General features: G+C 68.5%; 58 protein-coding genes and 1 tRNA gene (2 of these 59 cut by a window edge). 50 read left to right on the top strand and 9 right to left on the bottom strand.

From position 1 onward, the window contains the following. Window positions 1-1,521, top strand: the 3' portion of a protein-coding gene (locus KF684_05000) for a tryptophan 7-halogenase (protein MBX3352270.1). It extends 246 nt beyond the left edge of the window; 1,521 of the gene's 1,767 nt are visible here — the last part of the coding sequence; the start codon falls outside the window, past its left edge; its stop codon occupies window positions 1,519-1,521. A gap of 95 nt (window positions 1,522-1,616) precedes the next feature. Continuing rightward, window positions 1,617-1,703: transfer RNA gene (locus KF684_04995), tRNA-Ser, on the top strand. Window positions 1,704-1,727: 24 nt separating this feature from the next. On the opposite strand, the gene KF684_04990 is transcribed toward KF684_04995, so the two are convergent. The 6 genes from KF684_04990 to KF684_04965 form a co-directional block, all read right to left on the bottom strand. Beyond that, window positions 1,728-2,534, bottom strand: coding sequence for an ABC transporter ATP-binding protein (locus tag KF684_04990; protein ID MBX3352269.1), 807 nt, complete (start codon window positions 2,532-2,534; stop codon window positions 1,728-1,730). After that, window positions 2,531-3,370, bottom strand: a complete 840-nt coding sequence (locus KF684_04985) for an ABC transporter permease (protein ID MBX3352268.1) — start codon at window positions 3,368-3,370, stop codon at window positions 2,531-2,533. The genes KF684_04990 and KF684_04985 overlap by 4 nt, the downstream gene beginning before the upstream one ends. Next, window positions 3,367-4,443 carry an ABC transporter substrate-binding protein gene (locus tag KF684_04980; protein ID MBX3352267.1) on the bottom strand — a complete coding sequence of 359 codons (1,077 nt, stop codon included), beginning with the start codon at window positions 4,441-4,443 and terminating at the stop codon, window positions 3,367-3,369. The genes KF684_04985 and KF684_04980 overlap by 4 nt, the downstream gene beginning before the upstream one ends. A 156-nt stretch (window positions 4,444-4,599) precedes the next feature. Next, window positions 4,600-4,974, bottom strand: a complete 375-nt coding sequence (locus KF684_04975) for a hypothetical protein (GenBank protein MBX3352266.1) — start codon at window positions 4,972-4,974, stop codon at window positions 4,600-4,602. A 41-nt stretch (window positions 4,975-5,015) separates the two neighbouring features. Continuing rightward, window positions 5,016-5,636: a hypothetical protein gene (locus KF684_04970; GenBank protein ID MBX3352265.1), complete on the bottom strand. Its 621-nt coding sequence runs from the start codon at window positions 5,634-5,636 to the stop codon at window positions 5,016-5,018. 101 nt (window positions 5,637-5,737) lie between these two features. Beyond that, window positions 5,738-7,030 (bottom strand): tRNA-dihydrouridine synthase, encoded by a 1,293-nt coding sequence (locus tag KF684_04965; GenBank protein MBX3352264.1) that lies wholly within the window; start codon window positions 7,028-7,030, stop codon window positions 5,738-5,740. Window positions 7,031-7,048: 18 nt separating this feature from the next. On the opposite strand from KF684_04965, the gene KF684_04960 reads away from it, so the two are divergent. From KF684_04960 to KF684_04915, 10 genes are all read left to right on the top strand, one after another. Continuing rightward, the gene (locus KF684_04960) at window positions 7,049-7,492 is read left to right on the top strand and encodes a hypothetical protein (GenBank protein ID MBX3352263.1); all 444 of its coding nucleotides are present in this window, start codon (window positions 7,049-7,051) and stop codon (window positions 7,490-7,492) included. 355 nt (window positions 7,493-7,847) lie between these two features. Further along, entirely contained in the window at window positions 7,848-8,942 is a 1,095-nt protein-coding gene (locus tag KF684_04955; GenBank protein MBX3352262.1) for a chemotaxis response regulator protein-glutamate methylesterase, read from the top strand. Between the two features lie 144 nt (window positions 8,943-9,086). Next, window positions 9,087-9,611 (top strand): chemotaxis protein CheW, encoded by a 525-nt coding sequence (locus KF684_04950; GenBank protein ID MBX3352261.1) that lies wholly within the window; start codon window positions 9,087-9,089, stop codon window positions 9,609-9,611. A gap of 64 nt (window positions 9,612-9,675) precedes the next feature. Then, window positions 9,676-10,569, top strand: coding sequence for a protein-glutamate O-methyltransferase CheR (locus KF684_04945; protein MBX3352260.1), 894 nt, complete (start codon window positions 9,676-9,678; stop codon window positions 10,567-10,569). A 42-nt stretch (window positions 10,570-10,611) separates the two neighbouring features. Next, complete coding sequence (locus KF684_04940; protein ID MBX3352259.1) at window positions 10,612-13,005, top strand: chemotaxis protein CheA; 2,394 nt, start codon at window positions 10,612-10,614, stop codon at window positions 13,003-13,005. Between the two features lie 137 nt (window positions 13,006-13,142). Further along, entirely contained in the window at window positions 13,143-13,628 is a 486-nt protein-coding gene (locus tag KF684_04935) for a chemotaxis protein CheX (protein MBX3352258.1), read from the top strand. Window positions 13,629-13,642: 14 nt separating this feature from the next. Next, on the top strand, window positions 13,643-14,020 hold the full coding sequence (locus KF684_04930; GenBank protein MBX3352257.1) for a response regulator: 378 nt from the start codon (window positions 13,643-13,645) through the stop codon (window positions 14,018-14,020). A gap of 57 nt (window positions 14,021-14,077) precedes the next feature. Further along, entirely contained in the window at window positions 14,078-15,574 is a 1,497-nt protein-coding gene (locus KF684_04925; GenBank protein ID MBX3352256.1) for a DUF342 domain-containing protein, read from the top strand. 131 nt (window positions 15,575-15,705) lie between these two features. Next, a complete protein-coding gene (locus tag KF684_04920; GenBank protein MBX3352255.1) occupies window positions 15,706-17,253 on the top strand; it encodes a hypothetical protein in 1,548 nt (515 codons plus the stop codon). A 150-nt stretch (window positions 17,254-17,403) separates the two neighbouring features. Beyond that, entirely contained in the window at window positions 17,404-18,840 is a 1,437-nt protein-coding gene (locus KF684_04915) for a hypothetical protein (GenBank protein ID MBX3352254.1), read from the top strand. Between the two features lie 62 nt (window positions 18,841-18,902). Here KF684_04915 and KF684_04910 read toward each other — a convergent pair whose 3' ends face one another. Then, window positions 18,903-20,426 carry a hypothetical protein gene (locus tag KF684_04910; GenBank protein ID MBX3352253.1) on the bottom strand — a complete coding sequence of 508 codons (1,524 nt, stop codon included), beginning with the start codon at window positions 20,424-20,426 and terminating at the stop codon, window positions 18,903-18,905. A gap of 352 nt (window positions 20,427-20,778) precedes the next feature. Between KF684_04910 and rpsJ the strand changes: the two genes are divergently transcribed. The 28 genes from rpsJ (at window position 20,779) to KF684_04770 (ending at window position 37,532) form a co-directional block, all read left to right on the top strand. Continuing rightward, on the top strand, window positions 20,779-21,087 hold the full coding sequence (gene rpsJ, locus KF684_04905; protein MBX3352252.1) for a 30S ribosomal protein S10: 309 nt from the start codon (window positions 20,779-20,781) through the stop codon (window positions 21,085-21,087). Between the two features lie 113 nt (window positions 21,088-21,200). Continuing rightward, window positions 21,201-21,893, top strand: coding sequence for a 50S ribosomal protein L3 (rplC, locus tag KF684_04900; protein MBX3352251.1), 693 nt, complete (start codon window positions 21,201-21,203; stop codon window positions 21,891-21,893). A 261-nt stretch (window positions 21,894-22,154) separates the two neighbouring features. Continuing rightward, entirely contained in the window at window positions 22,155-22,838 is a 684-nt protein-coding gene (gene rplD / locus KF684_04895; protein MBX3352250.1) for a 50S ribosomal protein L4, read from the top strand. Beyond that, entirely contained in the window at window positions 22,838-23,116 is a 279-nt protein-coding gene (rplW, locus tag KF684_04890; GenBank protein MBX3352249.1) for a 50S ribosomal protein L23, read from the top strand. Before rplD ends, rplW begins: the two co-directional genes overlap by 1 nt. 60 nt (window positions 23,117-23,176) lie before the next feature. Continuing rightward, window positions 23,177-24,034, top strand: coding sequence for a 50S ribosomal protein L2 (gene rplB / locus KF684_04885; GenBank protein MBX3352248.1), 858 nt, complete (start codon window positions 23,177-23,179; stop codon window positions 24,032-24,034). Window positions 24,035-24,049: 15 nt separating this feature from the next. Next, window positions 24,050-24,334 carry a 30S ribosomal protein S19 gene (gene rpsS / locus KF684_04880; GenBank protein MBX3352247.1) on the top strand — a complete coding sequence of 95 codons (285 nt, stop codon included), beginning with the start codon at window positions 24,050-24,052 and terminating at the stop codon, window positions 24,332-24,334. A 166-nt stretch (window positions 24,335-24,500) separates the two neighbouring features. Next, complete coding sequence (gene rplV, locus KF684_04875; GenBank protein MBX3352246.1) at window positions 24,501-24,953, top strand: 50S ribosomal protein L22; 453 nt, start codon at window positions 24,501-24,503, stop codon at window positions 24,951-24,953. After that, window positions 24,953-25,660, top strand: coding sequence for a 30S ribosomal protein S3 (gene rpsC / locus KF684_04870; protein MBX3352245.1), 708 nt, complete (start codon window positions 24,953-24,955; stop codon window positions 25,658-25,660). Before rplV ends, rpsC begins: the two co-directional genes overlap by 1 nt. A gap of 66 nt (window positions 25,661-25,726) precedes the next feature. Beyond that, on the top strand, window positions 25,727-26,146 hold the full coding sequence (rplP, locus tag KF684_04865) for a 50S ribosomal protein L16 (protein MBX3352244.1): 420 nt from the start codon (window positions 25,727-25,729) through the stop codon (window positions 26,144-26,146). Window positions 26,147-26,180: 34 nt separating this feature from the next. After that, complete coding sequence (rpmC, locus tag KF684_04860) at window positions 26,181-26,402, top strand: 50S ribosomal protein L29 (protein ID MBX3352243.1); 222 nt, start codon at window positions 26,181-26,183, stop codon at window positions 26,400-26,402. Then, entirely contained in the window at window positions 26,399-26,695 is a 297-nt protein-coding gene (rpsQ, locus tag KF684_04855; GenBank protein ID MBX3352242.1) for a 30S ribosomal protein S17, read from the top strand. Before rpmC ends, rpsQ begins: the two co-directional genes overlap by 4 nt. A 68-nt stretch (window positions 26,696-26,763) precedes the next feature. Further along, a complete protein-coding gene (gene rplN, locus KF684_04850) occupies window positions 26,764-27,150 on the top strand; it encodes a 50S ribosomal protein L14 (GenBank protein MBX3352241.1) in 387 nt (128 codons plus the stop codon). A 3-nt stretch (window positions 27,151-27,153) separates the two neighbouring features. Then, a complete protein-coding gene (rplX, locus tag KF684_04845) occupies window positions 27,154-27,531 on the top strand; it encodes a 50S ribosomal protein L24 (GenBank protein MBX3352240.1) in 378 nt (125 codons plus the stop codon). A gap of 75 nt (window positions 27,532-27,606) precedes the next feature. Beyond that, a complete protein-coding gene (gene rplE, locus KF684_04840) occupies window positions 27,607-28,236 on the top strand; it encodes a 50S ribosomal protein L5 (GenBank protein MBX3352239.1) in 630 nt (209 codons plus the stop codon). Window positions 28,237-28,285: 49 nt separating this feature from the next. Then, window positions 28,286-28,471 (top strand): type Z 30S ribosomal protein S14, encoded by a 186-nt coding sequence (locus KF684_04835; protein ID MBX3352238.1) that lies wholly within the window; start codon window positions 28,286-28,288, stop codon window positions 28,469-28,471. A 129-nt stretch (window positions 28,472-28,600) separates the two neighbouring features. Next, on the top strand, window positions 28,601-29,002 hold the full coding sequence (gene rpsH / locus KF684_04830; protein ID MBX3352237.1) for a 30S ribosomal protein S8: 402 nt from the start codon (window positions 28,601-28,603) through the stop codon (window positions 29,000-29,002). Window positions 29,003-29,074: 72 nt separating this feature from the next. After that, the gene (rplF, locus tag KF684_04825; GenBank protein MBX3352236.1) at window positions 29,075-29,629 is read left to right on the top strand and encodes a 50S ribosomal protein L6; all 555 of its coding nucleotides are present in this window, start codon (window positions 29,075-29,077) and stop codon (window positions 29,627-29,629) included. A 77-nt stretch (window positions 29,630-29,706) separates the two neighbouring features. Beyond that, entirely contained in the window at window positions 29,707-30,066 is a 360-nt protein-coding gene (rplR, locus tag KF684_04820) for a 50S ribosomal protein L18 (protein ID MBX3352235.1), read from the top strand. Window positions 30,067-30,176: 110 nt separating this feature from the next. Then, entirely contained in the window at window positions 30,177-30,911 is a 735-nt protein-coding gene (rpsE, locus tag KF684_04815) for a 30S ribosomal protein S5 (protein MBX3352234.1), read from the top strand. A gap of 176 nt (window positions 30,912-31,087) precedes the next feature. Further along, window positions 31,088-31,690, top strand: coding sequence for a 50S ribosomal protein L15 (rplO, locus tag KF684_04810; GenBank protein MBX3352233.1), 603 nt, complete (start codon window positions 31,088-31,090; stop codon window positions 31,688-31,690). An 80-nt stretch (window positions 31,691-31,770) separates the two neighbouring features. Beyond that, window positions 31,771-33,168, top strand: a complete 1,398-nt coding sequence (gene secY, locus KF684_04805) for a preprotein translocase subunit SecY (protein ID MBX3352232.1) — start codon at window positions 31,771-31,773, stop codon at window positions 33,166-33,168. Between the two features lie 214 nt (window positions 33,169-33,382). After that, a complete protein-coding gene (infA, locus tag KF684_04800; GenBank protein MBX3352231.1) occupies window positions 33,383-33,601 on the top strand; it encodes a translation initiation factor IF-1 in 219 nt (72 codons plus the stop codon). A 21-nt stretch (window positions 33,602-33,622) separates the two neighbouring features. After that, on the top strand, window positions 33,623-33,739 hold the full coding sequence (gene rpmJ, locus KF684_04795; protein ID MBX3352230.1) for a 50S ribosomal protein L36: 117 nt from the start codon (window positions 33,623-33,625) through the stop codon (window positions 33,737-33,739). 45 nt (window positions 33,740-33,784) lie between these two features. Beyond that, window positions 33,785-34,165: a 30S ribosomal protein S13 gene (gene rpsM / locus KF684_04790; GenBank protein ID MBX3352229.1), complete on the top strand. Its 381-nt coding sequence runs from the start codon at window positions 33,785-33,787 to the stop codon at window positions 34,163-34,165. Between the two features lie 70 nt (window positions 34,166-34,235). Continuing rightward, window positions 34,236-34,613: a 30S ribosomal protein S11 gene (rpsK, locus tag KF684_04785; GenBank protein ID MBX3352228.1), complete on the top strand. Its 378-nt coding sequence runs from the start codon at window positions 34,236-34,238 to the stop codon at window positions 34,611-34,613. A 191-nt stretch (window positions 34,614-34,804) separates the two neighbouring features. After that, on the top strand, window positions 34,805-35,812 hold the full coding sequence (locus KF684_04780) for a DNA-directed RNA polymerase subunit alpha (GenBank protein ID MBX3352227.1): 1,008 nt from the start codon (window positions 34,805-34,807) through the stop codon (window positions 35,810-35,812). 97 nt (window positions 35,813-35,909) lie between these two features. Continuing rightward, on the top strand, window positions 35,910-36,458 hold the full coding sequence (gene rplQ, locus KF684_04775) for a 50S ribosomal protein L17 (GenBank protein ID MBX3352226.1): 549 nt from the start codon (window positions 35,910-35,912) through the stop codon (window positions 36,456-36,458). A 333-nt stretch (window positions 36,459-36,791) separates the two neighbouring features. Continuing rightward, window positions 36,792-37,532 carry a DUF4397 domain-containing protein gene (locus KF684_04770; protein MBX3352225.1) on the top strand — a complete coding sequence of 247 codons (741 nt, stop codon included), beginning with the start codon at window positions 36,792-36,794 and terminating at the stop codon, window positions 37,530-37,532. 104 nt (window positions 37,533-37,636) lie between these two features. Here KF684_04770 and KF684_04765 read toward each other — a convergent pair whose 3' ends face one another. Beyond that, window positions 37,637-38,647: an NAD(P)-dependent alcohol dehydrogenase gene (locus KF684_04765; protein MBX3352224.1), complete on the bottom strand. Its 1,011-nt coding sequence runs from the start codon at window positions 38,645-38,647 to the stop codon at window positions 37,637-37,639. 120 nt (window positions 38,648-38,767) lie between these two features. Here KF684_04765 and pheS point away from each other — a divergent pair, with 120 nt between their 5' ends. Both pheS and KF684_04755 read left to right on the top strand, forming a co-directional pair. After that, window positions 38,768-39,778 (top strand): phenylalanine--tRNA ligase subunit alpha, encoded by a 1,011-nt coding sequence (gene pheS / locus KF684_04760; GenBank protein MBX3352223.1) that lies wholly within the window; start codon window positions 38,768-38,770, stop codon window positions 39,776-39,778. A gap of 168 nt (window positions 39,779-39,946) precedes the next feature. After that, window positions 39,947-40,531: a hypothetical protein gene (locus tag KF684_04755; protein MBX3352222.1), complete on the top strand. Its 585-nt coding sequence runs from the start codon at window positions 39,947-39,949 to the stop codon at window positions 40,529-40,531. A gap of 6 nt (window positions 40,532-40,537) precedes the next feature. Here the strand turns inward: KF684_04755 and KF684_04750 are convergent, their stop codons facing one another. Then, the gene (locus tag KF684_04750; GenBank protein MBX3352221.1) at window positions 40,538-41,890 is read right to left on the bottom strand and encodes an ABC transporter permease subunit; all 1,353 of its coding nucleotides are present in this window, start codon (window positions 41,888-41,890) and stop codon (window positions 40,538-40,540) included. A 378-nt stretch (window positions 41,891-42,268) separates the two neighbouring features. Between KF684_04750 and KF684_04745 the strand changes: the two genes are divergently transcribed. The 8 genes from KF684_04745 to alaS all read left to right on the top strand — a co-directional run. Further along, window positions 42,269-44,287, top strand: coding sequence for a hypothetical protein (locus KF684_04745; protein ID MBX3352220.1), 2,019 nt, complete (start codon window positions 42,269-42,271; stop codon window positions 44,285-44,287). Between the two features lie 17 nt (window positions 44,288-44,304). Next, entirely contained in the window at window positions 44,305-45,345 is a 1,041-nt protein-coding gene (locus tag KF684_04740) for a protease modulator HflC (protein MBX3352219.1), read from the top strand. Then, window positions 45,342-46,811, top strand: coding sequence for a hypothetical protein (locus KF684_04735; protein ID MBX3352218.1), 1,470 nt, complete (start codon window positions 45,342-45,344; stop codon window positions 46,809-46,811). Before KF684_04740 ends, KF684_04735 begins: the two co-directional genes overlap by 4 nt. Continuing rightward, on the top strand, window positions 46,808-48,097 hold the full coding sequence (locus KF684_04730) for an ABC transporter ATP-binding protein (GenBank protein MBX3352217.1): 1,290 nt from the start codon (window positions 46,808-46,810) through the stop codon (window positions 48,095-48,097). The genes KF684_04735 and KF684_04730 overlap by 4 nt, the downstream gene beginning before the upstream one ends. After that, window positions 48,094-50,016, top strand: a complete 1,923-nt coding sequence (locus KF684_04725) for a hypothetical protein (protein ID MBX3352216.1) — start codon at window positions 48,094-48,096, stop codon at window positions 50,014-50,016. Before KF684_04730 ends, KF684_04725 begins: the two co-directional genes overlap by 4 nt. A gap of 19 nt (window positions 50,017-50,035) precedes the next feature. Further along, complete coding sequence (locus tag KF684_04720; GenBank protein MBX3352215.1) at window positions 50,036-51,988, top strand: hypothetical protein; 1,953 nt, start codon at window positions 50,036-50,038, stop codon at window positions 51,986-51,988. A gap of 34 nt (window positions 51,989-52,022) precedes the next feature. Then, window positions 52,023-52,790, top strand: a complete 768-nt coding sequence (locus KF684_04715) for a fumarylacetoacetate hydrolase family protein (GenBank protein MBX3352214.1) — start codon at window positions 52,023-52,025, stop codon at window positions 52,788-52,790. Between the two features lie 100 nt (window positions 52,791-52,890). Next, window positions 52,891-55,541, top strand: the 5' portion of a protein-coding gene (gene alaS, locus KF684_04710; protein MBX3352213.1) for an alanine--tRNA ligase. It continues 211 nt past the right edge of the window; 2,651 of the gene's 2,862 nt are visible here — the first part of the coding sequence; the start codon lies at window positions 52,891-52,893; its stop codon lies off the right edge, out of view.

Raw genomic sequence — 55,541 nt, 5'->3', positions numbered from 1 at the left:
TACACCTGGGGTCGGACGAACGACCGGTGGGAGTTCGATTTCTACCCGGTGGAGGAGTTCGTCGACGAGCCGCGCCCGGCGCGGTACGAAGGGCAGCGCCGGCTGACGGCGTTTCAGGTCGACCGCGCGATCTACGACGAGATCCTGCTGAAGCACGCGGAGTCGATGGGCGCCGAGGCGCGCCAGGGGACGCGCGTCGCGAGGGTGCACACCGAGGGCGATCGCATCGCTGGGCTCGAACTCGAGGGCGGCGAGCGGATCGAAGCGCGCTACTACATCGACGCGAGCGGCACGGTCGGGCTGCTGCGTCGCGCGCTGGGCGTCGAGGCGAAGGTGACCGATGACCTGAAGAACATCGCGATCTGGGACTACTGGCAGAACGCCGAGTGGGCGGTCGAGATCGGCGTGGGGGCGACGCGCGTGCAGGTGCGCAGTCTGCCCTACGGGTGGATCTGGTTCATCCCGCTGGGGCCCACGCGCACGAGCATCGGGCTGGTGACGCCGGCCGAGCACTATAAGAAGATGGGGATGACGCCCGAAGAGCTGTACCTTAAGGCGATCGAGGACCAGCCCGAGGTGAAGAAGCTCGTCGCGAATGCGGAGCGAGAGAACAAGACGCAGTCGTGCAAGGACTGGTCTCAGCTGAGCGATCGGATCGTGGGCGCGAACTGGTTCGTCGTGGGCGAGGCCGCGGGCTTCGCCGACCCGATCCTGGCGGCGGGGATGAGTCTGGCGCACACCTCGGCGCGCGACGCGGCGTACACGATCCTGGAGCTCGATCGCGCCGAGCACGACGCGAAGTGGCTGAAGGACCGGTACAACGAGCGCAACCGCGCGAACATCCAGCAGCACATCCGTTTCGGTCAGTACTGGTACTCGGCGAACAGCTGCTTCACGGACCTGCGCGAGCACTGCCAGAAGATCGCGCAGGAGGCCGGGCTGAAGCTCGCCCCCCAGCAGGCGTGGCAGTGGCTGTCGCAGGGCGGGTTTACCATCGAAGACCCGGCGCTGGCCGCCTTCGGCTCGTTCGACATCTTCAGCGCAAAGCGCATCCTGCGGCAGTTCGACACGGAAGACCGGTCGTGCGCCCCGGCGGCGGACGGCGCCAACGTGTTCAAGCTCAACCTGATGAACGCCAAGAAGAGCTTCATCGGCCGGCTGGAAGGCGGGCGCATCGAACGCGTGGAGTGCTATGAGCGAGTCGGCAAGCGGCTTCCGATGGCGGGGTATTTCTCCCTGCTGGTCGAGCTGCTGAAGAAGACGAACGACGCGCACTCGCTGGTGCAGGAGATCCATGGGCGCTTTATGTTCGCGTCGCCCGAGGAGCGGAATGTCGGCGTGCAGCGATGCATGCAGGCGCTCGACATCATGATCCAGGACGGTTGGGTGCTCAAGAGCGTGAAGAAGGGACGACCCGTCCTGCGCCTGGATCTCGACCAGTCCCGCAACATGCGGACGGCGGAGGAGGTCGACGAAGTCGTCAAGCGCGGGACGAAGGGGACCGTGAAAAGCAACATCTGAAGCCGGCGTCGCCGTGGACCCAACGGGCTGCCGGGGGCGCGTCGGTGGGAGCGGTGCGTACACTTGGCCACGCCGGGGGGAGCCCCCCTCGCGCGGGTGAGATGGCCGAGTGGTTGAAGGCGCCGGTCTTGAAAACCGGTAGACCCGTCAGGGTCTCGCGGGTTCGAATCCCGCTCTCACCGTTGCTGGCGTGTCGTCCGGCGTGGTCAGCCCGACCCGACGCGCAGGCTCATCCCCATCGACTCGAAGATGCGATCGCGAGCCTTCAGATAGCCCGGCGAGTCGAGATCGCGCGGGCGAGGGAGGTCGACCACAATCTCCTCGCGGATCGTCGCCGGGCGTCGGCTCATCACGAGGACGCGGTCGGCGAGTTGCACCGCTTCCTCGATGTCGTGCGTCACGAAGAGGATGGTCTTGCGCTCGCGCTGCCAGATCGAGACGAGGTCGGAGCGCATCTTGAGGCGCGTGATGAAGTCGAGGGCGCCGAAGGGCTCGTCCATATAGATGATGTCGGGGTCGGCGGCGAGGGCGCGTGCGATCTCGACGCGCTGGCGCATGCCGCCCGACAGTTCGCGTGGGTACGAGCGCTCGAAGCCGGTCAGCCCCACCATGTCGGTGTAGTGTCGGACGATCTCGTCGCGCTCGGCCGGGGGTTTCTCGCCCAGACCGAACCCGATGTTCTGTTCGACGGTGAGCCACGGGAAGACGCCGTTCTCCTGGAAGACGAAGATGCGTCGGGGGTCGGGGCCCGCGACGGGTTCGCCCTCGACGATCGCGCTGCCGCGCGAGGGCTGCAGGAACCCGCCGATGATGTTGAGCAGCGTGGACTTGCCGCAGCCGGAGGGGCCGACGATGACGACGAACTCGCCGTGCTCGACGGTGAGCGAGACGCGTTCGAGCACATGCACGGGCTCGTCGGCGCGTTTGCCTGGGAAGGTCATCCACAGGTCGTTGACGACGACGGCGTGCTCGCCGCGATGCGTGCGCTGGTCGGTGGGGGACGCGGGTCTCATCGGTTGGAATACCCCCAGCGGACTTCGTCGAAGCGTTCGAGCCGGCGCACGAGCAGGTCGAGGATGAGCCCGATCACGCCGATCATCGCCATGCCTGCGACGACCAGGTCGTAGCGCTTGCCGGCGTTGCGCGCGTCGATGATGAGGAAGCCGAGCCCAGAGGTGACGGCGATCATCTCCGCCGCGACGACCACCAGCCACGCGATGCCCAGCGCGATGCGAAGCGAGGTGATGATCTGCGGCAGGGTGGCCGGCAGGATCACGCGCCGGAACAGAGAGATGCCGGTTACACCGAAGTTTCGCGCGGCGCGGACATACACCGGCTGGATGTTGGAGACGGCGGCCATCGACGAGACGGTGATGGGGAACACGCTCGCGAGGAAGATGAGGAAGATCGGCGCCGCGTCGGTGATGCCGAACCACAGGATCGCGAGGGGGATCCACGCGATGGGCGAGATCGGGCGCAGGATCTGGATCACCGGGTTGAACGCGCGCGACGCCCAGGTGAACCAGCCCAGGAACAGCCCGAGGGGGATGCCCACGAGCACCGCGAGCGTGAAGCCCCAGGTCACGCGGAAGAGCGACGCGACGATGTACTTGAGCAGCAGGCCTTTCTCGGCGAGTTCCGCGACACCGAGCACGACCTGCCAGGGCGTTGGCAGCAGGTCGTTGCCGGTCAGCCGGATCGCGAGATGCCACGCGGTCAGGAGCACACCGAAGACGACGGTGGGTAGCGCGATGCGCTGGACGAGATTCCCGCGTGCTCGCGCCGGGGCGACTGGCGACGGAGGGGTTTCCTCAGCGGGTGGTCTTGGGAGTGTGGTGGCGAGACTCATCGTCTGGTCGCTCCCGGGCGGGGGGCATCGATGTAGGACCAGTCGTACGCCGGGACGCTCGCTTCGTCGGGGACGAATGATGGGTCGCAGTAGTCGTCGAACGAGAGCGTGCCGTCGAGGATGCCGCTGAGCACGCCGAGTTCGACGATCTCCTCGAAGTCGGGCCTGCGCACCGTGAGGTTGGTGTACTTCACGCGATCGGGCGGTTTGGAGAGGACGAACTCGAGCAGGCGCGGGTGCTGGTTGTAGTAGAAGCGGCTGACGAACTGGGCCGCGTCCATGCGGTTGTCCATGTCGTCGTCGAGCCACTTGCCGCTCTGTGCGATGCCGTCGACGAGGCGCTGCACCTTGTCGCGGTCCTTCAGGATGACGCTCTCGGGGACCGCGAGCACGCAGGAGATGAAGTCGGGCCAGACATCCTTGGTGAGATAGAGCACGCGCCCGTACCCATCGAGTTCGGTCTGGCCCATGAAGGGTTCGCCCGAGGTGATGGCGTCGACGGCCTTCGCGTAGAGGGCGGCGGGCATGTCGGGCGGGGGCATCTCGACGATCCTGACCTGATCGATAGGGATATTGCGATCGCGCAGCGCCTTGAAGATGAGGAGGCGCTGGTTGGAGAAACGGTTGGGCACGGCAACCGTCTTGCCGCGAAGGTCCTCGATGCGATGGATGTTCGAGTCTTTGTGCACCATCATCGCCGTGCCGTCGCGATGACCCAGGTAGACGATCTTGAGGGGCACGCCCTCCTCGCGCAGGCGGATGGCCATGGGCGCAAGGATGAAGGTCGCTTCGGTGTGCCCGGCGAGGAAGGCCTCTTTCAGTTCGGGCCATCCGTTGAAGCGCACCGGGGTGAACATCTGCTCGCCCGTGATGTTCTCGTTGATGAAGTGCGTCACCGGGCAGGTGAGGTGGCAGGTCACCGGCAGGAACCCGATGCGGAAGGGCGCGGAGCGCTCGCTCGCGGGCGTGAGCCAGCGGCGCAGGTCATCGCGCTGGTTCACCCAGAGGTGGAGGGCGGAGACCAGCGCGATCCACAGGAGCGCGGCGAGCGAGACAGCGCGGCGAAACGACATAGAGGTTCCGAGCAGAGGCGTCAGATCGTGCGGACACACCATCGGCGCGGCGGTCGGCCCGCTTTGCCACGAGAGAGCGGGAATGTACCACGGCGACCCGGCCCGACGCCAGTGAAATCCGTCGTCATATCGCAGAATCCCCTTCCTGTCAGGGGTTTAGGGGGCGGTGGCGATGTCGCGGGCGAACGCGAGGGCCGCGACGAGGATGTCGCGCCCGGTTCGCGCGTCGTCGACACGCTTCGCGAGCGCGGCGCGGGCCTGGGCGGCGGCGGCGGGGTCGAACGATTCACCCGGCGAGGGCGACGCGGCGCGCCGGTCGAGGGTGGCGCGTGCGTCGTCGAAGATGGCGTCGAGCCGGGAGGCGGACTCGCCGTGGATCGCGAGCAGTCGTTGGAGGCGCAGGATCACGAGTTGGTCGGCCGCGAGCGTGCGGAGGGCGCGGGTGATGAGTTCGACCTCGCGCGGCGTGAGGGCGGGGGTGTCGAGTTCGAGTTTGGTGAGCAGGATGTCGAGATCGGGTGAAGAAGGCATGAGGCACTCGGCACGGGGCATGAGGGGGGAGGGGAGAGGCATCAGCGGGTGGGGTTGAGGACGCGATCCAGCAGGCGCTGGGCGGCGGCGCGGGCGTCGGGATCGTCGATGCCTGCGAGGACGGTCTCGCGCCAGACGAGCGTCGCCGCTTCGCGCGACGCGAGGGACAGATCGACCGATGCGCCGGCCGCGTCGGCGAGGGCGGCGTGGTTGGCGCGCAGTTCGGTGAAGAGCGCCGCGATCCCTGCTGCGCGTGCGTCCAGCGCGTCGAGGAGCGCGGCTGCGGCGTCGTCGAACGCGCGCAGGGAGGTGTGCGACGCGAGCGCGGCGCGACGGAGTTCGGTGGGTGCGCCGGTGCGAAGGAGAGCGGCGAAGTCGGCCAGCCAGGGCCGCGCGTCGTCGGGGGCGTTGCCCGACGCGTCGAGGGTGTTCGCGACGAGGTCGAGTTCGATGGACGCGACGAGGCGCTCGCGCTGGGCGTCGAGCAGCGAGGACGCAAGGGAGCGCACTGCGGCGAGGTCGTGCGCGTAGGAGGTTTCGAGCCGGGCGATGATCGCGCCCTGATTCTCGAGGACGGGTCGGTTGGCGCCGGGGTCGACGCAGCCGGCGAGCGCGCCCAGGAGCGGGAACGCGAGGAGGCACGATCGGGTGAGGTAGCGCATGGAGGTCTCCGTGAGGGGTGTTCACGCAGACCATCGCACGGATCGATAGGAAGACAAGCGAGGAGTGTGCGCAGTGACCGCTTCGGTGCGCGAAAGTTCGCTCAGTGCGCCGGCGCGTGCGCACCGGACGCGGACTGCGCCTCGAGGAGTTGCTGCGCGTCGTCGTGGTAGAACTCGTCCAGCACCGCGAGCCAGTCGTCGGTGCTGTTCACGCGGATGAAGCGCACGCGAACCTCTTCGGAGCGTGGGTGGTGCTCCGCGAAGCGGATGCCGAACTTGCGCATGAGCCGTCCGGCGAGCGATTCGCCGTTGACGGCGACCGAGAGCTCGAAATGCTGTCGCAGCGCGTCGCGCTGCTCGGCGATGGTGGGAGAGCGAGGGGGAAGCCCGTCCATCATGTCGCGCGCCTGGCGGAAGATCCAGGGGTTGCCGATGCACCCTCGCGCCACCGACACGGCGTGCACGCCGGTGTACGAGAGCATGCGGAAGATGTCGTGGACCGTCCACACATCGCCCGAGCCCAGGATGACGCGGTCCGGGCGCGACGCGACCAGTTCGCGCAGGAAGGTCCAGCGCGACGGGCCGATGTACTTCTGCTGCACGGTGCGCGCGTGCACGGTCGCCCACGCGTAGCCCATCTCGTACGCGGCGTCGAAGATCCGGAAGAACGCGCGCTCGTATTCGGGCGGGTCGTCGAAGGCGCGGCGCATCTTGACGGTCGTGGGGACATGCGCAGGGAGCGCGTCGCGCACGGCGCGCAGGATCTCGATGGCGCCGTCGGGGTGCGCCAGCCAGTGCCCCCCTCGCGCCTTGCGGCTGATCTTCTTCACCGGGCACGCGAGATTCACATCGATCGCGCCGAACCCCAGCGGATCGGGCGCCGTCGCTTCCTCCGCACCCCATCCCCCTTCCGCGACCTCCGTGTTCTCTGCGGTGAGTCTCTTCTTCCCGTACGCCAGCGTGCGGTAGTGGGCGGGCGGGCGACGGCCCTGCTCGATCATCTTCAGGGCGGACGCGGCCATCTCGTCGGGTTCGGACCCCATGATCTGCCCGACGAGGGGGTGGTCTTCCTCGCCCCCCGGGATGTTGTCGTGGAGTTCGCCCAGGTCGGCCTTCGCGAACCCGCGCCCACCGGCGAGCAGGGTGCGATCGAGGAGGGCCTCGGTGACGCACATCGGGCAGCCGTGTCGGCGCGCGACGATGCGCATCGCGGCGTCGGAGTACCCGGCGAGCCCGGCTTGCACGAAAGGCGCATCGAAACCGGGGATGGTCGACGCGAGGCGCGGGTCGGGGCGGAACGACCGCGCGAACGAGGCGGTGTCGATGCCCTCGGCGCCCGGCGCGATCGCCGGGGAGGGGGGTGTCGCGTTGGTGCTGTTGCTCTCGCAGCCCATCGAGGCGACTATAGGGGGATGACCCGCACCCCCTTCGTTCATCGCTCGACCCGCGCCCTCGGCGCCGGCGCGCTGCTGGTTGCTCTCGCGTTCACCGGCGCCTGCCGCGGCTGGTCGGAGGTGGAGTACGCGACGCCCTTCCCCGAGCGGATGCCCATCGTCGAGACGCTCTCGATCCAGGTGGTGCGAGACGGCACGCACATCACGATGACCAACACGACCGCGACGTCGATCCCCGAGTCGAGGATGTGGCTGAACAAGTGGTTCTCGCGCCCGGTGGCACGCCTCGACGTGGGCGAGACGGTGACCTTCAACCTGCACGATTTCCGAGACGAGTTCTCGGAGCCGTTCCGCGGCGGCGGCTTCTGGGCCACGACCGCTGGCGACGCCGTCGTGACGGCCCACATCGAGATCGATGGGCGGCTGCACGGGCTGGTCGTGGTGTCGAAGCGCGGCGGATGACGCGCGACGGGGCCATCACGAAATAAACCCGCAGCGCCTTGGGGGGAGGCGCCGCGGGTTAGGAGGGAAGAAACACGTCACTTCCAGTATAGCCGGGGCGGGGTGCGACACAACCCCGTTTCACCGGGGGATTCACCGGACTTTTGCGCTATGCGAGGGTCGCTGGTCGGGGGTTGCAGGGGTCTGGGGAGGCGTGTTTGGGCTTTGGGCGGGTTTCGGGCGCGGCGCGGGCTTTATCCGGCTCGGGAACGAGCCGATGCCACAGCATCGCGAGCTGTGCGCGGGTCGCCCCCGGCGTCGGCGTCGCTCTGGAGATCCGCCGATGCGTGTACTGGTCTGCGACGACTCTGCCGTGATGCGAAAGGCCATCAGCCAGATCATCGCGTCGGACCCGAAGTTCACGGTGATCGACACGGCGAAGAACGGTCGCGAGGCGGTCGAGAAGGCCGCGGCTCTGAAGCCGGACCTGATCACGATGGACATCGAGATGCCCGAGCTGGACGGGCTGACCGCGCTGTCGCGGATCATGGCGCAGTGCCCGACGCGCGTGCTGATGGTGTCGAGTCTGACGAAGGACGGGAGTCGGTCGGCGCTGACGGCGCTGCGTCTTGGCGCGATGGACTTCGTCGCGAAGGACCAGTCGCAGATCACGCTGTCGGTGGACGCGCTGCGCGAGCAGATTCTGATGAAGCTGCGCGCGCTCGCGGAAGCGAGGCCGCCGCGCGTCGTCGCCCAGTCGTTGACGGGCGGCACGGCGGAGAAGCTGCCGGTCTACAAGCCCGGGATGTTCGACGCGATCCTGATCGGGTCGTCCACGGGAGGCCCGCCGGCGCTCGAGCAGCTGCTGACCAAACTGCCGGCAGACCTTTCGTGCCCCGTGATCATTGCGCAGCACATGCCCGAGCTGTTCACGCGCAGCATGTCTGAGCGTCTGGATCAGCAGTGCGCGGTCACGGTCGTGCACGGCGAGAACCGCATGCCGCTGCTGCGCGGAACGGTCTATATCTGCCCGGGCGGGAAGCACGCGCGGGTGCACCGGGCGTCGCCGGGGCGGTTCGAGCTGGAGATCAGCCCCGAGCCGCGCGAGGCGCTGTACAAGCCGTGCGTGAACGAGCTCTTCTCTTCGGGCGCGCGGGTGCTGCGCGACCGGTGCCTGGGCGTGATCCTCACCGGCATGGGCGACGACGGGCTGATCGGGGCCAAGGCGCTCGTCGCGGCCGGCGGGAAGATGCTCGCGCAGAGCGCCGAGTCCTGCGTGGTCTACGGCATGCCCAAGGGCGTCACCCAGCAGGGTCTGGCGGAGGCCACGCTGTCGCCCGGGCAGATCGGGCAGTGCCTGATCTCGCTGCGAAGCGGGGTCACGACGGGGACCCCTGCGTCGTCGACGCCCCCGTCCGCGGCGACGGGAGACGGGCGCGACCGTCGCGGGCGCTTCGGCAGCGCCGCATAACCGGTTCGGACCATCGATTCCGGGCCCGGAGGCCCTCTATTCGGCGGAGATTTCCGCCGATGAACCAACGCCGCGAGCTCGCCGGGCATGGCCGCCCGCTCGCAGCGACGGAACGTACCCCTGAAGCAAGTCGGGAGACCGGTCATGAGCACGCTGGACACACAGTCGCTTTCATCCGAGCAGTTCACCTCGCGCAACGGCGGCGACAGCGGGCAGCTCCAGCTCGTGACGTTCGATGTTGCGGGCGAAGAGTTCGCTGTCGACATCCTGGCGGTTCGAGAGATCAACCGCATGATGTCGCTGACGCGCGTGCCCAACAGCCCGGCCGAAGTCGAGGGCGTGATCAACCTGCGCGGCAAGATCATCCCCGTGATCGATCTTCGTCGTCGCTTCGGGATGGATCAGACCCAGCACAGCCAGGACAGCCGCATCGTGGTGGTCGAGGTGCTGGAGCGCGTGGTCGGGTTCATCGTCGACCGCGTGCACGAGGTGCTTCGCATCGAGAAGTCGATCGTGGAGCCGGCGCCCGAGATGGTGTGCTCGATCGACTCGGACTTCATCGCCGGCGTGGGCAAGCTGGAAGACCGTCTGGTGATCCTGCTCGACGTCGTCAAGCTGTTCGGCGACGCGCTGATGCACAAGCTTGACAACATGACCAAGCCCGCCTGAGCCCCCGGCGCGACGGCCTCGTCGCCGCGCGCCCCGCACGTTATCGAAGAGAGGTCGAGACGCGATGAGCATCACCGCTTCGCCGAAGCTGAGCGATGCGCAGTTCACCAAGCTGCGCAAGGTCATCTATGACCGCTCGGGGATCTATTTCCAGGACACGAAGAAGTACGTCCTCGAATCCCGGCTTGGGCGCCGCCTGCAGGAGCTCGAGTTCGAGAGCTACGACCAGTACATCACCTTCCTGACCGTCGGCCCGTACCGGGACGACGAGTTCCAGGAGATGTTCAACCGCATCACGATCAACGAGACCTCGTTCTTCCGCAACGAGCCGCAGCTCGACGTCTTCGAGAAGCAGATCCTCCCCGAACTGCTCGAGAAGCGTGCGACCTCCAAGCGTCTGCGCATCTGGTCGGCGGCGTGCAGCACAGGCGAGGAGCCCTACACCCTCGCGATGCTCGTCCACCGGACGCTGGGCGTCCGCCTCGCCGACTGGCGCGTCGAGATCCTGGGCACCGATATCTCGGAGAAGGCGCTCGAGGTGGCGACCAAGGGCGAGTACACCACCTACTCGATCCGCTCGACGCCCTCGCTCGCCATGGAGCGGTACTTCAAGAAGAACGGCCCGCTGTTCATCGTCGACCCGACGATCAAGTCGATGGTCAACTTCGAGCATCACAACCTGAAGGACCGTCTGGGCGCGAAGCGCCACGGAACGTGGGACGTGATCTTCTGCCGCAATGTCTTGATCTACTTCGACAAGGCCATGAAGGAGCAGGTGATCAACACCTTCGCCGAGCAGCTCGCGGTCGACGGGACGATGTTCATCGGGCACAGCGAGACGCTGCGCGACTTGAACACTCCGTTCCAGCCCCTGTCGATCCCGCAGGGTTTCTGCTATCGAAAGGTTGTCGCACCCTCGTCTTCCGGGCTCCTGAGCGCGACGCGCCCCGGCGTGTGACCGACGCCGGCACTCCCCAGCCACACCGAAAGGCGACCCAGCGTGCACGAGTTCGACCCAGAGTTGCTGCAGGACTTCATCACCGAGTCGGGCGAACTGCTCGAGCAGTTCGACGGCGATCTCGTGCTCCTCGAAGAGTCGCCGACCGACCCGGAGCTGCTGAACAGGGTTTTCCGCGCGCTGCACACGATCAAGGGAAGCGCCAGCTTCCTCTCGCTCACCGAGCTGGTGCGCGTGGCGCACGCCGCCGAGGAGGCGCTCAACAACGCCCGTCGCGGCGGCTTGCTCGTCACGCGTGAGGTCATGGACCTCCTGCTCGAGGGCGCCGACGTGATCAAGGGCCACCTCGCGCAGCTGCAGACCTGCGAGGCGCTGACGCCGGCCCGCCCCGCGCTGGTCGCGGCCCTCACCAAGCTCGGGGAGAGCAGCGCCGGCGCGCACGCGCCCTCCGGTGCGGCGGCTGCTGCGCCGACGCGGGCGCCGGCGATCGACCCGACGCGCACCCCGCTGGTCCTGCCGGCGCACAAGAACGACCTGCTCGACTTCATGGTCGCCGATTTCGAAGAGGCCGCGCTGCGCATCGACGGCGCGGTCGAGGGCCTCGCGGACCCGGCGACGCGCGACGACTGCGCGCAGACGATCCTCGAGAACTGCGGGCCGACGGTGGCGACCATCGAGTTCTTCGAGCTCGCGTCGCTCTCGCACCTGATGCAGTCGATCGAGGTCGCCGCCGAGCGCGTCGCTTCGCTTCGCGATGAGACGCTCGCGCAGCTCCAGCCACGCCTGCGGGCGGCGTGCGCGCTCCTTCGTGAGCACGCGTCGGCGCTGCGCGATCGCACGGTCTGCGGCTTCGACCCCGGCGACCTGCTCGATCGCATCACCGACCTGGCGATGGGCAACCCGATCGAAGAGTCCGCGATGCTCGCGCCCGGCGCCGGGCCACAGGACGCGCTGCTGGTGGACAGCGGCGGCGCCCTCCCGGGCGCATCGACCCCTGGAGCCCCCGTCGCCCCAATCGCCCCCGTCGTCGCCCCAGTCGCCAACGCTGTTTCCGGAGCGACCACCGGCGCCGACCCCGACCACGCGCCCGACGGCGCCGACGCGCAGGGCGATCGCGGCGGGCAGGGCGTGGGCGCCGCCGGCGGCGCCACGATCCGCGTGGACGTCGTGCGTCTGGAGGCGCTGCTCGACCTGGTCGGCGAGCTTGTGTTGCAGAAGAACCGCGTCGCGGCGATCACGCGGCGTGTCGGGGCCATCGAGGTGGTGCCTCGCGACCTGCGCGACGCGCTGGCGCAGGGGGCGAGTGATCTCGACCGCGTCTGCGGCGACCTGCAGCTCGCGGTCATGCGCACGCGCATGCAGCCCCTCGATAAGCTCTTCGGGCGCTATCCGCGCCTGATCCGCGACCTTTCGCGCTCCACGAACAAGAAGCTGCGCCTCGTGATCGAGGGCGGCGACACCGAGGTCGACAAGTCCGTCATCGAGCAGCTGGGCGACCCGCTGGTGCACATCCTCCGGAACTCGTCGGACCACGGGATCGAAACCCCCGAGGCCAGGCGCGCCGCCGGGAAGGACGAGACGGGCACCATCACCCTTCGCGCCCGGCACGAGGGCGAGCACGTGCTCGTCGAGATCAGCGACAACGGGCGCGGGCTCGATCGCGAGCGGATCCTGAAGCGCGCCGTCGAGCGCGGGCTCTGCACGCCCGAAGAGGGCGCCGCGATGACGGATCAGCAGGCGTTCGCGTTCATCTTCGCGCCGGGCTTCTCGACCGCGGAGCAGGTCACGGACCTGTCGGGTCGCGGCGTGGGCATGGACGTGGTGCGCACGAACATCGAGAAGGTGAAGGGCACCATCACGCTGCGGAGCAAGCAGGGCGAGGGCACGACGGTGTCGATCGCGATCCCGCTGACCGTGGCGATCCTCGACGCGATGGTCGTCGGCCTGGGCGAGGAGGAGTACGCGATCCCGCTGGGGAACATCCTCGAGATCGTGAAGCCCGAGCCCGCGGCGCTGTCGACGATCCACGGTCGCCCGGTGATGCGTCTGCGCGACGAGGTCTTGCCGCTGATCGACGGGTGCACGCTGTTCGGGGTGCCTGCCGACCGGCGGTCGTCCAGCCCGTTCGCGGTGGTGCTGAGCATGAACGGGCAGACCGCCGGCCTGCTGGTGTCGAGACTTATCGGACAGCGCGAGATCGTGGTGAAGTCGCTCGAGAACAGCGTCGCCGGTCAGGCGCCGGTCAGCGGCGCGACCGTGGGCGACGAGGGCGAGGCGAGTCTGATCATCGATGTCTCGCGTCTGCTGAGTCTCGCGACCCAGGAGTCGCGCGTCGGGCGCGGCGTCCCGCCCCTGACGCCCCAGACTTCTGCGGCGAGCCCGGGATCCCCCGGGACCCAGGGGCCCGCGGCGGGGGGGCGGCGTCGTGCCGCATGAAACAAGGGAAATCCCCGGCCGAGAGTGAGCTGACGGGATTGAACCGCGGGTCGGATCGGACCGATTCGCAATATAGGGAGCGGGCGTGATCGCGCCACGCTCGTCGACAGGGTTGCTAACCGACGGAGCGAGCACGGATGGATCCCACCTACATCACGCCGTTCATCGTGAGTGTGCAGAACGTGTTCTCGACGATGCTGAACCTTCCCGTGCAGGTGAAGGAGCCGCGCATCAAGACGGGGGCTGAATCTGGCGCCGATGTTTCCAGCATCATCGGGATGAGCGGCGACGTCGTCGGCTCGGTGATCCTGAGTTTCCCGACCGAGACGGCTCGCCGGATCGTGTCGCTGTTCTCCGGCACGGAGGTCGCGGCGGACAGCCCCGACTTCGCCGACGCGCTGGGCGAGCTGGTGAACATGGTGTCGGGCGGCGCGAAGGCGATGTTCCAGGGGAAGAAGGTCAGTATCTCGTGCCCGAGCGTGGTGCTGGGCCCGAACCACACGATCGCGAAGCAGAAGGACCTGCCGACCGTCGTGATCCCCTGCGAGACGGACTGCGGCGAGATGCTGCTCCAGATCGCGATCCAGGAGGCGGCTGTCGCCGCGTCTATCAAGGCCGCGTGAGTGAGGGAACAGCCATGAGAATTCTTCTCGTCGACGATTCGCGCACGATGCGCAACATTCAGAAGTCCGTCATCGCGCAGCTCGGCCAGCACGAGGTCGAGGAGGCCTGCGACGGGCAGGACGCGCTGAGCAAGGTGGGGGCCTTCAAGCCCGACCTGCTGCTGGTTGACTGGAACATGCCCAACATGGACGGGCTGACCTTCGTCAAGCAGTACCGCCAGCGCGACAAGGTGACGCCCATCATCATGGTCACGACCGAGGCGGAGAAGACCCGCGTCATCGAGGCCATCAAGGCGGGCGTCAACAACTATGTCGTGAAGCCGTTCACCCCCGATGTGCTGAGCCAGCGCATCACCGAGACGGTCAGCAAGGCGCCCGCGCAGGCGGCGTGATCCGAGCCCGGGGGATCGCGGTCCCTGCCGCCCGCCCGCGACGGCGGAGGTGTGAGGATGTCGGACAGGGAGCCCATCGAGGTGGTCGTCAGCGCCGACGGGTTGGCCGCGTCGCTGCGCGCCCCTGCCGGTGTCGACCGCGCGCTGGTCAGCGCCGAGCTTGTGACGGCGCTGCTCGCCGACGCACGGGTCCGCACCGACACCGTCGAGAAGCCCGAGGTTGAGGCGTTCATAGCGCAGTGCCGCGCCGCGCCGCCCGACGAGGAGGTCGAGCGGGTCGTCGCGCGGGGCGCCCCCGCCAGGCACGGGGAGCAGGGGCGCATCGAGCTGGTCGCCGACTTCGCGCGTGCGCGCATCGATGACGACGGGATCGAGGGTCTTGCGCCCGGATCGAAAGAGGGCGCTGTGGACCACCACGCGCGTTCGATCTTTCTCGCGGTGCGCGAGGGCGATCGGATCGCGCGTGTCATCGATCCCACGCCCGGCGTCGACGGCGTGGGCGTGACCGGGAGGACGGTCGTCGCCCGCCCGGGCAGAGAAGCGGCGCAGCGACTGCACCACAGCGTGGAGCGGCGCGGCCACGAGCTCTTCGCGAAGGTCTCGGGCGCGCTCGAGGTCGGCGAGACGATGATCCGCGTCTCCGGCGAGGTCACCATCCCGGGGTTCGTCGACTTCACGACGGGGAACATCGAGCTCCCGTGCTCGCTGATCGTCGAGAAGGGCGTGCGCGACGGGTTCGTGGTCTCGATCGAGGGGTCGCTGACGGTCCGCGCGCTGGTGGAGGCCGCGACGGTCAAGACCTGGCGGAACGCCACGCTCCTGGGCGGGGTCGCGTCGCGCGGCAAGGGGTTGCTGCACGTCGGTCGCGACCTGCACACGAAATACCTGGACCAGGTGAAGGGGCGCGTGATGCGCGACGCCGCGATCGAGCGCGAGATCGTGAACTGCGATCTCTCGATCGGCCGGAACCTGCGCGCGCCGACGGGGTCGATCATGGGCGGTCGCGTCGCGGTCGCGGGCGAGTGCGTGATCGACACGCTGGGGTCCGAGTCCGGCGCGCCGACGGAGCTGATCCTCGGGCGCGTGCCCGAGGCGGAGGGCCTGCTGAGTCGCGCGATGGAGCTGAAAGGCAGGATCGGCTCGCGTCTGGACAAGACGATGGGGGAGCAGCGCCAGCTCCAGCAGCTCGCCGGGAAGAAGCTGACGCCCACCCAGGCGGAGCGAGCGACGGAGCTTCAGTACGAGATCTCGACGCTTTCGGGCTACACGAGCTCGCTCGAGAATGTCTCGATGCGTCTGCTCGACTCCGTGCGCGCGCACTCGACCGTGAAGGCGACGATCAGCGCCAGGATCCACGCCGGCGTGACGGTGCGCGTCGGCGCGTTCACCGCGCGATTCCGGCGCGAGCTGCGCGGGCCGGTGATGATCCACCTCAACCAGAACGGGCAGCCGGTGGTGACCGACCTCCTGCGAGACGAGACGCAGCGCCTCAGCGCGGTCGCGGTGGTCGAGGAAGACCCCAACGCGATGAGCGTGCTGCGCCAGGCGGCCTGAGCGTCCCGGGTCCGGTGCGGCGGTGTCATCGGGGCCAGAGGGGGCAACCGGGGCCCGTCGTGGGGCGTATCGCTCGACAACCAACCGGAGCGAGTGGACACACCCCACCCACGCGGCGCATGATGACCAGAGTGCCTCCCCTTCTCAGACGCCCATCCCGTCTCGGCGCGATCCACGCGGCTCTTCTCGCGTTCGCCGGGGGCGGCGCGCTGGTCTGGATCGCCCCGGCCGGCGCGCAGCAGGCGGCGGACCTCGCGACGGCGGCGCTCCGCGTCGAGCCGACCCCGGACATGGAGGTCACCGCGGTCCTCGTCGGCGGGGGGCGTCTCACCGGCGTTCTGACGGCGATCTCGGCGGAGACCATCTCGATCAGCGTCGAGGGCGTCGTGCAGGATTTCCCGCGCGAGCGCGTGCAGCGCCTGGAGTACGACATCGTGCTGGTGCAGAGGGACGGGCAGCGCCTCGCCGGGCGGTTCGTCTCGCGCGACCGGGACTGGATCGTGCTGCGCGTCGCCGGGGTGGAGGCGCGGATCCCGACAGACTCTGTGGAGCGGGTTGAGCTGCAGATGCCGCTGCGCAAGCGGTACGAGCAGATGCGGTCGCTCATCGACGACGCCGACGTGGACCGGCTTCTGCTCGTCGCGGAGTGGCTTCGCAGCGTGCAGCTGCTCGACGAGGCGATGCGCGAGCTGGATCACATCCTCGAGGTCGACCGCTTCAACGACCGCGCGAGGAATCTGCGCGAGCTTGTGTCGAGGCAGATCGAGTTCCGCGACCGGCGCGAGGCGCGCCAGCGCGAGCGGACGCCGGCCGCGGCCCCCGGTTCCGCGCCCGGTTCGACCCCCCGCCCCTCGGCGCCGGCAGACGACGACATCGACGATCTGTCCGGCGCGACGGACGACGACGACGCGACCATCGAGCACATGGAGCGGTCCGGGAGGCCGGTCCCGCTGGGTCAGCGCAGCGATTTCCCGCTGCTTTCGCCGCAGCAGGTCGCGCTGATGAAGGTGTACGAGCTTGATCTCTCGAGGCCGGCGAAGATCCTGATCAAGCGAGAGACCATCACGAAGCTGCTCGAGCGTTTCGCGGGCGACCCGCTGCTCCCGGCGACGCGCGTCGAGCGCGAGGCGTTCTATCGCAAGCCCCCTGCAGAGATCCTCGACATCATGTTCCGCCTGCAGGCGAGGGACCTGTACGGCGAGGTGCAGGTGATGGGCGACGTCGAGCCGATGCGCCGGTTCCGCGATTCGGTGCAGACCACCTGGCTGCTCCAGAACTGCTCGACCTCGGGCTGCCACGGCGACGCGAACGCGAGCGGTCTGACCCTCTACCGGCGCAGGATGGGGGCCGAGCAGAGCGTGTACACGAATTTCCTGATCCTCGACCGGTATCGCACCAACGACGGGCAGGCGCTCATCGACTGGCAGACCCCCGAGCGTTCGATCCTGATGCAGATGGGCATGACGCGCCAGAACGCGTACAGGCCGCACCCCGATGTTCGGGGCTGGCGTCCCGTGTTCCGCACGCCGGCCGATCGACGTTTCCGCGAGGCGGTCGCGTGGATCGAGTCGATGTACCGGCCCCGTTCGGAGTACGAGATCGACTACACGCCCCCGGGCGAAGCGGCGCGCCAGGCGCCGGAGGCGCGCGACGCCGGCTCGCCCGAGCGTCGTCGCTGAGCGTCCCGGCGGCGCACCGACGCGGAACCGGGCGGCGTGCGGTGGCGTAGGGTCGCGACGATCGGGTCTCCGACCCTTCGGGGGCAGGCATTGCTACACTCCCGCCCTTCGGTCCCTCGGGTGGACCTGACGCTGACGCCGAGACCCAGCATGACCACCGCTCAGAAGTTCAAGCACACCAACGCTTTCCGTCGCACCGCCGCGATCGCGCTCCTCTGCGGCCTGGCCGCGGGCCTCTCGGGCTGCGACCAGGGGGGCACGGTTCCCCAGGCGCTGGCCGAGGCGCAGGCGAAGATGCTCTCGGTGACGGCGGGCGGGGTGGCGGCGCCCCCCGGGGAGCGTCGCAAGGTCTACCAGAGCGTGGTCAGCTCGCTCCAGTCCGAGGCGTCCTCGCTCGAGGGCGTGAGCCAGCAGACAGCGTTCGCCCTGATGGGCGAGGCGCAGGCCGGGCTGGCGCAGCTGCGTCTGCTGGAAGCGTCCGAGCAGGCGCAGGCGGCCGCGTCGGAGCTGTCGAGGATGCGCGTGCTGGGGGCGGAGTTCGCCAGCCACACGGCGCGGGCCGCGGCGATGCGGACCGGCGATTCGGGCGCCGATCTCGATCGTCTGGCCGGCGAGGCGCAGCGCGTCGCGAGCGAGATCGAGCAGTCGCGCATCGATCGCGAGGGCGTGCTGGCGCAGATCGCGCAGCTCAACCGGCGCGCGCAGGAACAGGGCGATCAGGGGCGTGCGATCCGCGCCGAAGAGGCGCAGATCCGCGAGCGCGCCATCCGCGCCGGCTCGCAGGAACGCGCCGAACTCACCGAGCGTGCGCACGGTGTCTCGCGGCGCGCTGCCCAGCACGAGCGTGCGGCGTCTGACCTGCTGGCCCAGGCCGAGGTGCTCCGCCCCGAGCTTCGCAACGCGGAGATCCGGCTCGAGCAGCTCCGGGCGCTCTCGGCGCAGCTCGAGAAGACCAAGTCCGAGATCGAGGGCGAGCGCCGTCGTCGGCTCGACGACGCGCAGATTGCGCAGAACGCCGCCGACGGCGCGATGCGTGCGCTGACCGAATCGCTCGCGACGCTGCGCACGCAGCTCGAGACCGGGTTCGAGGCCGCGTCGAGCGACGCGATCCGCGCGTATGAGCAGGCGATCGGCACGCTGCGTCGCGCCGCGCAGGGCAACAGCGCCGCGACGCGCCTCGCGCTGGGCGCGGCCCAGCAGGGTCTGGGCGATGCCCAGCGCCAGCGCGCGACGATCTTCGAGCAGGGCGTCATGACTCTGGCGTTCCTCGCGGAGCTGCCCGGTCGACCGGGCGTCGCGGGCGACGCCGGCGCGTTCGCCGACGCGTTGCGCGCCAAGGCGGGCGAGGCCTCGCGCGCCGCGGGCGCGGCGTACGGAGATTCTGCCGCCTCGCTTCGCAGCGGGGCCGGTCGCGTGACGGGCGACGCGAAGGCGACGGTCGATCGCGCGGTCGAATCGCTCGAGGCGCTGGCCGCCTCGCTCAAGGGCGAGACCCCGGCGCCAGCCCCGACCGAGCCGACCGAGCCGACCGAGCCGGCCGAGACCGACGACGAGCCGGCCGGGCTCGACGACGACATGGGCGGCTGACCGACGAAACATCCATATCCGAGCGTTGACAGCGCGACGGCGTGCCCGATCCGTCCGGACGCTCAGCGCCCCGGGTTCGTGCCCATGTCGGTGGGCAGGCCCTTGCGACGCCAGATCGCGCGGATCTCTTCGGGGTTGGAGGGCGCCACCATTGACTGGTCGGGCATCCTTCCCTGGAGGACGTCGCCCTCGCTGTTGAGAATGAGCACGCGCGGGGCGAGCCCCTCGGTGATCTCGCTCGAGAGCGTCCAGACGGCGTCCGGGGGGAGCGTCTCGTCGCTGGCGTCTGTGGGATCGAGGCGCGTCAGTCGCTCCGTGCGGAGTTTGATCTCGGTCAGCGACGACGAATACGCGTAGAACGCCATGTCGGTCAGGACACCGGCGCGCGCGAGCAGTCGCGGCAGGAGGTGCGTCTCGGCCTGCGAGAGGTAGCCCTCGGATGGGATCTTCCATGACTTTTCGATCGGCTGGGCGCCGGGCGCGTTGACCGTCACGACGAGCTGGTCGCCCAGGCGGGCGCCGACCTCGGAATAGACGCTGTCGCGTCCTCTTTCACGCAGGACCATGCGCAGCGACCACGCCTCTTCGCCGCGACCCTTGGAGTCGAGCTTGAGCCAGGAGATCGACTGCGAGTCCACGATCTGGAGGCCCGAGCCCGCGGGGGCGACGGCGCGGGCCTCGATTTTGACGAGCACGCCGTCTTCCATCTCGCTGGGGGTCCAGCGGGACGAGGGCCGGGCCGGGTTCAGCTCGCCGCGCTTGCCGGTGCGCATCTCGACGCGCTGGTAGGCGACCTCGCGGAAGCCATCGGTGGAGGAGGGGTCCTTCGTCACGGTGCGCGTCCAGCGGACCGGGTCGCGCGGGAGGGCGGCGAGGTACTCGCTCGCGGGAAGCGACGCCAGGAACGCGTTGCCGGCTCGGACGGCGGCGACCCGCTGGGCGGCCACGTCGCCGGGGTTGCGCATCTCGACGGTCTCGAGCATGCGCTCGTAGAGGTCGGTCGCGCGGGTGGTCTGCTGGCTTGGGGCTTCGAGCTGGAAAATCAGGAAACGACCCGGCTCGGCGAGGGCGATCGTGTACCCGGCGACGACCGGCTGGTTCGCCGTCGAGATGAACCCGGCGTAGAACCGGGCCGCCGGCGCCTGCCCGACGGTCAGGTCGTCCTCGATCGGTTCGACGCTGACGGCGGCGGCCTGACGCCCTGTTCTGGGGTCGACTGCCTGGCGCGTCGAGACCAGCTCTTTCTGCAGCTCGGTCGCGACCTCGAAGGGCGAGGAGAGGCGGTCGCCCGACCGACGGTCGAGGACCCGGATCGTCCACTCGCCTCCGGGCGCGATCAGTGTGATGGATTGACGGTTGGTCCCCAGTTCGGAGGTCTGGAGCACGGCGCCTTCCGGGAGACGGACCGACATCCCCAGAATCGGGAAACTGGTTCGCTGCGGCTGGAGGGCGAACGGAGCGTCAGCGGCCTGGCGTCCGGCGGCGGGCTGCGCGTCGAGGGCGGCGCTCGCGGCGGGGGGGAGCGCGAGCGTTGACCCAAGGAGGACGGCGAGGGCGCCCGGGATGGAGCGTGCGTTGGTGGGCATGTGGAGAGACTCTACGATCCGAACGGCAGGGGGGTTGTGTGCGCCGGCGAAGGCGCGGATCGTGCGCCGGGAGCGCTCGTCGCCTTCGCGAAATCTTCGTCACGTCAGGAGCGCATCCTTGACACGCCCCCGGCGGGGTCTACCCTACGCGGCTCCCGGCGCGCTGGTGGGCGCAGTCGGGTTGATGACCCACATGCCAGCATTTGCTCGAAGGCACCCCTCGCGATGGATGTGAGGGGCCATCGAGAGCGGCTGAAAACGCCGCGGCGTGTGTCCATCGGCCCGATCCACCCCCGCCCTCCACGCACGGCGACGCACTGACTCGCGGATTCTTTAGAACGCAGGACTAACGATGACTGGCGCGAAAATCAGAATCCGGATGGAGGCCTACGACCACCAGGCCCTCGATTCCTCCGCCAAGGAGATCGTCGAGCACGCGAAGCGCACCAACGCACGCGTCGCCGGCCCGGTCCCCCTTCCGACGCGGATCGAGCGTTACACCGTTCTCCGCTCGCCGCACGTCGACAAGAAATCGCGCGAGCAGTTCGAGATCCGCACGCACAAGCGCATCATTGACATCACCGAAGCGAACGCGCGAACCGTCGAGGCCCTGAACCGCCTCGTCGTGCCCGCCGGCGTCTTCATCAAGATCAAGGCCTGACCTACACCGAGGCCGGCGCCCGCGAGAAACTCGCGAGGGACCGGCCTCTTCCAGTTCCCTACCCCGTCACGCTCCCCTCCACGACCGCATTCCCCTGTAAGGACGACGCAGCCATGTCGCTCATGCTTCTTGGCAAGAAAATCGGGATGACCCGCTACTTCACGGAAGGTGGGGTCAATATCCCCGTCACCGTGATCGAGGTCGGTCCCTGCATCGTCACGCAGGTCCGCACCCCCGAGGTCGACGGCTATTCCGCCGTGCAGATCGGCTACGGCGAGGCCAAGCCTCGCAACTCGACCATCCCGATGATCGGGCACGACGCGAAGGCCGGCTCTGCGCCGCTCGCTCGTCACGCCGAGTTCCGGGTCGACGAGAAGGACCTCGCGAACTACACCCTCGGGCAGACCCTGACGGTCGACTCGCTCCAGAACATCGCGTTCGTCGATGTCGCGGCGACCAGCAAGGGCAAGGGCTTCCAGGGCACGATGAAGCGCTGGAACTTCAAGGGCCAGCAGGCCTCGCACGGCGTCGAGCGCAAGCACCGCTCGCCCGGCTCCATCGGCGGCCACGGCTCGAACCGCGGTCTCGGCGGCGGCCTGCGCAAGGGCAAGAAGATGTCCGGCCAGCTCGGCAACGAGCGCGTCACCATCCGCTCGCTCGACGTGATCAAGGTCGACGCGGAGCGCAACCTGCTGCTCGTGAAGGGCCCGGTCCCCGGACCCAACAAGGGCGTGGTCGAGGTCTCCCTCCCCACGCGCCTCTACAAGTCCAAGGCGCGGAAGCAGGCCGCGGCGATGAAGGGCTGAGCGATCGAATGACTGTCTTTCGCCACGCGACGGCGCGCGGCGTGTGAATCGAGTTTGACCCGGGTCGGCCGCGACGAGTTCGGCGGCGGCCGACCAGCCCGCGAGGTCCTTTCGAGGAAACCGGCGGGCACGACAGCAACGGGATAGTGACGCCGAGTCACCGGTCGGACGCATCGCGAAACCTTCGCGACGCCCGGCCAAGGCGAATCAGCGACCTCGAGACGATCTCGGGGCGCACAGAGGCGAACGATCGAGGATTCCATGGAAGTCCCCGTTCTCAATATGCAGGGCAAGCAGGTCGGGACCTTCTCGATCGACGAGCAGTCGCTCGGCGGCGAGGTCAACCCCTCCCTGATCAAGCAGGCGTATGTTCGCTACCACGCGAACCGGCGCCAGGGCTCTGCCCGCACGAAGAGCCGCTCGGGCATCGAGGGCTCGACGCGCAAGATCTATCGTCAGAAGGGCACCGGCAACGCACGCGCCGGCACGGTCCGCTCGCCGATCCGCAAGGGCGGCGGCGTGGCGTTCGCGAAGACCCGCACCCGCGAGGACTTCCGCCTGGACATGCCCGTCAAGATGCGCCGCAAGGCCAACCGCAACGCGCTGCTCGCCAAGCTGCTGGACAACGAGGTCCGCGTCGTCGACGCGATCACCTTCAGCGAGCCGAAGACCCGCGCGTTCAAGGACCTCCTCGACGCGTGCAAGATCGATCGCTCCTGCCTGGTCGCGATCCCCCACGACAACGAGAACGCGCGCAAGTCCGCTTCGAACCTCGAGGGCGTCACCACCGTCCCCGTCGATCAGCTCACCTGCTTCGAGATGCTCAATCACCGCTACATGGTGATCACCAGGGGCGATCTCGAGGCGTGGCTGTCCGGCTCGAGCAGCAAGATGGACAAGAACGCGAAGAACATCCGCACGCGTAAGACGCAGGAGGCCGCGTGATGGAAGCCCATTACATCATCAAGCGTCCGATGCTCTCCGAGAAGGGCACCGCGAGCGCGACCGATCACAACCGCTACCTCTTCGAGGTCTCGCGCACCGCCCGCAAGGACGACATCAAGCGCGCGGTCCAGGAGCTCTACGGCGTGCGCGTGATCGGCGTGAACACCGTCAACCAGCGGGGCTCCAACCGGCGCACCCGCTTCGGCTATGTCCCCGGGCGTACGACCAAGAAGGCGTACGTGAAGCTCCACCCCGAGGACAAGATCGAACTGTTCTGATCCGTCCGACCCCCGTGAATCCCGCGCCGCGAGGCGCTTGACCGTACGACGAGGCGACCCATGCCCATCCGCGTCTACAACCCGACGAGCCCTGGCCGGCGCAATTCGTCGGTGAACCTCCACGTCGAGGTTACCAAGAAGAAGCCCGAGAAGTCGCTGCTCGCCCCCAAGCCCAAGACGGGCGGGCGCAACAGCCGCGGCATCATCACGTCGCGCGGTCGCGGCGGCGGCCACAAGCAGATGTACCGCAAGATCGACTTCAAGCGAGCCGATCGCGCGGGCGTCCCCGGCAAGGTCGTCGGCATCGAGTACGATCCGAACCGCACCTGCCACATCGCCCTGATCGAGTACGCCGACGGCGTCAAGCGCTACATCCTCGCGCCCGTGGGCGTGAAGGACGGCGACACGATCATCTACGACACCAAGGCCGTCGAGCCCAAGCCGGGCAACGCGATGCCTCTCAAGTTCATCCCCACCGGTCTGAACGTGCACTGCATCGAGCTCTTCCCCGGCAAGGGCGGGCAGATGTGCCGCTCCGCCGGGATGTACGCCCGCCTGACCAACCGCGAGGCGGGGATGGCGACGCTGGTGCTCCCCTCCGGTGAAATCCGCCAGGTCAGCGTCGACTGCCTCGCGACGATCGGTCAGGTCGGCAACACCGACCACCAGAACGTGCGCTGGGGCAAGGCCGGGCGTTCGCGCTACAAGGGCATCCGCCCGATCACCCGCGCGATCGTTCGCAACCACAACGACCACCCGCTGGGCGGCGGCGAAGGCAAGTCCAAGACCGGTCGTCCGCCGGTCAGCCCGTCGGGCGTGTTCGCCAAGGGCGGCCCGACGCGCGACAAGAAGAAGGCGTCGAACAAACTCATCATCCGTCGTCGCCGCAGCAGGCGCTACGGTCAGCTCACGCTCTGAGGCAGGTCACACACGATGGCACGATCGCTCAAGAAGGGTCCCCATGTCGTGGAGAGCGTCTACCGCAAGGTGGAGAAGCTCGCCGCGCAGAACCGTCGCGAACCCATCAAGACATGGGCTCGCGCCTGCACCATCGTCCCGGAGTTCGTGGGCTACACCTTCAAGGTCCACAACGGGCGTGCGTTTCTCGACGTGTTCGTCACCGAGGACATGGTCGGGCACAAGCTCGGGGAGTTCAGCCCCACCCGCACCTTCCGCGGGCACACGAACAAGAAGGAAGGCATCAAGTCGGGCGGCTGACGCCGCTCACCGTCAGGCACCGTCGATTCACCCCGCGTCATCCCGACGCGTCTCTCGCTGAAGCAGGAACGACCCAGTGGTCATCAACCCCGACAAACTGAAGCGACTGGCGACGCGCAGCAGCGTCTCTCGCGACGCGCTCGCGCACGCGGTCGAAGCGACCGGCATGAGCCATCGCGACGCGCACTCCGCCGTCAACAACTGGCTCGCCGGGCGCAACCACCCGCGATGCCGCGTGGCCCACGTGCAGGCGATCGCGCAGGCGGTCGGCGCCGAGCCCACCGAGTTCGTGCGCTTCACGAGCCAGGGACGCTTCGTCCGCGGCTCGGCGCGCAAGGCCCGGCTCGTCGCGGACATGATCCGCGGGATGCCGGTCGAGAAGGCCCTCTCGGCGCTGCGGTTCAACCCCAAGCGCGCCGCGGTGGATGTCCGCAAGACCCTCACCGCCGCCATCGCCGACGCCGAGCAGGCCAACGCCGATGTCGGCGCGCTGGTCGTCGCCGAGTCGCGCGTCGACGGCGGGCCGATCATCAAGCGCTTCCACCCCAAGGATCGCGGCCGGGCCCACACCATCCGCAAGCGCATCTCGCACATCGTCGTCGGAGTGGAGCAGAAGTAATGGGACAGAAAACCCACCCCTACGGCCTGCGAGTCGGCATCACCGAGCCCCACAAGAGCCGCTGGTACGCGCCCAAGGCGCTGTTCGGCGAGCTCCTGGTCGAGGACTTCAAGATCCGCGAGTTCCTCGATAAGCGCCTGAACCGCACGCCCCCGTTCGCGGCGGTGTCGGACATCGACATCGAGCGCACCCGCGAAGAGCTCAAGATCATCGTGAAGACGGCTCGCCCCGGCCTGGTCATCGGGCCCAAGGGCGCCGAGGTCGAGCGTCTGACCGAAGAGCTGCAGTACATGACGGGTCGCAAGGTCTCGATCAACATCCTCGAGATCAAGAACCCCGACATCAACGCGCAGCTCATCTCCGAGGGCATCGCCGAGCAGCTCAAGAAGCGCGCTTCGTTCCGTCGCATCGTCAAGATGCGCGCCGAGGCGGCGCTCCAGAGCGGGGCCAAGGGCGTTCGCATCCGCATCTCCGGTCGCCTCGGCGGCGCCGAGATGTCGCGCGTGCTGGATGTCCGCCTTGGCTCGCTGCCCCTGTCCACCCTCCAGGCCCGCATCGACTACGGGTTCTCCGAGTCGCTGACGACCGCCGGCCAGATCGGCGTGAAGGTCTGGGTCTACACCGGTCTGTACGGCGAGACGATCGAGATCCCCGAGGTCGACTCCCGCGCCGCGGGCGCCCGTCCTCGCGCCCGAGGTCGTCGCTGATCGCACTGTCCCGTTTGAATCCCCCCGCGCCGACGCACGGCGCGTGATTGTCAGGAGTCCCGTCCGATGCCCCGGATGCCGAAGAGAGTCAAGTTCCGCAAGGAGATGCGTCGCGTCCGCGACCGCAAGGCGACGAAGGGCAACTATGTCGCCTTCGGAGACTTCGGTCTGCAGTCCCTCGAGGGCGTGTGGCTCACCGCGCGTCAGCTGGAGGCGGGACGAATCGCGGCCCAGCACTTCCTGAAGCGCGAAGGCCAGATGTACATCCGCGTGTTCCCCGACAAGCCCATCTCCAAGAAGCCCCTCGAGACCCGAATGGGCAAGGGCAAGGCGGACGTGGAGTACTGGGCGGCGCGCGTGAAGCCCGGCACGGTCCTGTACGAGATCGGCGGGGTGCCCGAGAGCATCGCGAAGCAGGCGCTGGTGCGCGTCGCGATGAAGATGCCCGTCAAGTGCCGCTTCGTGACGCGGCGAGTGAGCGCCTGAGCGCCGACCACCGAGCAAGCGAGAGCACACGACCATGGCCAAGAAGAACAGCGAGCTTGTGGCTGAAGTCCACAAGATGAAAGACGCCGAGATCGGCATCGAGCTCAAGCGACTCCGCGAGCGCCTCTACGAGCTGCGCACGCAGTCGGTGACCGAGAAGATCGAGGACCCCTCCCAGTTCACGAAGGTCCGGCGCCAGATCGCCCGGATCCTCACCGAAGAGAACGCCAGGAAGCAGAAGAAGGCGACGGCATGAGCGCAGCGCAGGCGAACAACACGGGCGCGAACGAGTCCGGCAAGACCGTCGGCGCGCACATCGGCATCGTCGACTCGGACCGCAACGCGAAGACCCGTCGCGTCGTGATCGAGTACATGGCGAAGCACCCCAAGTACGGCAAGTACGTGCGTCATCGCACGGGCCTGCAGGTGCACGACGAGAACAACGAGTCCCGCCTCGGGGACCGCGTCGAGATCGTGCCCTGCCGGCGCATGAGCAAGTCCAAGAGTTGGCGGATCGCCCGCATCGTCGAGCGCGCCCCGCAAGAGTAAGCACCCAAGCGTGATGACCGACCGCACCCCGGGGCCAGAAGCCCCGGCGCGGAAAGAGAAGTACAGCGATGATCCAGGCAGAAACCAGGTGTGAGGTCGCGGATAACTCCGGCGCGAAGATCGCGTACGTGATCCGCGTGCTGGGCGGCTCGACCGGCAAGGGCCAGTTCACGCGGCGCACCGCCGGCGTGGGCGACCGCGTCGTGTGCTCGGTCAAGAAGGCCATCCCCGGCGCCGACGTGAAGGCCGGCGACGTGGTCAAGGCCGTCGTGGTGCGGACCTCGTACCCCACCAAGCGCGAGGACGGCTCGTATGTCCGCTTCGACGAGAACGCGGTCGTCCTTATCAACGCCGACGGGAACCCTCGCGGGACGCGCATCTTCGGCGCCGTCGCCCGCGAGCTCCGCGAGCGCAACTATATGAAGATCGTGTCCCTCGCGACGGAGGTTGTCTGACCCATGCCACGCCACGTCCGTAAAGGCGACAATGTCATCGTCACTGCCGGCAACTTCCGCGGCGCGGTCGGCGAGATCGTCCGCGTCGACGGCGACAACGAGCGCGTCTTCGTGAAGTTCCCGAACGCCGTCTACGACGGCGTGAAGCGCAAGCCCCTGGTCAAGACGCTCAAGCCCACGCGCGTCAACCCCCAGGGCGGGCAGGTCGCGCTCGACCGCAGCTTCCACCTCTCCAACGTCTCCCCGGTCGTCGACGGGAAGGCCTCGCGAGTCCGCTTCCCCGTCAAGAACGACGGGAGCAAGGCCCGCGTCGCCGTCAAGAGCGGCAAAGAGCTCTCCCTCGTCCGCGGCCCCAAGGCCCGGGCCCCCAAGAAGGCCTGACCCACCGTCCCAGACCCACCACCGGCGTGCGACCCACGCCCGGACACACGACAGCGACCGAAGCGAGCATCAGCGATGGCCAAGACGAAAGGCACACACAAGGGCGCAGCCACCGAGGCCGACACCGGTCCGGCCCAGCCCCCGCGCCTGCGCGAACTCTACAAGAGCACGGTCCGTGAGGCCGCGATGAAGGAGTTCGGCATCGACAACCCGATGGCGCTCCCCGAGGTCGACAAGGTCGTGATCAACGTCAACATGGGTCGCCACCTCGACGGCATCAAGTTGCCGGCCCACGTGCGAGCCCAGGTCCTCGAGACCCTCACGGTGATCTCGGGCCAGAAGCCCGTCGTCGTGAAGGCCAAGAAGTCCGTCGCGAACTTCAAGGTCCGCGAGGGCTCCGAGACCGCCGCGATGGTCACCCTCCGTCGCGATCGCATGTGGCACTTCCTCGACCGCTACATCAACCTCGCGGTGCCCCGCATCAAGGACTTCCGCGGCGTGCCGGACAAGGCCTTCGACAAGGGCGGCAACTACGCGATGGGCGTGACCGAGCAGGCGGTGTTCCCCGAGGTCGACATGGCCAAGGCGAACTTCACGCACGGCATGAACATCAACATCTGCTTCAAGAACTCCGACCCCAAGAAGAGCCGTTTCATCCTCGAGCAGCTCGGCATGCCCTTCCGCAAGCCCGACGAGCGGCGCTGAACCCGTACCTGACCCACTCTGACCCGAACGAACGACCGAAGGACACCAGATGGCCACCAAGGCGCAGATGATCAAGGCCAACAAGACCCCGAAGTTCTCGACGCGTCTCGTTCGACGCTGTCAGATCACCGGGCGTGCTCGTGGCGTCTACCGCAAGTTCCGCGTCAGCCGCATCATGCTCCGCAAGCTCGCCCTCGAGGGCAAGATCCCCGGCATGCGCAAGTCCAGCTGGTAATCCGCTTCTTCTCACGAAATCACCCCGCCCCGACGGCGCCCCACGAGGGCGAGCGAGGGGCGGCGCCCGACAGAGACTCCCCAAGGCACCCCCGGTCCAACGAACGACCGGCGACCCCAGGAAACGACCATGGCCCTGAGCGACCCCATCGCCGACATGCTCACGCGAATCCGCAACGGTCTGCGCGGACGCAAGAAGACCGTGATGTGCCTCAATTCCAAGGTGAATCGAGGGATCGCGGATGTCCTGCGCGACGAGGGCTATATCGAGGGCTACGAGGCCGTCGAGGACGCCACCGGGCAGGGCCAGATCCGCGTGAAGCTGAAGTACGGCCCCACCGGCGAGACGGTGCTGAACTCGCTCACCCGCGAGTCCAAGCCCGGTCGCCGCGTCTACAAGGGCGTCGACGACCTGCCCCGCCCGCTGCAGGGCCTGGGCATCTGCATCGTGAGCACCTCGCGCGGCGTGATGTCCGATCGCAAGTGCCGCCAGGAGCGCGTGGGCGGCGAGGTCCTCTGCGTCGTCCAGTAAGCGACCGTTTCACCCACAGCGAACCATCCGCCAGCACCGACCGAGTACGAGCGTCAGCAGGAGTTCCCAGTCATGTCCCGCATCGGCAAGAAGCCCGTCGCCATCCCGGCTGGTGTCAGCGTCAAGGTGCTGCCCGAGCGCAAGATCACCGTCGAGAGCTCCGGCAAGAAGCTCGAGATGACCCATCGCCCCGAGGTCTCCGTCGTCGTCGATGACGCCGCCAAGTCGGTGGTGATCGCGATCGACGAGAAGGACCACGACAACCGCGAGGTCCGCGCGTACTGGGGCTCGACCCGCGCGCACATCAACAACATGGTCGCCGGCGTGACGAAGGGCTACGAGAAGGTCCTCGAGGTCAACGGCGTCGGCTGGGGCGCGACGCTGGCCGGCAACAAGCTGAACCTGAAGCTTGGCTACGCGAACATCCTGACCAAGATGATCCCCGCCGGCGTGAACGTCGCGGTGGAGAAGAACCAGATCAAGATCTCGGGGCCGGACAAGCAGGCGGTCGGCCAGTTCGCCGCCGAGGTCCGCGCCCTGCGCAAGCCCGAGCCGTACAACGGCAAGGGCATCAAGTATCTCGAAGAGGTCATCAAGCGCAAGGAAGGCAAGGCCTTCGGCTCCTGATCCGGCCCGAATTGACGAGCGTCCTGCACGAAGCATCCCCCCGGGCGAGACACGCCCGACGCGACAGAGGTTGAGCGATGAACGCGAACAAGGCCAAGACACTCCGACGCACCCGCCGACGGATGGGCATGCGCAAGCGCATCCGCGGGACGCCCGACCGTCCCCGGCTGAGCGTGTTCAAGTCGCTCAACCACATCTACGTCCAGGTCATCGACGACCTGGCCGGCAAGACGCTGGCGGCGGCGTGCTCCGCCGACTTGGGCGAGGGCGCCAAGACCGGCAACATCGAGGCCTCCAAGGCGGTCGGCAAGATCGTCGCGGAGCGCGCGAAGGCCGCCGGGGTGACCTCGGTTGTCTTCGACCGCGGCGGGTTCAAGTATCACGGGCGCGTCAAGGCGCTCGCCGACGCGGCCCGCGAGGGCGGGCTCCAGTTCTGATCGAAGTCTCCCGCCCCCGGGCCTGACCGGGGGCGTCTCACAGTCCTGAACGATTCTCGAACGCATGCCCGGCGACCATCAGCCCGGGCGCAACCGACACAGGCGAAGTTATGGCCGAGCTGCTCGACGAAGCCTCTCATCTTGAAAGCACCACCATCAACGTGTCGCGCACCGCCGCGACCGTGAAGGGTGGTCGCCGATTCTCCTTCAACGCGCTGGTCGTCGTGGGCGATCGACGCGGGCGCGTTGGCTACGGCTACGGCAAGGCCAACGAGGTTCCCCCTGCGATCGAGAAGGCGCAGAAGGAAGCCAAGAAGGACATGCAGAAGGTCGAACTCTTCGGAGGCACGATCCCTCACCAGGTCCAGGGTCGCTTCGGCGCGTCGCAGGTCCGCCTGATCCCGGCGTCGCCGGGTACGGGCGTGGTCGCCGGCGCCGCCGTCCGCGCGGTCCTCGAGATGGTGGGCGTGACCGACTGCCTGACCAAGTCCTTCGGGTCGACCAACCCCCAGAACATCATCAAGGCCACCTTCGCGGCCCTCGAGCAGCTGCAGCCCAAGGAGGCCTTCGCGGCGCTCCGTGGCGTCGACATCGGCGACACCGAGGTCGAGCAGAAGGTCGAGAAGGGCAAGGCCTTCATGCGCACCTCGTCGTTCGGCACCGCTGAGAAGGCCAAGGCCCCGGTCAACACCGTCGGCCAGGACCGGCGCGGCGGGCCGGGCGGTCGCGGCGGTCGCGGCGGTCGACCGGGCGGGCCCGGCGGCGGTCGCGGCAGGCGACCCGAGGGCGACGGCGCCCCGGCCGGCGAGTCCGGCGGCGGCGACGCCCCGGCCGCGTCGAACTGACACTGATGACCGTTCGATTCACACACGCCGCGTCACTCGCGGCGTCTCCGTCTTTCACGCCTCGCGTCTAGCGGGGCGGACAACCAGCACGCACGGCCGATCGGGCGACACGAGCGCAAGCGAGTCCGACGCGGCACAAGCCGCCCCCCAGGGGCGGAGATGGTGAGATACGAGCCATGATGATCCACGAGATCACGGTTCTGGCCGGGAAGTACAAGTCTCGCAAGCGCGTGGGCCGCGGCCCCGGCTCGGGCACGGGCAAGACCTCGGGCAAGGGCCACAAGGGCGCCCAGTCGCGCACCGGCTTCTCCCGGCGCGCCGCGTCCGAGGGCGGCCAGATGCCCTACTTCCGGCGCATCCCCAAGCGCGGCTTCTCCAACGCCAACTATCGCACCGAGTTCTGGATCGTGAACCTGGGCGACATCGTGGGCCACCCCGACTTCGCGAAGGGCGGCGAGATCAACGCCGCGGCGCTGATCAAGGCGGGCCTGATCCGCGACGAGAAGCGTCCGCTCAAGATCCTGGGCGACCTCAAGAAGACCGAGAAGCTCGGCGTGAAGTTCAGCGTCAACGCGGAGCGCGTCTCCAAGTCGGCGCGCGAGCACATCGAGCAGGCCGGCGGGACCGTCACCGAGATCGGCACGCGTCGCGACCGCATCCGCGGCATCGACCGACAGTCCGACGACCTGACTCCCAAGAACCTGACCAAGAAACTCCGTCGAGGCAAGGCCAAGAAGAAGGGCGCGCCCGTCGCGGCCGCTGAATCGACCGAGGAATGATCGTCGGCTGAAGGACCCGGCCAAGCGTCGGTGGGCGTTGCCCCCCGGCGAACCACGAGCAGGAAGCCCCCGTCGTTATGCTGCAGGCGTTCGCCAACATCTTCAAGGTCCCCGACCTGCGCAACCGCATCCTCTTCACCCTGGGGATGATCGCGGTCTATCGCATCGGGTTCTGGATCCCAATCCCGGGCGTCGACCAGTCGGCGCTGGGAGAGTTCATCCAGGCCCAGCAGGAGGCCGGCGGCGCCGTCGGTCGCCTCGCGGCGTTCGTCGGCATCTTCTCGGGCGGGTCGTTCAGCCAGTCGACGATCTTCGGTCTGGGCGTGATGCCCTACATCACGGCGGCGATCATCCTGCAGCTCTTCGGCTCGGTGTCTCCGAAGATCAAGAAGCTGCAGCAGGAGGGGCCCTCGGGTCGTCAGAAGATCCTCGAGTGGACGCGATACCTGACCGTGGCGCTGTGCATCGTGCAGGCGATCGGCTGGCTCTCGTTCCTCACCTCGTCCGGGCAGGGCCTGGTCTACCTGGAGTGGGGCCGCAACCCGCTGTGGTGGGTCACGAGCGTGACGGCGATGACCGCCGGCACCGTGTTCCTGATGTGGCTGGGCGAGCAGATCGACAAGCACGGCATCGGCAACGGGATCTCGCTGATCATCACGGCGGGCATCCTCGCCGGCATGCCCAACGCGGTGCGCTGGGTCATCACGAACTTCGAGCCCCAGAACCCCGACAAGCTCGGGTGGATGGGCGTGTTCGCGCTGGCCGGCGGGTTCGTGTTCGTCGTGGCCGGGGCGATCCTGATCACGGTCGCGCAGCGGCGCATCCCGGTGCAGGCTGCCAAGCACACCCGAGGGCGCAAGGTGTTCGGCGGGCAGCGCTCGTACCTTCCCCTGAAGATCAACCACGGCGGCGTGATGCCCCTGATCTTCGCGACATCGCTGATGATTTTCCCGTCGGTCGCGTTCGGCTATCTGTCCGAGAGCGCCCGCCAGATGCAGTCGCCGATGTGGTGGCAGGACACGGCCCGGTTCCTGGCCCGCAACTTCCAGATGGGCGAGTACCCCTACGTGGTGGTCGAGGTCGCGCTGATCTTCTTCTTCTCGTACTTCTGGACGACCGTCCAGTTCAACCCCGAGGACATGTCGAAGCAGCTGCGCGACAGCGGGACCTTCATCCCGGGCATCCGCCCCGGGCCCAGGACCGCGGAGTACCTCGAGACCGTGATGGAGCGCGTGACCTATGTCGGCGCGGCGTTCCTCTCGGTGATCGCGGTGATCCCGATCATGGTGATGACCTCGCTCAAGGTGCCGTTCTTCGTGGCGGCGTTCCTGGGCGGGACGGGCCTGCTGATCGTGGTCGCGGTCGGTCTGGACCTGATCCAGCGGATCGAGGCGAACCTGATGATGCGGAACTACTCGGGGTTCCTGGGCGGCGACGACGGGAAGGGCCCGAAGGTCCGGGGGGCACGGTTCGGGTGAATGACGAAAGGTCCGTGAGGTTTCCGGGGGCGGGTTGACCGCCCGTCGGGGAACCCGGGCCTACACTTGCGGGTTCGCGCGGGCGGGGTCGGCTTGGAAGCCGCTCCCGCCACACCCTCGGGCCAGGGCGGGCCGGGGCCGACGCGGATCAGAGACTGGAACGAACGAAAGGGAACGCCCGTCGCGGTTGGTCCGCGTCGAGGCACTGGACGACATGCCGAAGCAGGACGACAAACTCACGCTCGAAGCCGAAGTGGTGGAAGCGCTCCCGAACGCGATGTTCAAGGTGCGACTCCCCAACGAGGTTGAGGTGCTGGCCTACGTATCCGGGAAGATGCGCCAGCACTACATCCGAATCCTCCCCGGGGATCGGGTGACGGTCGAGCTGAGCCCCTATGACCTGACGAAGGCGCGCATCACCTACCGACACTGATCCGAATCGAGAGACAGAGCCATGAAAGTCAAGTCAAGCGTCAAGCAGATCTGTGGTTCGTGCAAGGTCGTGCGCCGCAAGGGCAAGGTCCGCGTGATCTGCTCGGCTGATCCGAAGCACAAGCAGGTCCAGGGCTGATCCCTCACACGACTCACTGAAGCACGAAACCGCTGGAGCAGCGACATGCCCCGTATCGCCGGTGTTGACATCCCCGATCGCAAGCAGGTGCGTTACAGCCTGCGCTACATCCACGGCATCGGTCCCAAGATCGCCGACGACATCCTCGCGGCGCTCGAGATCGATCCGACCACCAAGGCCGGCGACCTCACCGAGCAGCAGGTGTCGTCGATCGCGAACCTCATCGACCAGGAGTTCCTGGTGGAGGGCGGTCTGCGTCGCCAGGTGTCGCAGAACATCCAGCGTCTCAAGGAAATCCGCTCGTACCGCGGCGATCGTCATCGTCGCGGGCTTCCCTGCCGCGGGCAGCGCACCAAGACCAACGCGCGTACGCGCAAGGGCAAGCGCAAGACCGTCGCGGGCAAGAAGGGCGTCAAGGCCAAGTAAGTAAGCACCCCGGTCGCGAGGGTTCTCCTCGCGGCCTGATCGACCGACGAACCGTCAGGACCAGCTACCGATGGCGAAGAAGACCAAGAAAGTCCGTCGCAACGTGGTGCGCGGCATCGCCTTTGTGAAGGCGACCTTCAACAACACGATCGTGACCATCACCGACACCAACGGCGAGGCGCTCGCGTGGGACTCGGCCGGCACGATCGGCTTCAAGGGCGCTCGCAAGAGCACCCCCTTCGCCGCGACCCGCGCCGCGGAGACCGTCGCGGGCAAGGTCCGCAAGATGGGCATGATGGAGGTCGAGGTTCGGATCAAGGGCGCCGGCTCCGGTCGCGAGGCCGCGGTCAACGGCCTGGCCGGCTCGGGCCTGAAGGTGACGGCGATGGAGGACCACACGCCGGTCCCCCACAACGGATGCCGCCCGCGCAAGAAGCGCCGCGTGTAATCGACAGTCATTTCCCCGACGCGTCGCGTTCAGCGCGGCGCGTCGGCTTCGTTTCGATCGTTTCATTCCCTCCGGAACAGAAGGGGCCCGTCGGCGAGTCGGCCGAGGGCGGGACCCCGTGAATCCGCAGGGTTGTGTCTCAGGGACCGATGGCGGTCCCCACACCTCGCCGACACCGACGGAGTTTCCCCATGCGCGTTCGCTGGCGCGGCCTCGAGCTTCCCTCTCGCGTCTCCAAGGATTCGAAGCTGGACCACCCGAACTTCGGGCGGTTTGTCATTGAGCCCTTCGAGCGCGGCTTCGGCACGACCATCGGCAACTCGCTCCGGCGCATCCTGCTGTCGAGCATCGAGGGCGCGGCGATCACCTCCGTCAAGATCCGCGGCGCGGAGCACGAGTTCTCGTCGATCCGGGGCGTCACCGAGGATGTCACCGACATCATCCTGAACGTCAAGGACCTGGTCGTCGCCCTCGAGAGCGACGAGCCCAAGACGATGAAGCTCGCCGCGACCGGCCCGGGCGAGGTCACTGCCGACCTGATCGAGGCCGACACCTCGATCACGATCCTGAACAAGGACCACGTGATCGCGACGCTGACCGACGAGGTGGACTTCGAGATGGAGTTCACCGTGCAGAACGGTCGCGGGTATGTCCCGGCGTCCGAGCAGTACGCGAAGCAGGAGGAGCAGGAGATCGGGCGCATCCCGCTCGACGCGATCTACTCCCCGGTGCAGCGCGTTCGGTTCAAGGTCGAGGACACGCGCGTCGGGCAGCGCACGAACTACGACAAGCTGGTCCTGGACATCTGGACCAACGGCACGATCACGCCCGAGATGGCGCTGGTCGAGGCGGCGAAGATCCTTCGCAAGCACCTCAACCCGTTCGTGCAGTACTTCGACCTGGGCGACCAGCGCGTCTCGCACGAGGCCGCCGCCGCCGCCGCGGTCGACGAGGAACTGATCCGCAAGCTGATGATGCCCGTCGCGGACCTGGACCTCTCGGTGCGCGCGAGCAACTGCCTCGAGTCGGCGAAGATCAACACGGTCGGAGAGCTGGTCACCAAGACCGAGGCGGAGCTGCTGAAGGTCCGCTCGTTCGGCAAGACCTCGCTTCGCGAGGTGAAGCGCAAGCTCGCCGACCTGAACATGGACCTGGGTATGGAACTCCCCGAGGGCGTCGTGGTCGGTTCGGGCGCGTAAAGCCCGTTCGTCGCTCGACGGACAGAGACGAGATCGAACGAAGCACATCCCGCGGCGAACACACACCACGCCGCGTCAGTTCACGAAGGATCGAGCCATGCGTCACCGCAAAGCGGGCTACAAACTCAACCGCACCGCCGCCCACCGTCAGGCCATGCTCCGCAACATGGCCGCCGGCCTGTTCGAGCACGGGCAGATCACCACGACCATCCCCAAGGCGAAGGCCGTCCAGCCCTTCGTCGAGAAGATGATCACCCTCGCGAAGCGCGGCGACATCCACGCGCGCCGGCTCATCACCGCGAAGCTCGGGCACGATCGCATCATGGCGGACAACGAGGACAACCTCGTGCGCAACCGCTACGGCGAGCTGAAGAAGGGCCCCAAGCTCGTCAAGCACATCGTCGACGAGGTCGCGCCGAAGTTCGCGAACCGCGCCGGCGGCTACACCCGCATCGTCAAGCTGGGCGTCAACCGCGTCGGCGACCAGGCCGAGCTGTGCGTCATCCAGCTCGTTGGCAACGAGGACGGCCCCGAGATCGGCGGCAACCCCAGCACCCGTCGTCGCAAGGCCGACCGTCGCGCCGCCTACGCCGCCAAGATGCGCAAGCAGATGGGCGAGAAGAAGCCCGCCGACGCCGCCGCGTAAGCACGCAGCGCACAACTCACGCATTCACAAGGGCTCGCGAGCGATCGCGGGCCCTTGTTCGTTGGTCGGCGCGTCGGGCAAAGCCGATAAACGCCGTCCGGCTCTCCCTTGATAAGGTGGCTTCTTTATCGAAATTCCGCATCTGTTCGGCGCGGGAGGTGCGAAACTCGGTGTGGAGCGACGGTCCGGAAACGGAACTGTCGCTCGCGCGCCGCCGAGCGTCCAGCGGAGCGCGCGCGTCAGGCAAGGCGAGGAGGCGACGCCGGCATTCCCCGGCGTCGCGAGGAACCCCCCGGCGCCGCTGTGCGCCGCTTTGTGTACGGGAGATCCAAGATGAAGAGAGTATTTGTTTCCTCGACCCTTCTGCTCGCGATGGTCGCGGGCGCATCGAGCGCGGCGAACCTGCGCGTGGTCCACGGCTCGCCGGACGCGCCGGCGGTCGACATCCTCGTGAACGGCGCGACAGGCCCTGCGCCGCTCACGAACTTCTCGTTCGGCGACATCACGCCCTACGTCAGCATCCCGGCCGGTGTCTACGACATCGGCGTCGCGCCCACCGGCACGACGAACTCGGTGTTCGACCTCAACGGTTTCGCGATCCCGGCGGCGGGCGACTTCACGGTCGTCGCGCTCAACCGGCTCGCGAACTTTGATGTGCAGCTCCTCACCGATGACAACACCCTCGACCCCAACAACGCGCGCGTGCGCTTCTTCCACGGCGCGCTGGACGCCCCCGAGGTCGACATCGTGGCCGTCGACTCCGGCGGCAACGCGATCGCGACCCTCGCGACGCTGAACTACCGCGATGTCAGCGGCTACGCGTCGGTCGCGGCGGGCGTGTACGACATCGAGGTGCGCCTCGCCGGCACGACGACGACGGTGCTCGCGATCAACGACCTGGCGCTCAACGCGAACACGGTGTACTCCGCGTTCGCGCTCGGCCTCGTCAATCCCGGCTCGACGGAGCCCGGGTTCGGCGTGTTCCTGAGCGTCGACGCGGTGCCCGCGCCCGGCGCGGGCGTGCTGTTCGGCGCCGCGTCGCTGCTGGCCCTCAGGCGCCGGCGAGTCGGCTGACCGTCCCTGTCAGGCCGACACCTGTCCATTCCCTGGAAGACCCTCGCCGACGCCTGCACTTTGACCCGGACCCCCGCGACGGAAGCCGCGGGGGTCTGTTTCGTTCACGACCAGTCGTTGGCGAGCACGACGCGATAGCGCGCCTTGCCCTCGCGCAGGTGGGTCATCGCGTCGTTGATTTTGGAGAAGGGGAAGGTCTCGGTCACCGGCTCGATCGAGTGGCGGGCGCAGAAGTCGAGCATGTCGGCGATCGTCGCCGGGGCGCCGACCGGCGAGCCCGAGATGGAGCGCTGCGCCATGATGAGTCCGAACGCGTTCACGGGGATAGGCTCGAGCACCGCGCCCACGACGTGCAGGCGTCCCCGGGGCGAAAGCGCGTTGATGTACGCCTCCCAGTCGAGCGGGACATTCACGGTGCTCATGATGAAATCGAACGAGCCGGCGACCTTGTCGAGCTGCGCGCGGTCGCGCGTGTTCACGACGCGGTGCGCGCCGAGCCCCTTCGCCTCGGCGGTCTTGGCGTCGCTGGTGGTGAAGGCGGTGACCTCGCAGCCCCACTTGTTGAGGAAGCGCAGCGCCAGGTGCCCGAGCCCGCCGATGCCCACGACGCCCACGCGATGGGTCGGCTTGACGCCGAACTGGACGATCGGGTTGAAGACGGTGATCCCGCCGCAGAAGAGGGGCCCGGCGCTCCCGGGGTTCACACCCTCGGGGATCTTGACGGCGAACGACGCCTGAGCGCGCACGCGTTCGGCGAACCCGCCGTGGCGCTGCACGATGGTGCCCTCGCCCTTGGCGCAGAGGTTGTGGTCGCCCGACATGCACTGGCGACAGGTGGAGCACGAACGCGAGTGCCAGCCCAGGCCGACGCGATCGCCCTTCCGGAGGTGCGTGACGAGGTCGCCCGTGGCGACGACCTTGCCGACGACCTCGTGCCCTGCGACGAGGGGGTAGGCGCTCATGCCCCACTCGTTGTCGAGCATGGAGATGTCGGAGTGGCAGATGCCGCAGGTTTCGACCGCGATCTCGACCTCGTCGTGCCCGAGCGGTCCGAACTCGAACTCGAAGGGCTGGAGGGGGGCGCCGGGTTTCATGGAGGCGAAGGCACGGGGCATGGGGTGGGGCTCCTCGTTGGGCGGGCTCGTCAACGAGGGTACGCTGGCGCGACCCGGGGAGGGGGGACGCCTGCGGACCTTCGTGTGTCTTTCACCGGGCGGCCCCTACACTGTCGCCCCATGCTTGAAACCCTGAACACGATCGAACGGGAGGGGCTCGCGTCCCTCGCCAGCGCGCACGATGCGGAGGCGCTGGAGAAGTGGCGCATCGAGTTCCTCGGGACGAAGGGGCGGGTCAAGCTGGCCGCCGGCGGGCTGAAGGACGTGCCCCCCGGCGAGAAGCCGGCGGTTGGCAAGCGCCTCAACGAGGTGACGAAGGCGCTGCAGGAAGCGTTCGACGCGAAGAAGGGCGGCGTCGGTGAAGCGAAGAAGCCGAGCGGCCCGCTGCTGGACCTGACCGAGCCGGGCGTCGCGCCGGGCGTGGGTCGCCGGCACATCCTGACGCGCACGATCGAGGACCTGTGCGACGTGTTCGGGCGGATGGGGTTCGAGGTCGCTGAGGGGTTCGAGCTCGAGGACGACGACCACAACTTCGCGAAGCTGAACATCCCGGCGGACCACCCGGCGCGCGACCCGATCGATAACTTCTATGTGGACGATCCGCGCACGACCGAGGGTCCGCGGATGCTGCGCTCGCAGACGAGCACCGTGCAGATCCGCGTGATGGAGTCGGTGAAGCCCCCGATCAAGATCGTCGCGCCGGGGCGCGTGTACCGGCCCGACACGGTCGACGCGACGCACTCGTTCATGTTCCACCAGATCGAAGGGCTGTACGTCGACCGGAAGGTGACGCTGGCGGACCTGAAGACCACGCTCTTCCAGTTCGCCCGCTCGTACTTCGGCGAGGACGCCGAGATCCGGCTCGTGCCCTCGTACTTCCCCTTCACCGAGCCCAGCGCCGAGTTCTATATGAAGATCCGGCTGCGCCCCGACGAGCCGGCCCGGTGGATCGAGCTGGGGGGCTGCGGCATGGTCGACCCGGCGGTCTTTGAGTTGGTGGGGTACGACCCCGAGGAATGGACCGGCTTCGCGTTCGGCTTCGGGATCGAACGCATCGCGATGGGCAAGTACGGCATCCCCGATATCCGGCTGCTGTATGAGAATGACCTGCGGTTCCTGAAGCAGATCTGAAACTCGGAGGGAGCAGGGAGCAGGGAGCAGGGAGCAGGGAGCAGGGAGCAGGGAGCAGGGAGCAGGGGGCGGAGCCGGAGAAATCGGGCGCCGCCAAATCGGATATGGTGGTGCGAAGTCCGGTCGGGCTGTTGCGCACCAGGAAGCCAGGAAGAAGGAGAACCGGGAATGAGCAACGATTTCAGCGGGATGTCTGCGCCGATGGACGCTGGCGATGACTTTCGTGAGCCCCCGAAGTGGCCCAAGGTCGTCGGGATTCTGAGCATCGTGTTCGGCGCCCTGAACCTCGTGTGCAACGGCATCGGCTCGGTGTTCGCGTTCTTCACGCCGACACTCATGAAGTCGGCCGAGGCCCAATCCCCCGGGGGCTTTCCGGCGTCGATGACGACCTTCAACCCGCTCTTGGCTGGGCTGATGGTCGTGAGTCTGTGCTTCGGCGTGCTGCTGCTGCTCGCCGGCATCATGACGCTGAACCGACGCGCCGTGGGGCGCCCGATGCACATCGTCTACTCGCTCGGCGCGATCGTGATGCTGGTTGTGGGGATCATGTTCCAGCTCCAGCAGATCGACGACATCGCGGCGTGGGTCCGCGACAACCCGGACGCCGCGTTCGCGCAGCAGTGGTCGCCCATGACCACCTATGTCTCGATGGCGATCGGGATCGTGATCGGCGGCGCCTACCCGATCTTCTGCCTCGTGTGGTTCGGCGCGCTGGGCAAGCGCCCCGAGATCGACGCGCCCGAGGTGCTGTGATCCGCGTCAGCTGATGTCGCGGTTCTGGAAGAGCAGGACCGACAGGGCGAGCAGGGCCATGACATGGCTCAGGGCATAGCCGGTCGCGAGCGCGAGGTATCGCGCCGTGATGGGGTGGTTCTGCGTCACCGCGTCGACGAGCCAGAAGAACTGGATGTTCGGGATGACGGACCAGGCGATCCGCGAGGGCCAGCTGACCTTCGTCGGGCGGGTGAAGACATAGTCGTCGGGCTGGGGGGCGCGCCGGACGTCGAGGCCTCCGACATTGACGACCGTGATGTCGCGATAGTCTCGGACGGACTCGATGGCGAGGGCCGGGCCGGTCTCGGGGTCGCGGACCTGGTTCTCGTTGGCGAGGTCGCCGGCGAAGGGGCGGAAGCGCGGGACCGCCATCTCGATGCCGCCGGGGTCGGCGCCGTAGTACAGGGGCCCGTTGCGCGCGAGGGTGACGCCGGGCTCGGCGGCGAGGGAGATCCTCCAGCGGTCGCGCGCGTCGGAGAAGTCACGGTTGGCGTCGGCGAGCGGCTCGACCTCGACGATGCGGCCCACGACAGGGTTGTCGAAGGCGCGCCGGCCCACGAGGTGGTTGCTCAGCAGACTGAACAGGAACACGCCCAGGCAGACGACGATCGTCATGACCTGCCCGAGCCGGGTGCTGGCGGCGACGGCGACGGCGGTCAGCACGAGCATCGACAGCAGCACGGCGAAGGAGGCGATGGTGATCTGGGGCTTGAAATCCTCGCGCAGGGCGTGGGGCTGCCAGTGCACATCCACCGAGAGCGCGATCAGGTACGCGATCAGCAGCAGGGGGAGCATCAGCAGGCAGGCGGTCGAGGAGAACACCCACCCGTAGAAGTAGTTGCCCCAGACCGCGACGCCGATGGACAGGCCGACGGCCGAGAGGACCAGGACGATCGCCGGGACGTTCAGGTCGTCGTAGGTGGCGCTCATGACCCCTCGCTCGATCGCGAAGAGGAAGAACAGGAGCATGAGCACCGTCCCGACGACGATCGCGCCGGCGATGCCGAGGTACTTGCCCAGCACGAAGACCGGGCGCCCGACGGGCTTGCTGATGACGGTGAGGGCGGTCTTGTCCTCGATCTCGCGCGAGACGACGGAGGTCGCGAGGAAGGCGGCCAGCAGGGTAGCGCAGACCAGGACGGTCGAGAGCCCGACATCGAGGAGCATCTTGTTGTCGCCCGAGACCTCGGCGCTGTCGGAGAAGCCCATGGAATAGGCGGAGAAGAAGTTGTTGCCGGCCTGGAAGACGGCGCAGGCGAGCACGAGGATAAAGAAGACCGGCTGGCGGATGCTCTCGACCAGCGTGTTCCGCGCGATGGCGAGGATCTGTCCGAACATGGGTGGGGGGACGCCTGAGAGGAAGGGGGGCGCGATCGCGGGCGAGGGGCCCTCGGGAGGGGAGCCGGCGCGCCCCGGGAACCGGGCCGTCGCCGGACGAGAACATAGAGCCCGGTCGTTCGTACATCAATGATCGGTTTCCGGTTCGGTGGACAGGCGGGCACTGGCGCCTGACAATCCGTTCCCTCGAATGGAGACCGGGGTACGCTCGGGGTCGGACGCGGCGCGGCGTCCCCCTCTCCCCCGATCGAGACACCGGACAGCGATCGGGCCTCCCCCTCGCAGGGAGCGTCCCGAGCACGACGACGACCCCCGGACGGCAGAGTCAGCGCCGCCCGACGCCCTCACGACTCGGCACAGCACAACGCAGAAGCACGCATGCGAAACGACCATCTGACCTATCGCCGGGCCACCTCGATCAGCGTCATCGGGCTGATGATCCAGCTCGCGCTGGGCCTGGCGATCCTGCTGTACGCGCTGTTCGGACGAGACACCGCGGCGCTGACCGGGGCGATCTACATCCTGCTCGGCTCGCTGGTGTGGCTGGGGCTGGCGCTGGTGTTCCACCAGCACACCCTCGAGCGACTCGAGTCGATGGAGGCGGAGGCGCTCGAGGCGTCGGGCGCGTTCGACTCGTCGGTCTTCGAGGGTGCACGCGAGGAGATGCGCGTCGCCGCCCGCCGGCTCGACTGGATGCACCGCCTGCTGATGCCCTTGATCAGTCTGGCGTACGCCGGCTCGCTGATCTCGATCGGCGTGGTCCGTTTCCTGAGCGAGCGGGCGATGCTCGACCCCGACGCCCAGATCGGCTCGACCCTCACCGGGTGGGCGATCGCGCTGGGCGTGGGCGTCGCGGCGGCGGGCTTCGTCTTTGCGCGGTTCGTCGCCGGCATGGCCAAGCAGCCGGTGTGGTCGAACCTGCGCGGCGGTGCGGCGGTGTCGGTCGGCGCGTCGCTGGTGGGCCTCATGCTCGCCATCGCGCACTTCCTCGACTTCCTCGACGCCCCGGTCGCGCTGCGCTGGATGCACGTGGTCCTGCCCGTCGCGATGACCGTGCTGGGCGTCGAGATCGTCCTCAACTTCATCCTGAACCTCTATCGCCCCCGGCGCAAGGGCGAGGCGCCCAAGCCGGCGTTCGAGTCGCGCATCCTGAGCTTCCTGGCGGCGCCCGACCGGCTCGCCGAGAGCGTGGGCGGCGCGATCTCGTACCAGTTCGGGTTCGATGTCACGGACAGCTGGTTCTACCGGCTCCTCAGCCGCACGCTCGGGCTGCTGTTCATCAGCGGCGGCGTGGTGCTGTGGGCGCTGTCGTCGATCGCGATCGTGCAGCCCAACGAGCAGGCGCTCGTGCTGCGCTTCGGCTCGCTCCAGCGCGAGGTGGGGCCCGGCGCGCACTTCAAGTACCCCTGGCCCGTCGAGACGGTCGAGACCTATTCCGCGACCTCGGTCAACCAGCTCCACGTCGGCGCCCACACGCCCGAGGGGACCGAGCCGATCCTCTGGACCAACGACCACCTGGGCTCGGGCCAGCGCGAGCAGTTCATGATCGTGCAGCCGACCCGCCAGGCCGGCGACGCGCTGGGCCCGCGCGACCTGTCGCTGCTCGCGGTCGAGGCGCCGGTGCACTTCACCGTCCGCGATCTCACGAAGTTCGACGCCTTCGCCGAGCCGGGGTCGCGCCAGCGCCTGCTTCGCTCGATCGCGGAGCGCGAGGTCATGGAGTTCCTCGGCTCGCGCTCGATCGACGAGATCCTGGGCGCCGGGCGCGGCCCGCTGTCCGACGAGCTTCGCGCGAGGATCCAGGAGGCGTTCACCCGCGCCGACACGGGCGTGGAGGTGCTGTTCGCCGGCATCGTCGCCGCCCACCCGCCCCAGGCCAGCGACGTGGCGCTGGCGTACCAGCGCGTCACGGCCAGCGAGCAGCGCCGCGAGCGCGCGATCGAAGACGCGCGTTCCTCGCGCATCGAGACGCTGACGCAGGTCGTCGCGTCGGTGGAGCGGTCGGAATCGATCGTGCGTGAGCTGGACGTGCTGGAGGCGATGCAGCGGCGCGGCGCGACGCAGGACGAGATCACCGAGCAGGAGATCCGCATCGAGACGCTGCTGCGCGCCGCCGGGGGCGAGGCGGCGCAGCTGATCCTCCAGGCGCGGGCCGATCGCTGGCGCCTGCACATGAACGAGCGAGGGCGCGTCGCGCGCCAGGGCGGTCGGGTCGCGCTGTTCCGCGCGTCGCCCGAGGTGTACCTCGCGATGCAGTGGTTCGAGGCCATCCGGGAGATGACCACGAACGCCCGTGTCTATGTCACGACCTTTGATGACGGTCGCGTGCGCGTCAATGTTGAAGACGAGGCCGCGATCGGCGGCGCCCCGAGCGTCCCGACGACCCCGAGAGAGTAACCAGGAGTCCGCCTGCCGTGCGATCCACCTTTCTGCTGACGCTCACCGGCCTGATCGTGCTGGGTTTCGTGCTGTTCATGGTCACCTTCTCGGTGCGGTTCACCGAGGCCGCGGTCGTCACGACCTTCGGGAAGGCGAACGAGAACGCCGTCAAGAACCGCGACGGCGACGAGGCCGGCCTCTACTTCAAGTGGCCCTACCCGGTGCAGAGCGTGACCAAGTACGACCGGCGCGTGCGCCTGCTCGAGTCTCGCAGCGAGACGCAGCAGACCGCCGACGACCGCCCGATCATCGTCGAGGCGTTCCTCACCTGGCGCGTCACCGACCCGCTGGTGTTCTACCAGCGCTTCAGCAACGCCGGCCCCGAGGCGCGTGACCACTACACCGCCGCCCAGCGCAGTCTCGACACGCTGTTGCGCAGCGCGATGGCCGAGGTCTCGCGCTTCCGCATGAGCGAGCTCTTCTCACCCACGCCCGGCGGCTCGCGCCTGGGCGAGCTCGAGAGCGCGGTCCTCGATCGCATCCGTCGCGGCGACGCGAACCAGGGCGCCGACGGTCGCATGGGCGACTACGGCGTGCAGGTCGAGCTCGTGGGCATCCGGCGCATCGTGCTGCCGGAAGAGACGACGCGCGATGTTTATGACCGCATGAAGGCCACGCGAGACAAGCTCGCCGCCGAAGCGCGCGCCCAGGGCGACGCGATCGCCAGCACCATCCGCAACGAGGCGGAGAGCCAGGCGGACCGCATCCTCGCGTTCGCGCGCCGTCTGGCGGCGGAGATCCGCAACCAGGGCGACCTCGAGGCCGCCCGCTGGCTCGAGCAGCTCGACGAGGCCCCCGAGCTCGCGGTGTTCCTCCAGAACATCGAGCTGATCCGCGAGGGCTTCGGCAAGCAGGTCACCCTCGTGGTGCCGACCAGCTTGCCGGGCATGCAGCTGCTCGACCCGCGCAACCTGATGGACGCGGCGACGGGTCGCCTGCCGGGCATCACCGGCGAATCGCGCACGCCCGCTCCGGCGCAGCCCGCGCCGCGACGCTCGGAGGGCATGCCGCGATGAGCGAGCGCGACCCGCAGATCGAGGGGCTGGGCGAGTTCGAGGGCGAAGCGCCCCCGGAGCAGCCCCGGCGCGCCGCGAGCGCGACCTTCACGCAGCAGCGCGAGGATCGCTCCTCGGGCGTCTCGCTCGACCCGGCGCAGCAGTCGCTCGCCGAGGCGCTGCGCATCACCTTCTTCATCCTCCAGCTCGGCATGCTCGCCCTGATCGGGCTCTTCCTGCTCAGCGGCGCCAAGCAGATCAAGGAGGCCGAGCGCGGCGTCCGCCTGACCTTCGGCAAGGTCGTCGAGCAGGACGTGCCCCCGGGTCTGCACCTGGGCTGGCCCTACCCCATCGGCGAGTTCGTCACCGTGCAGACGGGCCAGCAGTCGCTGCGCCTCGACGATTCGTTCTTCCCCATGCTCAACTCTGGCCAGCGTTCTCGTTCGCTCGATGAGCTGGGCGCCGTCGCTCGCTTCGGGCTCGTTCCGGGGACCGACGGGTCGCTGCTGACCGCCGACGGGAACATCGTGCACCTCCGCCCGACGGCGGTGTACCGGCGCCAGAGCCCCGGCGATTTCGTGCGCAACATGCTGCCGGGTTCGGAGGAGTCGATCGTGCGGGCCGCGATCGAACGCGCCGTGACGCAGACCCTCGCGACGCTGACGCTCGAGCAGGTGCTCAAGCAGGGCGTGGGCAACGCGGCGGCGGGCGAGGGCGTGAGCGTGGACGCCGAGGCTGGCCCGCAGAGCTCCATCGCGGCGCGCGTGCGCCGACTGGCGCAGGAGATGCTCGACGCGCAGGGCTCTGGGATCGTGCTCGAAGAGGTCGCGCTGCGCGACATCACCCCGCCCCTGTCGCTGCGTTCGAGCTTCGCCGAGGTGCAGTCGGCGCAGTCGCAGGCCGAGCAGCGCCGTGAGCAGGCTGACCGCGAGCGCCGCGAGCGTCTGAGCCAGGTCGCCGGGCAGGCGGCGGAGCTGATCCTCGCGCGGATCGACGCGTACGAGCAGGCGCTCGAGCTGCAGGACGAGAACGCGGAGGACATCCTCGCGCAGATCGACCTGCTGCTGCTGGGCGAGCCCGTGGAGATCGACGGGCAGACGCGCCGCGCGATGGTGTCGGGCGAGACGACGAACCTTCTCAACGGGGCGCGCCGGTATCGCACCGAGATCGAGTCTCGCTACCGCTCGTTCGCGCAGACCTTCGCCGTCAAGCTCGAGCAGTACCGCACCAACCCTGGCCTGCTCGTGACGCGCGAGTGGACCGAGGCGCTGACGAGCTTCTTCGCGCGCCAGAGCGTGGAGACGAACTTCCTCCCGGCCGGGATGCTTCCCGAGCTCCTGATTAACCGCGACCCCGACGTCGCGCGCGAGCGCGATCGCATCCGCAACGAGCAGCAGTTGCTGCGCACGCTCGACCAGCGCGAGATCGCCCGGCGCGCCGCGGAACTGGAGCGCAGGCGCCGACAGATCGCCGAGGAGGGCCGGTGAGCGCCGCGTCGACCTCCAGCAGGCCTCTGGTCTTCCCTCGCGCCGGTTCCGGCGCGGCGGCCGGGCAGTCGGTGATCGCCTGCCAGCAGCTCTCGAAGGTCTTCAAGGACTTCTGGATGCGCTCTCGCGTGCGCGCCGTCGACCGGCTGGACCTCGACGTGCAGCGAGGCGAGATCTTCGGCCTGCTCGGCCCCAACGGGTCGGGCAAGAGCACCACGATCAAGATCGTGCTGGGGCTGCTCCACAAGAGCTCCGGGCGCGTCGCGGTGTTCGGCAAACTGCCCACGGATGTCTCGATCAAGAAGCGCATCGGGTACCTGCCCGAAGAGACGCACCTCTACCCCTTCCTGAACTCGCGCGAGACGCTCGATTACTACGCCAAACTCTTCGAGCTCGACTACAAGACCCGTCGGAAGCGCATCGACGAGCTGATCGACATGGTCGGGCTCGGCGCTGCCCAGCACCGCCCGGTTCGCGAGTACTCCAAGGGCATGGCCCGGCGCATCGGGCTCGCGCAGGCGCTCATCAACGACCCAGAACTGTTGATCCTCGACGAGCCCACCAGCGGGCTCGACCCGATCGGTTCGCGACAGGTCAAGGACCTCATCCTCGAGCTGGGGCGGCGAGGCAAGACCGTGCTGCTCTCCAGCCACCTCCTGGGCGATGTCGAGGACTGCGTCGACCGTCTCGTGATCCTCTACGGCGGCAAGAAGCGCGCCGAGGGCACGCCCGACGAGTTGCTCGAGTCGCGCGAGCGCACCGTCATCGAGTCCGAATCGCTCGACGACGCGACCATCGCCGAGCTCGACCGCATCATCCACGCGCGCACCGGGCGCGCGATCGAACGCGTCGGCAAGCCGCGTCAGCGCCTCGAGGACCTGTTCCTCGACATCGTCGATCGCGCGCGCCGGGAGCGCGTCGAGACGGGCGGCGCGCAGTCGGGGGGCGCCACGGCGTCGTTCCTGCGCGCCGACGAGGGCGAGGGCGACGACCTGATCGGCCGGCTCGTCGAGGGCGAGCCGCCCCCGGCCCCGGCCCCCGCCCCCGGCCCCGGCCCCGGCTCGGCCCCCCAAGGGGCGCACGAGAAGGCGCCGGAACGTACCGCCCAGTCCGAGCGCGACGACGTGCTTGGCGAACTGCTCGCCGACGCGCCGAAGGCGCCAGAGAAGCGCCCGGCGTCCGAGCAGGCGCGCGACCCGAAGAAGAACGCGCCCCCAGCGGACGTGGACCGGTCGGTGATCGATTCGCTGCTCGACGATGACGCTTCGGGCGGGGGCACGCGGTGATCCCACGGGTGCGCGAGTGGCTGCGCGTGTGCGCGCGCGTGCAGGGGACGACTCGCTTCAAGACGGTCGCGAGCGCTGTCATCGTCGTGCTGGCGCTGCTCGCGCTGGGCGGGTGGCTGGTGCTCGCCAACGCGCCGGACACGGCGGAGGTCGCGCGACAGGCCGCCGCCGAGGCGACTGCCGCTGACGCCGGGGCGACGGCGCCCCGCGCCGCGACCGGCGCGACGGCGGTGCGCGGGCTGCTGGGCGCGACGAGCCCTGTCTACGCGGTGAGTATCGGCATCCTGGCGGTCGCCGGGGTGCTGCTGGTCGTGACCTGGCTGGGCGTGCTGCTGACGTATGTCGGTCTGGGGCTGGTCGCGCTGGTCGTGGTGGCGCCGCTGTGGGCCGGGGAGTCGACGCGAGGCGCGGCGCTGGTGATCGGCGGCGCAGTCGCGCTGTCCGGCTCGTTCACGGCGCTCCTGCAGGGCGTGCGCGCGCTGCTGGGCTATCGAACCCCTGTTTTCGCCGTGGCGCAGACCGTGCTGGCGGAAGCGGTCCGGATGAAGATCAGCGTGGTCTTCATCGTGATGCTCGTGTTCCTGCTCGCGGCGCTGCCGGCGTATCTGGACCCGGGGCGCCCCTTGCGGTTCCGCGTGCAGACCTTCCTGCAGTGGGGCACGGCCGGGGCGTACTGGCTCATGCTGATGCTCACGCTGTTCTTCTCGATCGCGACCGTCGCGTTCGAGCAGCGCGACAAGGTCATCTGGCAGACGATGACCAAGCCCGTGCGACCCATCGAGTACATCCTCGGGAAGTGGCTGGGCGTGGTCTCGCTCAACGCGGCCCTCATGCTCGCGACGGCGTCGGGCGTGTTCCTGTTCACCGAGTACCTGCGCAACCAGCCCGCCCAGGGCGAGATCCGCGCGTACGTCGCTCGCCAGGGCGAGGGCCCCGTGACGCTCGACCGGCGCATCCTCGAGACCCAGGTGCTGACGGCCCGGCGCGTGATCGAGCCGGCGATCCGCGAGCTGATCGAGGCCGAACGCGTCGACGAGCTGGTCGAGCTGGAGATCGCGGAGGTGCGCCGTCGCGACGACATGGTGACGGTCAGCGCGAGGGGTCGCGCTCTGATCCGCGAGGACATCGTCGCCGCGATCGAGCACCAGTACCGCACGATCGCCCCGGGCACGGGCAGGGCGTTCATGTTCGAGGGGCTCTCGCGCGAGCGTGATCGGGGCGAGCCGGTCACCCTGCGGTTCACCGTGAAGTCCGGGTCGAACCTGCCCTCGGCGCTCTACGAGCTCACCTTCCTCGTGGGCGGTCGGTACTTCATCCCGCGCCAGACCTCGCTGGGCGCGGCGCAGACGCTCGACATCCCGGCCGACGCGATCGACGAGAACGGGGCGCTGCTCGTCGACATCTGGAACGGGCAGTACGGGACGGAGTTCGCGAACCCGCTCTCGATCACCTTCGAGCGGGGCAGTCTCGAGATCCTCGCGAGCGCGGGCTCGTTCGAGCTGAACTACGCGAGGGTGATGCTGGTGCTGTGGTTGAAGCTGTGCTTCATCGCCGCGATCGGCGTCACCTGCGCCACCTTCCTGAGCTTCCCGGTCGCGTGTCTGGCGGCGATCGTGCTGTTGTTCGCGGCCGAAGCGTCGCCCTTCCTCAACGAGGCGCTGGAGCAGTACACCCCCGAGACGCGCGACGGCTACGACTGGATCGCCTTCGTGGTTCGCCTCGTCGCCGTGCCCATCGCGAAGGCGTTTATCTGGTACGGGGAGCTGCGTCCGACTGCCGACCTGGTCGACGGGCGGCTCGTGCCCTGGGGGGTGCTGGTCCGCGCGATCCTCAGTCTGGGCGTCAGCACGGCGGCGATGCTCGGGATCGGCTGGCTGATCTTCCGCAAGCGCGAACTCGGGACCTATTCGGGGCGTTGAACCAGACGGAGTCAGACCCATGAAGGCGCCCACGACCATCCAGACGATCTGCGCCGTTGTCCTCGCCGGGGGGCTGCTGGGATCGAGCGTCCTGACGACCTCGCTCACCGCCGAGGCGGGTCGCGCGCAGCTGGTGTACGCCGATCAGGCGACCGAGGGCGACCCTCCCGAGGTCGCGGTCGGCATCGCGCTGGGCGCGTTCCGCGGCGTGTTCGCGAACGTGCTCTGGCTGCGCGCCCAGAAGCTCAAAGAGCAGGGGCGTTTCTACGAGTCGATGGAGTTGGCGCAGGCGATCACGCGCCTGCAGCCCCGCTTCCCGCGCGTGTGGGTCTTCCACGCGTGGAACATGGCGTACAACATCTCGGTCGCGACGGACACCGCCGAGGAGCGCTGGATGTGGGTGAAGGCGGGCGTCGACCTGCTGCGCGACCACGCGATCCCGCGCAACCCCAGCGATCCGCTCATCCATCGCGAGCTGGCGTGGATCTTCAACCACAAGATCCAGGGCGTCGCGGACGACGCGAACCAGTACTACAAGCGCCGGCTCGCCGAGGAGTGGACGATCGTGCTGGGCCCGCCCCCGAACGAGGGCACGACCTTCGAGGAGCGCGTGCGCGAGCGCGTCGCCTGGCTCACGGTTTTCGCCAACGCGCCCGACTCGATCGAGGAGGCGACGCGTGCGCAGCCGCTGGTGGGCGAGCTGGTCCGGCGCCTGCGGGACGAGGCCGGCATGCCCGTCGGTCGCGAGCTGCTGCGCAGCATCGAGATCTACCTCGCGCTGGGCGAGTCGGCCGGCGCGCGCGTGCTCGGGCTTGGCATCTCCGAGGATGTGCGCAACGACGCGCTCGTGCGACTGATCCAGGAAGAGCGTCTCGGACCGGCGTGGGAGGTGCTCATCCCGACGGTTCGCAAGCAGCTGCTCGTGCGCGAGTACAACATGGAGCCGGGGCGGATGATCCGCTACACCGAGAAATTCGGCCCGCTCGACTGGCGCCACCCATCGGCGCACGCGCTCTACTGGTCGCTGCGAGGCGACGAGCAGGGGCGCCAGCGCCAGAACATCAAGGACTTCGACCTCACCAACACCAACCGCATCACCCTGCACGCGGTGCAGGAGCTGCGGCGCTACGGCGATATCTACTTCAACATCCTCACCGACAGCTTCACATCGCTGCCCAACCTCGATTACATCGCGATCTACGGCGAGGTGCTCGAAGAGCTGCAGGCCAAGGCCGACGAGGCGGACGACATCTTCGTGTCCCGCGAACGCGTGCGCACCAGCTACGCCGCCGGCTACGAGAACTTCCTCGCCGACTCGGTCCGGCTGCTCTATCGCGAGGGACGCTTCGAGGAGGCGGCGTACTGGTACGAGCGCCTGCGCACCTGGGAGGGGCTCAACATCAACGACCCGCTCGCGACGCAGGACCGGCTCAGCCGTCCGCTCGCCGAGTTCGTGCGCGCCGAGCTGGAGGAGCAGATCGACACGCCCTATGTCGCCGCTGAGGAAGTCACCTCCGCGATCCGGCAGGCGTTCGTGCGCGGCGTGCTGGCCGGGAACCGCGACGTCTTCGTGCGGAACTTCAACTACGCGAACCAGGTGCACACGCTCTACATGGAGAAGCACCTGCGCCGGACGATGGCGGACTCACAAACCGAGCGCATGGAGGTCATGCCGCGACGGTTCGAGACGATGGCGGCGATGATCCTGCTGCGCATGCTGGTGGGGGGCGAGCTGGGCATCGACGACCAGGCGATCCTGTGGCGTCGCGCGCCGCTGATCATCCAGCAGTTCACCTACGACGCGCTGCGCGCCGCGATCGTGCGCGATGAGACGAACCAGGAGCAGCGCGGGATGATGGCGCGCCTCTTCCCCGAGCCCGACAACATGGACGCCTTCCGCCAGTCGCTCGACTTCGCCGACTCCCTGTCCGACCAGGCGCGCAAGCGCGAGCTGCAGACCCAGCAGCAGTGAGGGCCGCAGGCCTCACGCAGGAGACGCCCGCCCCATGGCTTACGACATCGTCCCCGCCGATCCCCGACGCGGATCAGTCCTCGCGGTCCGTCTGCCCTCGGGCGACGACCTGCCCCTGACCTGCCTGCTCGGGGTCGGTCGGAACTACGCCGATCACGCGAAGGAGCGCGGCGCCGAGGCGCCCACGCGCCCGATGATCTTCCTGAAATACCCCGGGTGCCTCGCGCGGAGCGGCGAGCGGATCGTGATCCCTCGCGCGTGCTCCGACGCCGCGACCGGCGGCGCGATGAGCGCGACCGGGCAGGTCGATTTCGAGGGCGAGCTGGCGGTGATCCTGGGCGAGCCGGCGCGCGATGTGCCGGAGTCGCGCGCGCTCGACGCGGTGCTGGGCTATTGCGCCGCGAACGATGTCTCGGCGCGCTGGTGGCAGAAAGAGGGCTCGGGAGGCCAGTTCAGCCGGGGCAAGTCGTTCGACACCTTCTGCCCGCTGGGGCCCGTCGTGACGCCGCGCGAGCGAGTGCGCGACCCTCAGGCGCTCACGATCGTCACCACGGTCAACGGCGAGGAGATGCAGCGGGGCAGCACCTCCGACATGCTCTTCCCCGTCGCGACGCTGATCGCCGAGCTGTCGCGAGGCGCCACGCTGCTCCCGGGGACGGTGATCCTGACCGGCACGCCTGCCGGCGTGGGCGCCGGGCGGAACCCGCCCCGGTTCCTGCGAGCCGGCGACGAGGTGCGTGTGTCGATCACGGGCGAGGGCGCGGACCTGGGGACGCTGACCAGTCCCGTGGTTTCCGAGTGAGCGACCGATGGGATTCCACGGGCGTCCGGGCGCCGGGGGGAAAGGGTTTCCGGGTCTAGAATCGCGGCCAACCCCGCCGCGATCTCTGACAAGGGCTCTCATGTCCGCGCATCCATTCTCGGTCAACGCCGTCCGCCAGCAGTTCATCGACTTCTTCGTCGAGAAGCACGCCCACCGCTTCGTGCCCTCGTCGCCGGTCGTGCCGCACAACGACCCGACGCTGCTGTTCACCAACGCCGGCATGAACCAGTTCAAGCCGATCTTCCTCGGGCAGGTCGAGCCGGGTTCGGACTTTGTCGGGCTGAAGCGGGCGGCGAACAGCCAGAAGTGCATCCGCGCCGGCGGCAAGCACAACGACCTCGAGGATGTCGGGCGCGACACCTATCACCACACCTTCTTCGAGATGCTGGGCAACTGGTCGTTCGGCGACTACTTCAAGGCCGAGGCGATCGAGTGGGCGTGGGAGCTGCTCACGAAGGTGTGGAAACTCGACCCGGAGCGCCTCTACGCGAGTTACTTCAAGGGCAACAAGGAGATGGGGCTCGACCCCGACCGCGAGGCGTTCGACCTGTGGAAGCGCTACCTGCCCGAGTCGCGCATCCTGCCCTTCGGCATGAAGGACAACTTCTGGGAGATGGGCGAGACCGGCCCCTGCGGCCCGTGCTCGGAGATCCACTACGACGGGCGGTCCGACGAGGAGCGCAGGCGCGACCCCGGCTATCGCTATGTGAACGCCGACGACCCGCGCGTCATCGAGATCTGGAACCTTGTGTTCATCCAGTTCAACCGCACCGAGACCGCGCTGCGCCCGCTGCCGGCCAAGCACGTCGATACGGGCATGGGGCTGGAGCGCATCACGCGCGTGCTGCAGGGCGCGCAGAGCAACTACGACACCGACGCGTTCACGCCGCTGTTCGACGCGGCGCAGCGCGTCACGGGCGCGCCGAAGTACGAGGGGAGTCTCGAGGGCGCACGCGACATCGCGTACCGCGTCGTGGCGGACCACATCCGCACGCTGACCTTCGCGCTGACCGACGGCGCGGTCCCCAGCAACGAGGGTCGCGGGTATGTGCTGCGCCGCATCCTCCGGCGCGCCGTCGTGCAGGGCACGCAGCACCTGGGCGCGAAGCCGGGCTTCCTGGCGAGCCTCGTGCCCACGGTCGTCGAGCACATGGGGCACGCGTTCCCGGAGCTGAAGAAGAACCCCGATCGCGTGGCGTCGCTCATCCGCGAGGAGGAAGAGAGTTTCGGGAGGACGCTGGATCGCGGCATCGCGATGTTCAACGACGCGGCGACGCGCGCGGGCGGGTCGAAGCGTGTCAGCGCCGGCGACGCCTTCATGCTCCACGATACCTACGGCTTCCCCATCGACCTCACGCAGGTGATGGCGCGTGAGCGCGGCATGTCGGTGGACACCGAGGGCTACGAGAAACTGATGGAGGAGGCGCGCGAGCGCAGCCGCGCCGGGGGCAAGGCGGAGGGCGTGAAGGAGATCGCGCTGTCGGGCGAGGAGACCGCGAAACTCGCGCACCTTCGCGTGAAGCCGACGGACGACTCGTTCAAGTACGAGATCAAGCCGCTGCGCGCGACCGTGCGCGCGATCTGGAACGGCGAGGACTTCGACGAGGACATCGTCGCCAGCGGCACGAGTCTGGAGGACCGCTTCGGGATCGTGCTGGACAAGACCAACTTCTACGCCGAGAGCGGCGGGCAGGTCGGCGATCACGGCGAGATCCGCAAGCCCGGCTCGCCGAACACGCGGTTCGATGTCGACGAGACCAGGGCCTTCGGCGGGTATGTGCTGCACATCGGTCGCCTGCACGGCGGGCAGATCAAGGTCGGCGACACGGTCGAACTGACGGTCGACGAGGACCGGCGCCTGCCCACGATGGCGAACCACACCGCGACGCACCTGCTCAATCTCGCGCTGCGACGGGTGGTGGGCGACGAGGTGGACCAGAAGGGATCGCTCGTCGCGCCGGACCGGCTGCGTTTCGACTTCTCGTGCGCGCACGCGCTGACCGAGGAGCAGGTCGAGCGCGTCGAAGAGATCGTGCGCGAGCAGATCGTGCGCGACCTGAAGGTGCACACCGGCGTGGCGCCGCTGGCCGACGCGAAGACGATCCGCGGGCTGCGCGCCGTGTTCGGCGAGAAGTACCCCGACCCCGTGCGCGTCGTGAGCATCGGCGCGAGCATGATCGACCTGCTCAGCGAGCCGGAGAACCCGCGCTGGCAGGAGCTCTCGATCGAGTTCTGCGGCGGGTCGCACCTGGCGCACACCGGTCAGGCACGCGCCTTCGCGGTGCTGAGCGAGGAGGCGGTCGCGAAGGGCGTGCGCCGCGTGATCGGCGTGACCGGCGTCGAGGCGGAGGCGGCGATCGAGGCGGGGCACCGCGTCGTGGAGCGCGCGAACGCGGCGATGAAGGTGGGCGAAGCGACTCTCGCCGAAGAGGTCGCGGAGCTGCAGGGTCAGCTCGAGGCGCTGTCGCTGCCGTATGTGCTGCGACGGAGGGCGCAGCACGCGATCGCGCAGGCGCAGGACCGTCTGAAGAGCGTGCGCAAGAAAGAGGCGGCGGCCGGGCGCGAGGGCGCTGTCGACGCGGCGCGCGCGCTGGCGCAGAGCGAGGATGGTCCGGTCATCGTCGGGCTGATCCCGGCGGGGAGCGACCGCGAGGCGCTGCTGGCGGCGATGGACGCGGTCCGATCAAAGCGACCCGAGGCGGCGGTGCTGCTCGTCAGCGCCGACGACGC

The organism is Phycisphaeraceae bacterium (assembly GCA_019636675.1).
Taxonomy (GTDB): Bacteria; Planctomycetota; Phycisphaerae; order Phycisphaerales; family UBA1924; genus JAHBXC01.
The sequence above is the reverse complement of the archived record's forward strand: the minus strand, read 5'-3'. Positions and strand labels throughout refer to the sequence as shown.

Excerpts from the sequence above, each read along its gene's own strand:
- rpsH (MBX3352237.1), top strand. The coding sequence starts at position 28,601 with ATGGCCCTGAGCGACCCCATCGCCGACATGCTCACGCGAATCCGCAAC.
- KF684_04750 (MBX3352221.1), bottom strand. The coding sequence starts at position 41,890 with ATGTTCGGACAGATCCTCGCCATCGCGCGGAACACGCTGGTCGAGAGC.
- KF684_04965 (MBX3352264.1), bottom strand. The coding sequence starts at position 7,030 with ATGGGCTGCGAGAGCAACAGCACCAACGCGACACCCCCCTCCCCGGCG.
- rpsJ (MBX3352252.1), top strand. The coding sequence starts at position 20,779 with ATGACTGGCGCGAAAATCAGAATCCGGATGGAGGCCTACGACCACCAG.
- rplW (MBX3352249.1), top strand. The coding sequence starts at position 22,838 with ATGGAAGCCCATTACATCATCAAGCGTCCGATGCTCTCCGAGAAGGGC.
- KF684_04935 (MBX3352258.1), top strand. The coding sequence starts at position 13,143 with ATGGATCCCACCTACATCACGCCGTTCATCGTGAGTGTGCAGAACGTG.
- rplF (MBX3352236.1), top strand. The coding sequence starts at position 29,075 with ATGTCCCGCATCGGCAAGAAGCCCGTCGCCATCCCGGCTGGTGTCAGC.
- rplD (MBX3352250.1), top strand. The coding sequence starts at position 22,155 with ATGGAAGTCCCCGTTCTCAATATGCAGGGCAAGCAGGTCGGGACCTTC.
- KF684_04985 (MBX3352268.1), bottom strand. The coding sequence starts at position 3,370 with ATGAGTCTCGCCACCACACTCCCAAGACCACCCGCTGAGGAAACCCCT.
- KF684_04745 (MBX3352220.1), top strand. The coding sequence starts at position 42,269 with ATGCGAAACGACCATCTGACCTATCGCCGGGCCACCTCGATCAGCGTC.
- KF684_04780 (MBX3352227.1), top strand. The coding sequence starts at position 34,805 with ATGCGCGTTCGCTGGCGCGGCCTCGAGCTTCCCTCTCGCGTCTCCAAG.
- rplQ (MBX3352226.1), top strand. The coding sequence starts at position 35,910 with ATGCGTCACCGCAAAGCGGGCTACAAACTCAACCGCACCGCCGCCCAC.
- KF684_04955 (MBX3352262.1), top strand. The coding sequence starts at position 7,848 with ATGCGAAAGGCCATCAGCCAGATCATCGCGTCGGACCCGAAGTTCACG.
- rplX (MBX3352240.1), top strand. The coding sequence starts at position 27,154 with ATGCCACGCCACGTCCGTAAAGGCGACAATGTCATCGTCACTGCCGGC.
- KF684_04960 (MBX3352263.1), top strand. The coding sequence starts at position 7,049 with ATGACCCGCACCCCCTTCGTTCATCGCTCGACCCGCGCCCTCGGCGCC.
- rplP (MBX3352244.1), top strand. The coding sequence starts at position 25,727 with ATGCCCCGGATGCCGAAGAGAGTCAAGTTCCGCAAGGAGATGCGTCGC.
- infA (MBX3352231.1), top strand. The coding sequence starts at position 33,383 with ATGCCGAAGCAGGACGACAAACTCACGCTCGAAGCCGAAGTGGTGGAA.
- rpmJ (MBX3352230.1), top strand. The coding sequence starts at position 33,623 with ATGAAAGTCAAGTCAAGCGTCAAGCAGATCTGTGGTTCGTGCAAGGTC.
- KF684_04950 (MBX3352261.1), top strand. The coding sequence starts at position 9,087 with ATGAGCACGCTGGACACACAGTCGCTTTCATCCGAGCAGTTCACCTCG.
- KF684_04835 (MBX3352238.1), top strand. The coding sequence starts at position 28,286 with ATGGCCACCAAGGCGCAGATGATCAAGGCCAACAAGACCCCGAAGTTC.
- KF684_04715 (MBX3352214.1), top strand. The coding sequence starts at position 52,023 with ATGGCTTACGACATCGTCCCCGCCGATCCCCGACGCGGATCAGTCCTC.
- KF684_04910 (MBX3352253.1), bottom strand. The coding sequence starts at position 20,426 with ATGCCCACCAACGCACGCTCCATCCCGGGCGCCCTCGCCGTCCTCCTT.
- rplO (MBX3352233.1), top strand. The coding sequence starts at position 31,088 with ATGATGATCCACGAGATCACGGTTCTGGCCGGGAAGTACAAGTCTCGC.
- rplN (MBX3352241.1), top strand. The coding sequence starts at position 26,764 with ATGATCCAGGCAGAAACCAGGTGTGAGGTCGCGGATAACTCCGGCGCG.
- rpsS (MBX3352247.1), top strand. The coding sequence starts at position 24,050 with ATGGCACGATCGCTCAAGAAGGGTCCCCATGTCGTGGAGAGCGTCTAC.
- pheS (MBX3352223.1), top strand. The coding sequence starts at position 38,768 with ATGCTTGAAACCCTGAACACGATCGAACGGGAGGGGCTCGCGTCCCTC.
- KF684_04755 (MBX3352222.1), top strand. The coding sequence starts at position 39,947 with ATGAGCAACGATTTCAGCGGGATGTCTGCGCCGATGGACGCTGGCGAT.
- KF684_04990 (MBX3352269.1), bottom strand. The coding sequence starts at position 2,534 with ATGAGACCCGCGTCCCCCACCGACCAGCGCACGCATCGCGGCGAGCAC.
- rpsE (MBX3352234.1), top strand. The coding sequence starts at position 30,177 with ATGGCCGAGCTGCTCGACGAAGCCTCTCATCTTGAAAGCACCACCATC.
- rplC (MBX3352251.1), top strand. The coding sequence starts at position 21,201 with ATGTCGCTCATGCTTCTTGGCAAGAAAATCGGGATGACCCGCTACTTC.
- KF684_04930 (MBX3352257.1), top strand. The coding sequence starts at position 13,643 with ATGAGAATTCTTCTCGTCGACGATTCGCGCACGATGCGCAACATTCAG.
- KF684_04975 (MBX3352266.1), bottom strand. The coding sequence starts at position 4,974 with ATGCCTTCTTCACCCGATCTCGACATCCTGCTCACCAAACTCGAACTC.
- rplV (MBX3352246.1), top strand. The coding sequence starts at position 24,501 with ATGAGCCATCGCGACGCGCACTCCGCCGTCAACAACTGGCTCGCCGGG.
- KF684_04735 (MBX3352218.1), top strand. The coding sequence starts at position 45,342 with ATGAGCGAGCGCGACCCGCAGATCGAGGGGCTGGGCGAGTTCGAGGGC.
- KF684_04925 (MBX3352256.1), top strand. The coding sequence starts at position 14,078 with ATGTCGGACAGGGAGCCCATCGAGGTGGTCGTCAGCGCCGACGGGTTG.
- rpmC (MBX3352243.1), top strand. The coding sequence starts at position 26,181 with ATGGCCAAGAAGAACAGCGAGCTTGTGGCTGAAGTCCACAAGATGAAA.
- KF684_04970 (MBX3352265.1), bottom strand. The coding sequence starts at position 5,636 with ATGCGCTACCTCACCCGATCGTGCCTCCTCGCGTTCCCGCTCCTGGGC.
- KF684_04915 (MBX3352254.1), top strand. The coding sequence starts at position 17,404 with ATGACCACCGCTCAGAAGTTCAAGCACACCAACGCTTTCCGTCGCACC.
- KF684_04765 (MBX3352224.1), bottom strand. The coding sequence starts at position 38,647 with ATGCCCCGTGCCTTCGCCTCCATGAAACCCGGCGCCCCCCTCCAGCCC.
- rpsK (MBX3352228.1), top strand. The coding sequence starts at position 34,236 with ATGGCGAAGAAGACCAAGAAAGTCCGTCGCAACGTGGTGCGCGGCATC.
- KF684_04720 (MBX3352215.1), top strand. The coding sequence starts at position 50,036 with ATGAAGGCGCCCACGACCATCCAGACGATCTGCGCCGTTGTCCTCGCC.
- KF684_04980 (MBX3352267.1), bottom strand. The coding sequence starts at position 4,443 with ATGTCGTTTCGCCGCGCTGTCTCGCTCGCCGCGCTCCTGTGGATCGCG.
- rpsQ (MBX3352242.1), top strand. The coding sequence starts at position 26,399 with ATGAGCGCAGCGCAGGCGAACAACACGGGCGCGAACGAGTCCGGCAAG.
- rpsM (MBX3352229.1), top strand. The coding sequence starts at position 33,785 with ATGCCCCGTATCGCCGGTGTTGACATCCCCGATCGCAAGCAGGTGCGT.
- KF684_04945 (MBX3352260.1), top strand. The coding sequence starts at position 9,676 with ATGAGCATCACCGCTTCGCCGAAGCTGAGCGATGCGCAGTTCACCAAG.
- KF684_04770 (MBX3352225.1), top strand. The coding sequence starts at position 36,792 with ATGAAGAGAGTATTTGTTTCCTCGACCCTTCTGCTCGCGATGGTCGCG.
- rpsC (MBX3352245.1), top strand. The coding sequence starts at position 24,953 with ATGGGACAGAAAACCCACCCCTACGGCCTGCGAGTCGGCATCACCGAG.
- rplR (MBX3352235.1), top strand. The coding sequence starts at position 29,707 with ATGAACGCGAACAAGGCCAAGACACTCCGACGCACCCGCCGACGGATG.
- rplE (MBX3352239.1), top strand. The coding sequence starts at position 27,607 with ATGGCCAAGACGAAAGGCACACACAAGGGCGCAGCCACCGAGGCCGAC.
- rplB (MBX3352248.1), top strand. The coding sequence starts at position 23,177 with ATGCCCATCCGCGTCTACAACCCGACGAGCCCTGGCCGGCGCAATTCG.